Origin of the sequence: Rathayibacter sp. AY1A7 (genome assembly GCF_002930845.1) — a bacterium.
In the GTDB taxonomy this organism is placed as follows: Bacteria; Actinomycetota; Actinomycetes; order Actinomycetales; family Microbacteriaceae; genus Rathayibacter.
On the sequence record NZ_PSTL01000005.1, the window covers coordinates 110,215 to 165,068 of the forward strand.

Below are 54,854 nucleotides of genomic sequence, written 5' to 3' on the forward strand. Positions count from 1 at the left end.
GATCCTCGTGCGCTCCGCGACGCAGGTCGACGCGGAGGCGATCGCCGCGGCCCCCTCGCTCCAGGTGATCGCCCGCGCCGGTGTGGGTCTGGACAACGTCGACATCACCGCCGCGACCGCCGCGGGCGTCATGGTCGTGAACGCGCCGACCTCGAACATCATCTCGGCCGCCGAGCTCACCGTCGGCCACATCCTGAGCCTCGCCCGCCACATCCCCGCCGCGCACAGCGCGCTCGCGCAGGGCCTCTGGAAGCGCTCGAAGTACACGGGCGTCGAGCTCTACGAGAAGACCGTCGGCATCATCGGCCTCGGCCGCATCGGCGCGCTGATCACCGCGCGCCTGCAGGCCTTCGGTGTGAACGTCGTCGCCTACGACCCCTACGTGACCAGCGCCCGCGCGCAGCAGCTCGGCGTCACGCTCCTCTCCCTGGAGGAGCTGCTGGCCGAGAGCGACTTCATCACGATCCACATGCCGAGGACCCCCGAGACGACGGGCATGATCTCGGACGATCAGCTGGCGCTGATGAAGCCGTCGGCGTTCATCGTGAACGTGGCCCGCGGCGGCCTCATCGACGAGGACGCGCTGCACCGCGCGCTCGTCGCGAAGACCATCGCGGGCGCCGGACTCGACGTGTTCGTGAAGGAGCCGCCGACCGGATCGCCGCTGCTCGCCCTCGAGAACGTGGTCGTCACTCCGCACCTCGGGGCCTCGACCGACGAGGCGCAGGAGAAGGCCGGCGTCTCGGTCGCCCGCTCGGTGCGCCTCGCGCTCTCGGGCGAGCTCGTGCCGGACGCCGTGAACGTCGCCGGCGGCGTGATCGACGAGTACGTGCGCCCCGGCATCCCGCTGGTCGAGAAGCTCGGCCAGGTCTTCTCGGGCCTCGCGGACTCGCCGGTCACCTCCATCGACGTCGAGGTGCGCGGCGAGCTCGCCGGCTACGACGTGAAGGTCCTCAAGCTGGCGGCTCTCAAGGGCGTGTTCACCAACGTGGTCTCGGAGACGGTGTCCTACGTCAACGCGCCGGTGCTCGCGGAGCAGCGCGGCATCGAGGTGCGCCTGATCACGGAGCCGGTCTCGGACGAGTACCGCAACGTGATCACGCTGCGCGGCGCGCTCTCGGACGGCTCGCAGATCTCGGTCTCGGGCACGCTGACCGGCACCAAGCAGGTCGAGAAGATCGTGGCGATCAACGGCTACGACGTCGAGGTCCCCCTCGCGAAGCACCTCGTCGTCATGAGCTACGTCGACCGCCCCGGGATCGTCGCGGTCTACGGCCGTGAGTTCGGCGACGCCGCGGTCAACATCGCGGGCATGCAGATCGCGCGCACCGAGGCGGGCGGCAAGGCGCTCTCGGTGATCACCATCGACTCCCCCGCCCCCGACGGCCTGCTCGAGAAGGTCCGCGTCGCGATCGACGCCGACCTCATGCAGGAGATCGACATCACCGAGCAGTGAGCACGCGGCGGTTCGCTCAGGTCGACGTCTTCGGCGCCGCGCCGTTCCGGGGCAACCCGGTGGCGGTCGTCGTCGACGGCGACGGCGTGGGCGACGCCGCGATGGCGGAGTTCGCGCGCTGGACGAACCTCTCCGAGACGACCTTCCTCCTCCGCCCGAGCGACCCCGCGGCCGACTACCGGCTGCGGATCTTCACGCCGGGCGGGGAGCTGCCCTTCGCCGGGCACCCGACCCTCGGGAGCGCGCACGCCTGGCTCGCGGCCGGAGGGACGGCCCGCGCGGCGGGGGAGCTCGTGCAGGAGTGCGCCGCGGGTCTCGTCCGGCTGAGGGTGACGGAGGAGGGCATCGCCTTCGCCGCCCCGCCCCGCCGGCGGACCGGACCGGTCGACGAGGCGACGCTCGAGCGGGTGGCTGCGGCTCTGCGGATCCCGCGCGCGGAGATCCTCTACCACGAGTGGGTCGACAACGGTCCCGGCTGGCTGGCCGTGCGGCTCGCGTCGGCGGAGCAGGTCCTCGCGCTGCGGCCGGACCAGGCTCTCCTCGCCGGGCTCCCCGTCGGCGTCGTGGGCGAGCATCCGGCGGGAGGCGAGTGCGCGGTCGAGGTGCGGGCGTTCATCCCCGACGCCGGTGTGTCCGAGGACCCGGTGACGGGGAGCCTCAACGCGGGGATCGCCCAGTGGCTGATCGGCAGCGGCGTGCTGCCCGAGCGCTACACGGCCGCTCAGGGGGCGGCGTTGGGCCGAGCCGGGCGCGTGCGCGTCGAGAGCACGGACGGCGCGATCTGGATCGGCGGCGCGACGGTGACCCTGATCGACGGCGTCGTCGAGCTGTAGCGGGTCCGCCGGGGCGGCGCGGCTCAGCTCCCGAGGAGGCGCTGGACGACCGCGAGGACGTCCTCGGCCTCGCCGCGCGACGGCGAGCCCGTGGGGAGCAGGGCGGAGTTGTAGTAGAGCCCGTCGCTCATCAGGACGATCGCCCGGGCGACGAGCGGGTCGCCCACGGCGTCGGCGACCACCTCGTTCCAGCTGTCGTGGATCCGCGCGAGGCCCCCGCTGGCGCGCTCGTCGTGCCCTTGCGCGATGCGCGACACGGCGAGGATCGTGCGGTCGAAGGCCGAGTCGGCGGCGAAGGAGGTGCGCAGCAGGTAGGCGACCACGCCCTCGGGAGCAGCGAGGCTCTGCGCGGCGTCCGCCTCCCGCCGCGCGTCGAGGCGCTGCAGGAGCCCGTCGACGAGGGCGTCCTTCGAGGGGAAGTGGTAGAGCAGCCCGCCCTTGGAGACTCCGGCCTCGCGGGCGACGGCGTCGAGGGTCGCGGCGCGCTCGCCCTGCTCGATGAGGAGCTGCTCGAACGCGTCGAGGACGCGGTCGCGGGCGGGGGCAGGAGGCACGGCGACCATCCTACGGCGGATCAGTGGCGACTGTACCGGCTGGACGGTATACTCTCTCCGTTCTCCTCTGAAAGGTCGTCCCCGTGTCCGCGCGCACCGCTCCCGTCTCCACCCACGACACCGCCGGCGCCGCCGACCGGGTCGGGCGACGCGCCTGGGTGGCGCTCGCGGTGCTGATGCTCCCGGTGCTGCTGGTCTCGGTCGACAACACGGTGCTGAACTTCGCGCTCCCCTCGATCGCCGAGGATCTGGGGCCCTCCGGCACCGAGCTGCTGTGGATCGTCGACGCCTACCCGCTGGTGCTCGCGGGCCTGCTGGTGGCGATGGGCAGCCTCGGCGACAGGGTCGGGCGGCGGCGCCTCCTGCTGGTCGGCGCGGTCGGCTTCGCCGCCGTCTCGGTCGTGGCCGCGTTCGCTCCCACCGCCGCGGCGCTCATCGGCGCCCGCGCGGCACTGGGCTTCTTCGGCGCGATGCTGATGCCCTCGACGCTCTCGCTCCTGCGCAGCGTCTTCCCCGACCGCGACCAGCGCCGCCTCGCGATCGCGATCTGGGCGACCGGCTTCGCCGTGGGCTCGGGCATCGGCCCTCTCGTCGGCGGCGTGCTGCTCGAGCACTTCCCCTGGGGGTCGGTGTTCCTGCTCGCGGTGCCCGTGCTGCTCCCGCTGGTCGTCCTGGTGCCGATCCTGGTGCCGGAGTCGCGCGACCCGCAGCCCGGCCCGGTCGACGTGGTCAGCATCCTGCTGTCGCTGGCGACCATGGCGCCGGTCGTCTACGCGGTGAAGTCCTTCGCCGAGCACGGGATCGACGCGGTCGGCGTCGCGGCGCTCGTCGTGGGCGTCGTCTCGGGAGTTCTGTTCGTCCGCCGCCAGCAGCGCCGGGCCTCGCCGATGCTCGATCTCTCGCTCTTCCGCCGCGGCTCGTTCAGTGCGGCGATCGTGGTCAACCTCCTCAGCGTCACCGCGCTGGTCGGCGGGCTCTTCTTCCTCTCGCAGCACCTGCAGCTCGTGGTCGGGCTCTCGCCCCTGGAGGCGGGCCTCGTGCTCGTGCCGGGCCTCGCCGTGATGATCCTGGCCGGGCTCGGCGTGGTGCCGATCGCGCGCCGCGTCGCTCCGCGCCTCGTCGTCCCGGCCGGACTGCTGGTCTCGGCCGTCGGGTACATCCTGCTGGCCCTCGGCAGCGGGGCGCCCGGAGGAGCGTCCGCGCTCACCGTCGCCGTCGCCTTCGCGTTCCTCGGCCTGGGCATCGGTGCGGCCGAGACGGTGTCGAACGAGCTGATCCTGGCCAACGCGCCCGCCGACAAGGCCGGTGCGGCCTCCGCCGTCTCCGAGACCGCCTACGAGCTCGGCGCGGTCCTCGGCACCGCGACGCTCGGCACGGTCCTCACCGCCGTGTACCGCGGGGGAGTCGTGCTGCCCGAGGGCCTCGACGCCGCGCAGGCGCAGCGGGCCGGGGAGACCCTCGGCGGCGCCGTCTCGGTCGCCGGCGAGCTGCCCGCCGACTCCGCCGCGAGCCTCGTCGCGTCGGCGAGCGCGGCGTTCGACTCGGGCGTCGGCTGGTCGGCCTGGCTCGGTGTCGTCCTCGTGCTGGCCGCCGCCGCGGTCGGCGCCTGGCGCCTCCGCCGGAGCTGACGCTCCTCCTCTCCTCCCGAGGGAGGCCGCCCGGGACGCGCAGCGACTCCCGGGCGGCCCCTCGCCCGCCCGGCGGGGCGCGTGCCCCGGACCGCGGCGCGGGCGGGCCGCGAGTACGCTGGGGGGACTCCGACCCCGTACGCCTGAGGACCGCCATGCCCCGCACCGTGAAGCTCGCCGTCATCCCCGGAGACGGGATCGGGCCCGAGGTGACCGCCGAGGCCGTCAAGGTCCTCGGCGCCGTCACCGCCGACTCCGACCTGGTGCTCGAGACGACCACCTTCTCGCTCGGCGCCGCCCGCTACCTCGAGACCGGCGACGTCCTCACCGACGAGGACCTCGCGGCGATCGCGGGGCACGACGCGATCCTCCTGGGCGCCGTCGGCGGAGCACCGGGCGACCCGCGCCTCCGGGACGCGAACATCGAGCGCGGGCTGCTCCTGCGGCTGCGCTTCGAGCTCGACCACTACGTCAACCTGCGGCCCACCCGTCTCTACGCGGGCGTCCCCTCGCCGCTCGCGGCTCCCGGCGAGGTCGACTTCGTGGTCGTCCGCGAGGGCACGGAGGGCCCCTACGTCGGCACCGGCGGCTCGATCCGGCAGGGCACCCCGCACGAGGTCGCCAACGAGGTGTCGGTCAACACCGCCTACGGCGTCGAGCGCGTCGTCCGCCACGCGTTCAAGCTCGCCCGCATGCGCCGCTCCCGGCTGACGCTCGTCCACAAGACGAACGTCCTCGTCTTCTCCGGCTCGCTCTGGAAGCGGATCGTCGACGAGGTGGGGGCCGCCTTCGAGGACGTGGCCGTCGACTACCTCCACGTGGACGCCGCCACGATCTTCCTCGTGACCGACCCTGCTAGGTTCGACGTCATCGTCACCGACAACCTCTTCGGCGACATCCTGACCGATCTGGCCGGCGCGATCAGCGGCGGCATCGGACTCGCGGCCTCGGGCAACATCAACCCCGACGGCGCGTTCCCCAGCATGTTCGAGCCGGTCCACGGATCCGCGCCCGACATCGCCGGACGGCAGCTCGCCGACCCGACCGCCGCGATCCTCTCGGCGGCGATGCTGCTGGACCACCTCGGCCGGAGCGACGAGGCCGCCCGCGTCACCGCGGCCGTGACCGCCGACATCGAGTCGCGCGACGGCACCCCGCGCTCCACGGCCGCGATCGGCGACTCCGTCGTCGCCCGCCTCCGCTGATCCCCCGCAGAAGGACACCACCACGATGAGCACCGACTCCGCCCCCGCCGACCTCGCCTTCGAGGTGACCGCCGCCCCCGCGCCCCGCTCCGCCGAGGAGCGCGCCCGGATCCTCGCGAACCCCGGCTTCGGCATGCACTTCACCGACCACATGGTCGGCCTCCGCTGGACCCGCACGGACGGCTGGCACAGCGCCCGCGTCGAGCCCTACGGCCCGCTCGCGCTCGACCCCGCCGCCGCCGTCCTGCACTACGCGCAGGAGATCTTCGAGGGGATGAAGGCCTACCGCCACGAGGACGGCTCCGTCTGGACCTTCCGCCCCGAGGCGAACGCGCGCCGCCTGCAGCGCTCGGCCCGCCGCCTCGCGCTGCCGGAGCTCCCGACGGACCTCTTCGTCGAGTCGCTGCGGCAGCTGATCGCGGTCGACGGCGACTGGGTCCCCTCGGAGCCGGAGACCAGCCTCTACCTGCGCCCGTTCATGTTCGCGCAGGAGGCGTTCCTCGGCGTGCGCGCGGCCGAGGACGTCGGCTACTACGTGATCGCCAGCCCCGCCGGCGCCTACTTCTCGGGCGGGGTCGCACCTGTGTCGATCTGGCTCTCCACCTCCTACGCCCGGGCGGGCAAGGGCGGCACGGGAGCGGCGAAGACGGGCGGCAACTACGCCTCCTCCCTCCTTCCGCAGCAGGAGGCCTACAGCCACGGCTGCGCGCAGGTCCTCTTCCTCGACTCGCAGGAGTCGCAGTGGATCGAGGAGCTCGGCGGCATGAACGTGGTGCTGGTGAAGAAGGACGGCACGCTGGTCACCCCGGAATCGGACTCGATCCTCGAGGGCATCACGCGCGACAGCGTCCTGCAGCTCGCCGAGGACCGCGGCCACCGCGTCGAGCGGCGCCGCGTGAGCATCGACGAGTGGCGCGACGGAGTGGCCTCCGGCGACGTGGTCGAGGTGTTCGCCTGCGGGACCGCCGCCGTGATCACCCCGATCGCCGAGCTCAAGGGCGAGGGCTTCTCCGTCGGCCGCGAGGGCGCGCCCGCCGGGGAGCTCACGATGTCGCTCCGCGAGGAGCTGACCGGCATCCAGTACGGACGCCGCGAGGACACGCACGGATGGATGACGAGGCTGGACGCATGAAGATCGCACGATTCGCCACGCAGCGCGACGGGGACAACGGGGGAGCGATCCACTTCGGGATCGTGGACGAGGACGACCTGGTCGTGCTCGCCGGCGACCCGATGTTCGCCGGGTTCGACACCACGGGGGAGCGCATCCCGATCGCGGAGGCGAAGCTCCTCGCGCCGGTGATCCCGCGCTCCAAGATCGTCGGCATCGGGAAGAACTACGCCGACCACGCGGCCGAGATGGGCGGCGACGCCCCGGCGGAGCCGCTGGTGTTCCTCAAGCCGAACACGTCGGTCATCGGCCCGGACGAGGCGATCGTCCTCCCCGAGGACAGCCAGCAGGTGGAGTTCGAGGGCGAGCTGGCGATCGTGATCGGCGCCGTGGCCCGCAACGTCCGGGCGGAGGACTACGAGGACGTGGTCTTCGGGTACACGATCGCCAACGACGTCACCGCACGCGACCTCCAGCGCTCCGACGGCCAGTGGGCGCGGGCGAAGGGCTACGACACCTTCTGCCCGCTCGGACCGGTCATCGAGACCGAGTTCGTCTGGAACGAGAGCGCGATCGAGACGCGCGTCAACGGGCGCGTGCAGCAGTCGGGCAGCACCGGCGACATGATCCACGGGGTGCCCGAGCTCGTCGCCTACGTCTCGCGCATCTTCACGTTGCTCCCCGGGGACGTGATCCTCACCGGGACGCCCGCCGGCGTCGGGCCGATCGCGAACGGGGACACCGTCGCGGTGGACGTCGAGGGCATCGGCACGCTGTTCAACCCGGTGGTCGTCCGGCGCTGAGCCCGGGCCCTCCTCCGCGGAGGGACGAGCGCCTCCGGCCCGCAAGGATCCTCGGATCCGGCGGGCCGGACGCGTCCGAGCGGGACGTCAGTCGGCGCTCGCCGGGTCGCTGCCGACCGCGCCCTCGGTCTCGTCCGGCAGGTCGGCGTCGCCGGAGACGGTGTCCCCTCCGCTGTCGCCGTCGGTCACGGCGTCCGTGACACCGCGGTCGATCGCGGTGCCCCCGGGAGCGGCCCCCAGGGCGGAGGCGTCGGCCGCGTCCTCGCCGGGCAGCACCGTCTGCGCGCCGCCGGTGTTCGGGACGGCGTCGCCGCCGGATCCGGGAAGGTCCTCGTTCACGTTCTGGTCGGCCATGTCGGCTCCTCTCGTCGGGTCTCCAGCCCAGCACGCGACGGGCCCCTCCGCAGGACGTTGACAGCGCGGGGACGAGGCGGCAGAGGCGGGCCGCGAGGCCGGGCGACGCGCCTTCACCGTGCTCCCCGGCGCTGTCAAGCGGACTGCCTCCGGGGCCGTCTGGTCGTAGCGTCGAGCTATGAACTCCTCCCGCACCGACTCCGTCAGCCGCATCGCTCGGGAGGACTTCGGCTGGTCGTCGCTGCTCCCCGGTCAGCGCGAGGCGATCGAGTCGGCGGCCTCCGGGCGCGACACGCTGCTGGTGCTGGCGACGGGCGGCGGCAAGTCCGCGGTCTACCAGATCGCCGGAGCCGAGCGCGGCGGCGTCGTCCTGGTCGTCTCCCCGCTCGTCGCCCTGCAAGCCGACCAGCTCGCCGCGATCGAGGCGGCTCCGGCGGCCCCGCCCGCCGTCGCGATCAACTCCTCCCAGGGCGCCGCGGCCGTCGCCCGCGCCTGGGACCGGATCGACGAGGGCGGCCCGCTCTACGTGCTCCTGGCGCCCGAGCAGCTCGCCAAGCCCGAGAACGTGGCGCGTCTGGCGGCCGCGGGAGTGTCGCTCCTGGTCGTCGACGAGGCGCACTGCGTCTCCTCCTGGGGCCACGACTTCCGCCCCGACTACCTCCGCCTGGCCGATGTGCGCGGCGAGCTCGGAGACCCGCCGGTGCTCGCGATGACCGCCACCGCCTCCGGGCCGGTGCGCGACGAGATCATCGAGCGCCTCCGGATGACCGACCCCGAGATCCAGGTGCACGGCGTCGACCGTCCGGAGATCCGGCTGGTGGTGCACCGCCACGAGAGCGAGAACGAGAAGCGCGCCGCCGTGGTCGAGGAGGCCCGCAGCTGGACGGCTCCGGGCCTGGTCTACGTCGCCACCCGCAAGGAGACGGAGGCCTACGCTGCCGACATCGCGGCGGAGGGGCGCCGGGTCGCGGCGTACCACGCCGGACTCAAGGTGTCCGAGCGCAAGGTCGTGCACGAGCAGTGGCGCGCCGGCGAGCTCGATGTCGTCGTCGCGACCTCGGCCTTCGGGATGGGCATCGACCGGGCCGACGTACGCTTCGTGCTGCACGCGACGACCACCGAGTCACTCGACGCGTACTACCAGGAGATCGGCCGCGCGGGCCGCGACGGCGAGCCGGCGACGGGCGCGCTGCACTACCGCGCCGAGGATCTGGGTCTCCGCCGCTTCTTCGCCAAGCGCTCGGTCGACAAGGCCGCGCTGCGCGTGATCTGGGCGGCCGTCTCGGAGCAGCCGGGGCTCGACTCCGCGGCTCTCGCGAAGGAGCTGGGGAAGCCGGCCCGCACGATCGCCCGGATCGTCAACGATCTCGCGGACGCGGGGCTGGTGGAGACCGGGTCCGGTCTGCGCGCCACGCGCGAGGCCTCGGGCGACGAGGCCGTGCACGCGGTGAAGGAGGCTCTGGCCTCCCGCGAGCGGATCGAGGAGTCGCGCCTGTCGATGATGCGCGCCTACGCGGAGACCAGCCAGTGCCGCCGCCGAGTCCTGCTGGACTACTTCGGCGTGGAGTCGGCCGAGTGGTGCGGCAACTGCGACGGCTGCGAGCGGCACGAGGCGAGCGGCGAGACCGTCGAGGCGCCCGTGGACGCCCCTCTGAGCGTCGACGAGTCGGTGGAGCACCGCGAGTGGGGCGCCGGCACCGTGATGAGCGTGGAGGCCGACCGGGCGACGATCTTCTTCGAGTCCGAGGGCTACAAGGTGCTGTCGTTCCAGGCGCTCGAGTCCGGCGTCCTGCGCGAGCGCGAGCACGCCTCCGCCTGACCCCGGCTCTCCGCGCCGGCCGATCGCCGGTCGCGGGACGCCGCTCCGGTACGGCAGGCACGGCGTGCCGTGCACCGGAGCGGCGTCCCGCTGAGGGTGGTCAGACCTTCGAGACGGCCGAGCTCACGTCGGTGGGCTTCTCGTAGTCGCCGTCCGGGATCGCACGGAGGGCCTCGAGGACGTCGCCGTCCGCGCCCTCCTTCTCGGCGGTCTCGACGATCGTGTCCTTCGAGGCGGGGTAGTCGATGCCCGAGAGGTACTTCTGGATCTGGATCGGGTTGGGTGCGTCCATCGTGCTGTCCTTTCGTCGCCTTGCTGAGTGTTACGAGTGCTCTTCGGCGAAGAGCCGGTCGAAGGCGTCGACGCGCCGGTCGGTGACCGTCGTGGGCGTCTCGAGGTGCACGGCGCCGCTGGGCACGAGGCCCGCGCCGCCGAAGCGTTCCATGACGCGCCACTGCGCGGCGACGTCCTCACCGCTGTGCTCCGGGGGCAGCTGCTCCCAGAAGTCGAAGCCGCCGACGGCCAGGAGGGCGTCGCGGCGGTAGAGGACGCACGCGCCCAGCCAGGCGACCCGGTACGCGCGCCAGGCGCCCTCCGGGACGTCGAGGCGGGCGGCGACGTGCGTGAGATTCGCCGCGTTGTGCAGCGGCCAGCGCTCGAACTCCGGGGTTCCGCGCCGCACCCGCTCGGGCTCCACGCGCTCCTCCCAGGTCTCGAACGACTCGGTCTCGTGAGGGCGCACGTCCTCGAGGTAGGACAGGCCCTGCACCGCGGAGCCGACGAAGCCGCAGTCGAGGCGCTCGAGGGCCTCGTGCAGCCGCGAGAGCGTGCCCGGCTCGAGCCACACGTCGTCGTCGAGGAAGAGGACGGCCGGGGCAGTGGCGAGGGAGAGGAGGTAGTGCCTCTGCTCCGCGAGCCCGCGCCGGGGCAGGTGCCGGCGCACCACCGGAGCCCGGCCCTGCGCCTCCAGCACGCGCAGCATCGCGAGGATCGTCGGGTCGCTCTCGGCGACCGCGTCGTCGGACTGGTCGCTCACGATCACGCGGAAGGGCGGGTCGTCCTGGGCGGCGAGTCCGGCGAGCGTGGCGGCGAGCTCGGCACGGCGGCCGACCGTCGGCACCAGCACGTCGATCAGCGGCTGCCGGGGAGCCTCGGGGACCCCCCAGCGCCCGGACCACCGGCGGCTGGTCACGGCGCGGCCGATCGGATGCGCTGGACCATCTCGGTCGTGGAGTGCTCCGAGACGTAGCCGACCGTGGTGACGACGCCCCCGTAGGAGCGGACGACGGCCGCCTCCGCGAGCATGTCGGGGTTGTAGTCCCCGCCCTTCACGTAGACGTCGGGCTGCACGCGCTCGAGCAGCGGGATGGGGGTGTCTCCGCCGAAGAGCGTCACGTAGTCGACGCAGCCCAGCTCGGCGATCACGCCCGCGCGGTCGCCCTCCGGGTTGATCGGCCGTCCCTCGCCCTTCAGCCGCCGGACGGAGTCGTCGTCGTTCACCGCGACCACGAGCACGTCGCCGAGCTCGCGGGCCTGGCGGAGATACGCCGTGTGGCCGCGGTGCAGGACGTCGAAGCAGCCGTTGGTGAAGACCACGCGGCGACCGCGGCGCGCCTGCTCCGCGAGGACCTCGACGAGGGCGTCCTCGCCGAGCACGACGGCGCCGGGAGCGGCGAGGGAGGCGAGCAGGTCGACGCCCGAGCAGACGGAGGTGCCGGGGCGCTGCACGACCACGTCGGCGGCGGCCTGCGCCAGATCGACGGCGGTGGCCAGGGAGCGGCCGGCGGCGAGGGCGAGGGTGGCGGTCGCGGCGAAGGTGTCGCCGGCGCCGGACGCCTGCTTCTCCTCCGCGGGCTGAGCGAAGGTGCGGCTGACCGTGCCGTCGGCGTCGAGGGCGGTGGAGCCGTCCCGGTCGAGGGTGACCACGACGTGCCGGGCGCCCGAGCGCGTGCGCAGCTCCTCGGCGGCGTCGCGCACGGCGGCGGCCCGCTCCGTCCCGCGGCCGAGGGAGCCGCCGAGCAGCCGCTCCGCCTCCTTGGCGTTCGGGGTGACGAGGTCCGGCCGGGCGAAGGCCCAGTCGGCGAGCTCGTGCGCGTCGATCACGAGGAGGCCGGGGCGCCCGACGGCGAGCAGGCGCTCGACGGCCTCGCGGAGGATCCCCGAGCCGTAGTCGCAGACCAGGACAGCGTCGGCGCCCGCGGCGGCCTCGGCGGCGGCACCGGCGAGCAGGGCCAGCTCGTCGTCGGCCGGGCGGTGCGGGCCGGAGTCGACGCGCAGCATCACGCTGTCGCCGCCGACCACGCGGGTCTTGATCGTCGTCGCGGCGCCGGTGCGGACGACCCGGGAGGTGTCCAGGCCGGCCCGCTCGAGCGCGCGCACGAGCCGGTCGCCCTCGGAGTCGCGTCCGGCCACGCCGACCGGGCGGACGACGGCGCCCAGCGCGCGCAGGTTGGCGGCGGTGTTGGCGGCCCCGCCCGCGACGTCGACGACGTCCTCGAGCCGCAGGACCGGCGCGGGCGCCTCCCGCGTGACGCGCTCCGCCTCGCCGAGCCACCAGGAGTCGAGGATGAGGTCCCCGATCACGGCGACGACCGGTGGGCGCTCGTGGACGTGCGCCAGGAGGGCGCTCGCCCGCTGGAGCGCCGAGCCCTCGAGGCTCATCGCGCGCCTCCCGGCAGAACGGGCAGGCCGAAGTGCACGACCGTGGTCGTGGTCATCTCGTCGAGCAGCTCCGGGCCGTAGCCGAAGCCGGAGCCGGACGCTCCGCGGGGCTGGGCGCTGCCGCCCGGCGCTCCTCCGAAGACGCCGTTGACCTTGACGGTGCCCACCGGCAGCGTCGCCGCGGCCCGATGGGCGTGCTCCATGTCGGCGGTGAGGATCGAGGCGGCCAGGCCGTAGGGGTTCGCGGCGGCCAGGTCCAGGCCCTCGTCGAAGGAGTCGACGACGCGGATCGGCGCGACGGGCCCGAAGGTCTCCTCCGTCATCACCAGCATCGACTCGGTGCAGTCCGCCAGGACAGTCGCGGGGTAGAAGGTGCCGTCCCCGGGGGTGCCGCCGGTGAGGGCGCGCGCGCCGCTGCCGAGCGCCTCCGTGACGTGCTCGTGGACGGCGTCGCGCATGCGGGCGTCGACGAGGCGGGGGAGCGGGCCCGCGCTCCAGCGATCGGCCTCGGCGACCAGCGCCGCCGTGAACGCCTCGGCGATGTCGCGGTGCACGTAGATCCGCTCGACGGAGGTGCAGATCTGGCCGGCGTTGGCGAAGGCGCCCAGCGCGGCCTGCTCGGCGGCCCAGACCGGGTCGACGTCGCGGTCGACGACGAGCGCGTCGTTGCCGCCGTTCTCGAGGATCACGTGCGCGCCGGTGACGGCGGCGACCCGGGCGAGCGCGCGGCCGGTGGCGGTCGAGCCGACGTGGGCGAGGACGTCGACGCCCTCGGCGCGCGCCAGCTCGTCGCCGACCGCCCCGTCGCCCTCGACCAGGGTCAGCACGCCCTCGGGCAGCGCCTCGGCGAGGATGCTCGTGAAGAGGGCGCCCGTCCCCGGGCTGCGCTCGCTCGGCTTGTGCACGACGACGTCCCCGGAGACGATCGCGGCGCCCAGGAGGCCCGCAGCGACGGCGACCGGGTCGTTCCACGGAGTGAGGGCGAGCACGACACCGCGCGGGTGCGGCAGGGCGAGATCGACGTTGAGGGCACCTCCGCGCAGGCTCCTCCCTCGGTGCAGCGGGCCGAGCTCGGCGTACTGGAGCAGCGTGTCGACACCGGCGCGGACGCCGCCCAGGGCGTCGCCGGCGGGCTTGCCCGTCTCCTGCGTGTTGAGGTCGGCGAGCTCCTGCTCGCGCTCGGCCACGCGGTGGGCGGCGGCACGGAGCAGGGCGCCGCGCTCGGCGGGCGCGGTGGCGGCCCACGCGGGGAACGCGGTCCGCGCGCGGCGGACGGCGTCGGCGGCGGTCGTGGCGGGGGTCGTGATGTCGATGGTCACGGTCACCTCTCGGTCGGGGGCGCCCGCGGAGTGGCGGACGCATCCGTCCGGTACCCGGGTGGTGCGCGCCTAGACACGCCGCCTCGGGAATCCGCCCCCGGATCGGCGACGAGGGCTCGCCGCCGATCCGGTTTCGGATCGGTCCCGGCGGGGAAGTGGAGGAGTGCACCGTCCCCGGAGCGGCGCCCGCGCGCCCTCCGCACCTGAGAGGAACCCGTCGTGGTCGCCATCGCCCCCCTCCGAGAGCCCTTCGCCGGAGTCGAGAGGATCGCCGTCCTGCGCGGCGGCGGACTCGGCGACCTGCTGTTCGCGCTGCCCGCCGTCGACGCCCTCGCGGCCGCCTACCCGGGAGCCGAGATCACCCTGCTCGGGACGCCCGCGCACCGGGTCCTGCTGACGGGCGTCGAGTCGCCGATCGCCGACGTCGAGATCCTGCCGGTGGCGCAGGGCGTCCGCGACGGAGAGGGGGAGGACCCCCGGGTCGTCGAGGACTTCACCGAGCGGATGCGCGCGCGCCGCTTCGACCTGGCCGTGCAGCTGCACGGCGGCGGGCGCTACTCCAACCCGTTCCTCCAGCGCCTCGGCGCGCGCCACACGATCGGGTCGCGCACCGACGACGCCGCGGAGCTCGAGCGCACGATCCCCTACGTCTACTACCAGCACGAGATGCTGCGGGCGCTCGAGATCGTCGGGCTGGCCGGAGCGCCCGCGACCCGCCTCGAGCCGGCGCTCGCCGTGGATCCGGAGCGGCGGGACCGCCTCGCCGCCGCGCTGCCCGCGGGCGGCCCGCTGGTGCTGATCCACCCCGGCGCGACCGATCCCCGCCGCCGCTGGCCCGCCGCCTCCTTCGCCGCCGTGGCGACGGAGCTGCTGGCCGACGGCGCGCGCGTGCTGGTGGTGGGCGACGCCTCGGACGTGCCCGCCGCCGACGAGATCGTCGCCGGGGCGCCGGGAGCGGTCTCCTGGGCGGGCGTCGTGGACCTCCCGGACCTCGCTCCGCTGCTCTCGCTCGCCGACCTCGTGCTCGGCAACGACTCCGGACCCCGCCATCTCGCCGCCGCGGTCGGCGCTCCGACGGTCGGGGTCTTCTGGGTGGGCAACGCGATCAACGCCGCGGCCCTCGGGCGGCAGCGCCACCGGGTGCAGCTGAGCTGGACCACGCACTGCCCGGTCTGCGGGCGTGACGCCACGCAGGTCGGCTGGACCGCTCCGCGCTGCGAGCACGACGTCACGTTCGTCGGCGACGTGCGCGTCGAGGCGGTGCTCGAGGACGTCCGCGGGGTGCTCGCCTCCACCCGCTGAACCGCGAGACGCCGCCTCGGTACGCGACGCGCCGGGGCGTGTGGACCGAGGTGGCGTCTCGCGGCGGGGGATCCGGGGCGCGCCCGGATCAGCGGATCACGGCCAGGACGGCTCCTCCTCGTGCGTGATGACGAGCTCGCGGACCTCGCAGCCGCGCGGCTGGCCGAGGACGAACATGACGGCGTTCGCCACGTTCTCCGGGTCGTTCAGCAGCGCGTCCGGACCCGGCTTGTACTGCTCGTCGCGGTCGTCGAAGAAGCGCGTCTTCATGCCCGACGGGATCAGCGTGGTCACGCCGATCTCGCCCTTGGTCTCGGCCGCGAGCGCGCGGGTGAAGCCGAGCACGCCGAACTTCGAGGCGCAGTACGCGGTCGCGTCCGAGACGGCCTTGATCGCGAGCGAGGAGGCGACGGTGACGACGCGGCCGTGCGTCTCGGTGAGGAAGGGCAGGGCCGCCCGGACGACGGCCGCGGTGCCGAGGAGGTTGACGGAGATGACGCGCTCCCACTCCTCCGGCTCCACGTCGACGAGGCGGCCGCAGCGGTCGATGCCGGCCGCGGTCACGACGGCGTCGAGCCCGCCGTGCTCGCGGGCGATCTCGACGACCGCCTTCTCGGCCTCGCGGGTCTTCGCGACGTCGACCTGGTAGGCGGCGACGCCCTCCTTCACCGACGAGACGTCGCGGTCGAGCACGATCGGCGTGCCGCCGGCGGCGGTGACCGCGGCGGCGACGGCCGCACCGAGCCCGGAGGCTCCTCCGGTGATCAGGACGCGGCCGATGGGGGTGGGAGTGGTGCTCATGGTTTCCTTCCGGGGGTGGTCTGCGGGCCTCGTGGGCCGCGGGTCAGCCGACACGCGCGAGCGCGGCGGCGAGATGGGTGGTCGAGCGGCCCGGGTGGTACGGCACGGTCAGGACCCGGCCGCCCCACTCCGCCACCGTCGCCGTCTCGGGGAGGGACTCGGCGGAGTAGTCGCCGCCCTTCACCCAGACGTCGGGGCGGATGCGGCGCAGCGCCTCGTCCGGCGTGTCCTCGCCGAAGACCAGCACGGCGTCGACGCACTCGAGCGCGAGCAGCAGGTCGACGCGGTCGTCCTCGGGGATGATCGGCCGCGCCGCGCCCTTGAGGCGCCGGACGGAGTCGTCCGAGTTGAGGCAGACGATCAGGCAGTCGCCGAGAGCGCGTGCGGCGGAGAGGGTGCGGGCGTGGCCGGCGTGGAGCAGGTCGAAGCAGCCGCCCGTCGCGACCACCGTTCCTCCTGCCGCGCGGACGGACTCGGCGACGCGCAGGGCGTCCACCCCGCCGCCGTGGAGGGGTGCGGCGTCGGCGGGAGCGGACAGTGAGGCGACCCCTCCCGCGAGGAGGTAGGCGCCGGCCGCGGCGACCGCCGCCTGCACCGCCTCCGACGTGCTCGCACCCTCGGCGAGGGCGACGGCGGCGGAGGCGGCGAACCGGTCGCCCGCGCCGCACGGGTCGGTGGGCGGCACGGCGACGGCCGGTGCGACGACCGGGACGCCGGCGCCGCGGGAGCGCAGCAGGGCGCCGGAGGATCCCATCGTCACGGTGACCGCACCGCAGCCCCAGCGCTCGAGGAGGGTGGTCGCGGCGGACTCGGCGCGCGTCACTCCGCGGCCGACGGCTCCCGAGAAGGCCGTGGCCTCGGCCAGGTTCGGAGTGGCGAGGGAGGTGGCGGCGACCGGCTGCGAGCCGCGCGGGTGCGGATCCCACACCAGCGGCACGGTGAGCGCGTCGAGCGCCGTGCGGAGCGACGGCTCCTCGGTCAGGCGGCGGCCGTAGTCGGCGACGATCACGGCGTCGGCGTCGGCGAGCGCGGCGAGCATGGCGTCGGTGACGCCGGGGACGGGCGGCGTCTCGCAGCCGCGGTCGATCCGCACGACGGCCTGGCCGGAGGCGGCGACGCGGGTCTTCACCGGCGTCGGCGCTCCCGAGGGCCCGGCGACCAGGCGGACGCCGGACAGCTCGGCGCGCAGCTCCGCCACGTCCGGATCCGAGTCCTCGGCGAGCGCGGTCACCAGCGTCACCTCGTGCCCGTCGCGGGCGAGCATCCGGGCGACGAGCCCGGCACCGCCGGCGCGGGCACTGCGGGCCGACACGTCGACCACGGGGACGGGGGCGTCCGGGCTCAGCCGCTCGGCGGGTCCGGAGAGGTCGACGTCGAGCATCACGTCGCCGACGACGACGAGGCGCAGGCGGCTCACGAGGCGGCCGCCGTCCGCGCGCGGATCCGGTGCTCGAAGGCCCGGCAGAGCGCGTGCACGAGCACCAGCTGCGCCTCCTGCACGTTGGAGCCGTGGCCCTCGAGAGCGATCGCCTCGTCGCAGAGCTCGGTGAGCGGGTTCGGCCCCTCGCCGGTCAGCGCCCACGACCGGGCGCCCGCCGCACGGGCGGCCTCCGCGGCGTGGAGGAGGTTCGCGCTGCGTCCGCTGGTGGAGAGCAGGACCACGACGTCGCCCGCCCGGGCGTGCGCGGTGACCTGGCGCGAGAACACGTGGTCGAAGCCGTAGTCGTTGCCGATCGCGGTCAGGCTCGACGTCTCGGCGTGCAGCGAGATGGCGGAGAAGGGGACGCGGTCGCCGTCGAAGCGGCCGACGAGCTCGGCGGTGAGGTGCTGCGCCTCCGCCGCGGAGCCGCCGTTGCCCGCGGCGAGCAGGCGCGCGCCGGAGTGCAGGCGGTCGGCGAGCTCGACGCCCCAGGCGGCGATCCTGTCGGAGTGGCGCTCCAGCTGCGCGACCGCGTCGAGCGCGCGCGCCACGTGGTCGCCGACGAGGCGCCGGGCGGCGCCGGCCGGGGTGTCCAGAACGGTGTCGATGGTCGCGGTGTCGATGGTCATCGTCGCGGAGCCGCCTTCCGGGTGGTGGGGGATGAGGGTGCGCTCGTGGCGCCGGTGAGGAGCGACTCGTCGCCGAGGCCGGCGAGGGTCGTGACGTAGGCGCGCTCGGTGTCGGCGGCGACGCGGTCCCAGGAGTAGCGGGACTCGACGCGCTCGCGTCCGGCGGCCCCGTAGGCGCGGGCGCGGTCGGGGTCCTCCAGCAGCGAGCCGAGGGCGGCGGCCAGGGCGACCGGATCGCGCGGAGGCACGTGGACCCCGGTGACGTCCTCGACCACGGTGTCGATCAGGCCGCCCACGGAGGAGGCGACGACCGGCACGCCGCAGGCCATCGCCTCGAGCGGAGTGATGCCGAACGGCTCGTACCAGGGCGCGCAGACCACGACGTCGGCCGAGCGGAGCATCGCGGGCATCTCGGTCTGCGAGAGCTGGCCGACGAAGTCGACGCGGTCCGCGACGCCGAGGCTCTCGGCCACGCCGTGCAGCCGCTGGTACTCGGGGTCCGCGGTCAGCGCGTCGCCGGAGCCGGAGCCCCCGACGACGACGAGCTCGGCGTCGTGGCCGGCCGCGACCAGGTGCGCGAGCGCCTCGATCGCGATGCCCATGCCCTTGCGCGGCACCAGGCGTCCGATGGTCATCAGCCGCGAGCGCTCGCCGCGGGGCGCGACCGGGCCCTCGACCGAGAACCGGTCGATGTCGACTCCGCAGGGCACCACCGAGATGCGCGAGGTCGGCACGCCGAGCCCCTTGAGCTCGAAGGCCTCGTCCGAGCAGGTGGCGACGACGCCGTCGGCCTTCTGGCCCACTCCGGGCTCGAGCCAGGCGCGCTCCTCGGGGCTGGTGTCGAGCGCGCCCTGCTGGCGGCGCTTGACCACGCCCAGCGCGTGGAAGGTGTGGAGGACGGGCACGCGCCGCCCGGTGGCGCGCTCCACCCGCTCGGAGGCGTCGAGCGCGGCGACCCCGGACATCCAGAAGTGGCTGTGCACGAGGTCCGGCCGCTCCTGCAGCCACTCCTCGGCGAGGTCGACGGCGAAGTCGCCCATGAAGGGCAGCAGCTCGTCCTTGGACACCCGGCGCGGCGGCCCGGCGTCGATGTGCACGACCTCGACTCCCGAGGTGAAGGGCACGCGCCGGGGCAGGGAGGGGTCGTCGCGGCGGGTGTAGACGACGACGCGGTGGCCGCGGCGGGCGAGCGCGTCGGCGAGCGCCGCCACGTGGACGTTCTGGCCGCCGGCGTCGACGCCGCCGAGGGTCGCCAGCGGGCTCGCGTGCTCCGAGACCATGGCGATCGTCAGCGCGGGCGCGGCGGAGAGGTGCTGCTTCATCGGGTGCTCCCTTCCAGAGCGGGCTCCGGCGACCGGCGTCCCGGGAGGTCGGCGAGGACCTCGTCCCAGTCGCGGTGGAACCGGGCGAGGCCGTAGCGCGCGAGCGCGGCCTCGCGGGCGACGGCGCCGGCGCGGGCGGCGCGCTCCGGGTCCTCGACGAGTGCCCGGGCCGAGGCGACGAGGGCGTCGAGGTCGTTCGAGACCGCTCCGGCCTCGGGCGGGACGGCGCGCCCCGCCTCCGTCACGTCGAGCGCGACGACGGGCATACCGAGGTGCATCGCCTCCAGCAGCGCGAGGCCGAGGGAGGTCCAGCGGAACGGGTGCAGGTAGACCCGGCGGCGGGCCAGGGCCGCGTGCATCGCCTGGGTGCGGACGTCGCCGAGGACCGTCACGTCCTCCAGGCCCGGCAGCTCGGCGAGCCGGTCGGTCTTCATCCCGAAGACGTCCAGCGGAGCGACCGCGCCGAAGCGGGGGAGCAGGTCGGTCCCGGCGACCCGGCCCCGGCGGACGGGCTCGTTGACGACCACGCCGAAGTGCGGCAGCTCGCCGGTGTAGAGGGGACCCGGGTCGTGGATCCCGTGCTCGATCACCGTCGTCCGCGTCGATCCGGTGTCCCACATCAGGGCGTTGAAGTGGGTGACGTGGACGATCAGCAGGTCGTCGCGGTCGGCGAGCGGGTGGCGGTTGTCCGGCACGTCCCCGCGGGGGGTGTTGTGCTCCACGTAGACGGCGGGCACGTCGCGGCCGAGGCGTCGCCCGAGCAGGCGCTCGGCCTCGGCGAGCTCCTCGGGCCTCTGGAGGAGGACCGCGTCGACGTCGGCGTCGTGCAGCTCCTCGGGGGCGATCTCGACGGCGCTCGGCCAGTCGCGGCCGCCGGTGCCCAGGCCCCAGCCGTCGCGGGCCGGAGTCGTGGGGAGCAGGTAGGTGTGGGCGCCGCGGACGAAGGCGTCCGCCCAGCCGCCGTGCACGTGCCAGAGCAGGATCCTCATGCGATGGCCTCTCTCGGGGAAGTCGTGGGTCGGAGTCGGAGGGCGGCGGCGACCGCCTCCTCGGCGCTCACCCCCGCGAGGCACGGATGGCCGGGGACGGGGCACACGCGGGCGCGCGAGCCGGCGCAGGGCGCCTGCTGGTCGCCGAGCAGCGCGACCGGGACGCCGTAGGGCGCCCAGCGCACGGCCGGGACGACCGGCGCGAAGAGGCTCACCACGGGGGTGCCGACCGCGGCGGCGAGGTGCGCGGGGCCGGTGTTGCCGCAGATCACGACGTCGGCGCCGGCCAGCACCTCGGCGGCGCCGGCGAAGTCCGTCGCCCCGCCGAGGTCGATGCCGCGGGAGCCCGCGACCTCGGCCGTGAGGGAGCGCTCGCCCGGGCCGCCGGTGACGACGACGGCGAGGCCCGCGTCCGCCAGCAGCTCGACGGCGCGGGCCGCGTTCGCCGCCGGCCAGGCGCGGGCGGGGACGGCTGCCCCGGGGTGCACGACCGCGTAGGGGCCGATCCCCTCGAGAGCGGCGGGCAGCACGCCCTCGCGGCGCACGCGGAGCCGTCCGTCGTCGCCGGCGGGCAGCGCGAAGCCGGCCGCCGCCGCGATCGCGAGCGCGCGCTCCGGCTCCGGCTGGTCCTCCTCGAGGGTCTCGCCCGGCACGAGGCGCACATCGAGCAGGGCGCCCGCGAAGTCGACCGAGGCGCCCGTGATGCGGGCGACACCGGCGAGGCGGAGCAGCAGGGCCAGCGGAAGCGGCGACTGGTGGAAGGAGGTGAGGATCACGGCCTCGTCCGGCGCGAACTCCTCGACGATCGCGCGCAGCTCGTCGACGAGCTCGGAGTCGACGGGGCGGGAGGCGTCGCCGATCCACGGGCACCACCAGGTGCGGACGGAGGAGGGACCCGGCAGCAGCGCGGCCGCGGGCGCTCCCTGCGGACCGCTCAGCAGCAGCACCTCGGCGTCGGCCGCGATCGCGCGGACGGCGGGTCCGCACAGCAGGACGTCTCCCGCGCTGTCCAGGCGGGCGACGAGCACGCGGCGGCTCACTCGACGTCCTCGTCGGGCTGCATCGCGAGCAGCAGCTCGACCGCCTCGAGGAGCGTCGCCGCCTGCAGCGGGGCGGCGTCCACCTCCTCGGCGCGGGTGATCGGAGTCGGAACCAGCACTCCACGGGCGCCGGCCGCGGCGGCGGCGCCGACGTCGGCCCCGATGTCGCCGATCACGGCGAGCGAGCTGGCCGGCAGTCCCAGCTGCTCGGCGGCGCCGAGCACCATGCCGGGCCGGGGCTTCCGGCAGGAGCAGCCGTCCTCCGGGCCGTGCGGGCAGAGCATCCACACGTCGAAGCCGCCGAAGAGCTCGTCCACGCGCCGGTTCACCGCGTCGGCCTGGCCGCGGTCGATGATCCCGCGGGCGATCCCGGACTGGTTGGTGACCACGCCCATGGCCAGCCCCGCCTCGCGCGCCCGCTCGACCGCCGCGAGGGCGGTGGGCATCGGGGAGACCTGCGCCGGGTCGCCGTTGTAGGGCACGTCGACCACGAGCGTCGCATCGCGGTCGAAGAGGATCCCCCGCAGGCGCGGGGCCCTCGCGCGCTCGTCGGCGCTCCGGGAGGAGGAGTCGTTCACCTTCTCCTCGTACCCCTCGACCGGGGATGTAAACCCCCTTCCGGGGAAGTCGGTCCCTCCGGGCGCGTCGCTCGCATCTGCGGGCGGCGCGTCTGAGGTGCGCGCAGCGGGGTACGGGGACTCCGACAGGAAGGAGGCGCCGTGCGCGCTCTCACCGCCCCGGACGGGACTCCGGAGATCCTCGCGCTGCGCGCCCTCAAGCTCGGCGACCTGCTCGTCGCCGTCCCGGCGCTCAAGGCTCTGCGCCGCGGCTTCCCGGACCACCGGCTGATCATGGCGACCACGCCCTGGCTCGAGCCGATCGTCGACCTGGTCGAGGGCGTGGACGCGCTCGTGCCCACCCTCCGCGGACTCGACGACCCGCTGCCGATGGCCGCCGGCCGGGTCGAGCTCGGCGTGAACCTCCACGGCAACGGCCCCGAGTCGCGGCTGCGGCTGCGCGAGATCGCGCCCGAGCGCACGCTCGAGTTCCGCGTCCCGGCGCTGGACCCGGGCGCGGGCCCGGAGGACCCGCGGCCGCTCTGGATCGACGGCGAGCTCGAGCGCGCCCGCTGGGCCCGCCTGGTGAACTCGATCGGTCTCGACGCCGACCCCGAGGACGTCGCGATCGCCGTCCCCGAGGAGCCCGCCTCGGCCCCCGGAGCCGCCGTCGTGCACATCGGGGCCTTCTACGGCTCTCGCGAGTGGCCGGAGGAGCGCTTCGCCGCGGTGGCGCGCGCCCTCACCGCCGAGGGGCACCGCGTCGTCTACACCGGAGGCGCGAACGAGGCCGACCGCGCCCGCCGCGTCGCCGAGCTCGCCGGCACGGGCGAGGTGCTGGCGGGGGAGCTCGCGCTCAGCGGGTTCGCCGCGGTCGTCGCGGCCGCCGAGGTCGTGGTGACCGTCGACACCGGGGCCGCGCACCTCGCCTCCGCGTACGGCGTCCCCTCGGTCGTGATCTTCGGTCCGGCACCTCCCGAGGCCTGGGGTCCTCCGGCCTCGGGTCCGCACGTCGTGCTGACCGACGCCTCCCTCCGCCGCGGCGACGTGTTCTCCGCCGAGCCGGACCCGGCGCTGCTCGCGGTCCAGGTCGACGACGTCCTCGCCGCCCTCTCGTCGCTCCCGTCGCGTGCCGAGGCCCACCTCAGGCGGACTTCAGCCGCGTCGCCGGTCGGACCGGAGTGACCGTGGCCACGCGGGCCCGGGGAGCGCGCGGCTGATGGCTGCGCGAGGGGGCGCCGAGCCGGTCGGCGAGCTGCGCGAGGATCCGCCGCTGCAGGCGCGAGACCTGCATCTGCGTCGTTCCCAGCGCGTCGGCGATCTGCTGCTGGGTCCGCTCCTCGACGAAGCGCATGCGCAGGAGCTCGCGCTGGCCCTCCTCGAGCCCGGCGAGGGCCTCGGCGAGCCCGTGCCGCCGGTCGATCTCGAGCAGCCGCTCGTCCTCGCCGCCGAGGGTGTCGCCCAGGCCGACGCCGCCCTCGCCCACGGTCTCGTCGAGGGAGAGCGGATGCCCCGCGAGGCGCGCGTCGGCCACCTCCGTCGCGTCCACTCCGAGGCGGCGGGCGATCTCCTGGTCGGTGGGGTGACGGCCGAGCTCCTGCGCGAGCTCGTCGGCGACGACGGCGGAGCGGCGGTGCAGCTCCTGCACGCCGCGCGGCGGCCGGATCATCCAGCCGAGGTCGCGGAGGTGGCGCTTGAGCTCGCCGGTGATCGTGGGGACGGCGAACGCGGCGAAGCTGTCGCCGCGCTCGGGAGTGAAGCGGCGGGCGGCCTTCACGAGGCCCACGTAGGCGACCTGGCGCAGATCCGCCCAGTCGCCTCCGCTCCGGGAGACCCGGCGGGCCATGGCCTCGGCCAGGCCCAGGTGGTCGAGCACGATGCGCTCGCGGATGCGCGCGCCCTCGGCGGCCTCCGCGCTCACCGCGGCCTGGAAGAGCGAGAGCGTGCGGGCGTCCTTCTCCTCCCGCGCCGCCTCGGTGAGGACGCTCGGACGGTCGGTGCGGGGGTCGAGATCGATCGTGCTCATCAGTGCTCCTTCCGGGCACGCTCGCGCGGAGGCCCGGCGCGGCCTGCGGTGCGGCGCTCGGGCCCTCTCGACGAGAGGCCCGAGGTCAGCGCACCACTGCTCCTGCTCGCTCGGGGAGTCCGTTGACTCGGAGCAGTGCTGTCCGGTAGAAGCAGTCGCCGCGAGGCGCGCACCGTGCCCGGGGCGGAGGCGCCACGGCCCCCGCGATCCCGGGCGCCGCACCGGCTCCCGCCGGTAGGATCGGCCTCGTATGTCTGAGCTCACCCCGCCCCTGGAAAGCGCGCCGGACGCGCACCCGTTCACGACCGCGACCGGGAGCGACGTCCGCGTCCGCTTCTGCCCCTCGCCGACCGGGACCCCGCACGTCGGCCTCATCCGCACCGCCCTGTTCAACTGGGCGTACGCGCGCCACACCGGCGGCACGTTCGTCTTCCGCATCGAGGACACGGACGCCGCCCGCGACAGCGAGGAGAGCGTGGAGCAGATCCTCGACGCGCTGCGCTGGCTGAGGCTCGACTGGGACGAGGGCGTCGGAGTCGGCGGCCCGCACGGCCCGTACCGGCAGTCCGAGCGCACCGATGTCTACCTCGACGTGATCGCGCGCCTGACGGACTCGGGGCACCTCTACGAGAGCTACTCCACGGCCGAGGAGATCGACGCGCGCAACGAGGCGGCCGGCCGCGCGAAGCAGCACGGGTACGACAACCACGACCGCGATCTCACCGAGGAGGAGCGCGCCGCCTTCCGCGCAGAGGGCCGCGCCCCGGCGCTGCGCCTGCGCGTGCCGGACGCCGACCTGTCCTTCGACGACCTGGTCCGCGGCCCGATCACGTTCCCCGCGGGCTCCTTCAGCGACTTCGTCGTGGTGCGCCCCAACGGCCAGCCGCTCTACACGCTGGTGAACCCGGTCGACGACGCGATCATGCAGATCACCCACGTGCTGCGCGGCGAGGACATCCTCCCCTCGACCGCCCGGCAGATCGCGCTGTACCACGCGCTGATCGACATCGGAGTGACGACCTTCGTCCCGCGCTTCGGGCACCTCCCCTACGTGATGGGCGACGGCAGCAAGAAGCTCTCCAAGCGCGACCCGTCCTCGAACCTCTTCCACCACCGCGACCGCGGCTTCATCCCGGAGGGCCTGGTCAACTACCTCGCCCTGCTCGGCTGGTCGCTCACGCACGACCGCGACGTCTTCTCGATCGACGAGATGGTCGCCGCCTTCGACGTCGCCGACGTGAACCCCAATCCGGCCCGCTTCGACCTCAAGAAGGCCGAGTCGATCAACGGCGACCACATCCGCCTCCTGGCCGTCGACGACTTCACCGAGCGGACGATCCCGTACCTCGTGGCGGCCGGAGTCCTCGCGGGCGAGCCGACCGCCGAGCAGCGCGCGGTGCTCGACGCCGCCGCGCCCCTCGTGCAGGAGCGGATCGGCCTGCTCGGGGAGGCCCCCGGCATGCTCGGGTTCCTCTTCACCGCCTCCGAGGCGCTCGAGTACGACGAGGACGCGCTGAAGGGCCTGCCCGCGAACGCCGGCGAGGTGCTCGCCGCCTCGATCGGCGCCCTCGAGCTCGTCCCCGCGTCCGAGTGGCTGACGGCCTCGATCCAGGAGGCGCTCGCCTCCGCGCTGATCGAGGGCCTCGGCCTCAAGCCCCGCATCGCCTACGGGCCGCTGCGCACCGCGGTCTCCGGACGCCGCGTCTCGCCGCCGCTGTTCGAGTCGATGGAGATCCTCGGCAAGCAGGAGTCGATCGCCCGCCTCGACCGCCTGGGCGCTCACCTCGGCACCTCCCGGCAGGCCTGACCGTGGCGGAGACGGTCGGCGGACGCTACGACGTCGTCGTGATCGGCGGGGGCCCCGCCGGGCTCTCGACCGCGCTCAACCTCGTCCGGGCGCGCCGCAGCGTGCTGCTGCTCGACAGCAACCGCCCGCGGAACGCTGCGACCCTGCACTCGCACGGGTTCCTCACCCGCGACGGCATCTCGCCGCTCGAGCTGCGCCGCCTCGGCCGCGAGGAGTTCGAGCGCTACGAGGCCGCCGAGGTGCACAACGCCCTCGTCACGTCGGTCGAGCGCTCCGGCGGCGAATTCGTGGTCGGCGCGCGCGGCGTGCGCGGCAGCGCGGACCGCTCGGTCGTCGCCACCGCCGTCGTGGTCGCCGCGGGGCTCCTCGAGACGCCGCCCGCGCTCCCGAGCCTGCGCGCCTACTACGGCACCGCCGTGCACAGCTGCATGGAGTGCGACGGCTACGAGAAGGCGGGGGAGGCGCTCGCCCTGATCGGCGAGACCGACGACCTCGCGGAGCGGGCCATGCTCCTCTCGCAGTGGTCGACCGACCTGATCGTCTTCACCAACGGCGTCGGGACGGTGAGCGACGCCGACGAGTCGCTGCTCGCCTCCATCGGCATCCGGGTCGACCGGCGCCCGGTCGCCGACCTCGCCGGGGAGCGCGCCGAGATGACCGGCGTCCGCCTCGTCGACGGCGACGTCGTGCCGCGCACCGGCGCGTTCGTCCGCCCCGTCTGGACGCCCGCGCTGGACTACCTGGACGCGGCCGGCCCCGACCGCGACGCCGACGGCTTCCTCCGCGTCGACGCCGGTGGCCGCACGTCCGTCCCCGGCCTCTACGCCGCCGGCGAGGTCACCCCTCCCGGCCCGCAGCAGCTGATCGTCGCCGCCGGATCGGGCGCCCAGGTCGCCTCCGCGATCAACCGCGACCTCGTCCGCGCCCGCCTCGGCGAGGCCGCCCCGGAGTCCGAGGGCAGCGTCGTCCGCGGCTCGATTTGAGCGGGATGCCCGCGTAGGGTACTGTCGTCTCTCGGCGCTCGGGTCTCGATCCGGTCGCCGCCTGGTCCCCGGATCACCTCCGGATGACCATTGGGGTATGGTGTAATTGGCAACACGGCTGATTCTGGTTCAGTTGTTCTTGGTTCGAGTCCAGGTACCCCAGCACTGATCTCCTCCGCGGCACTCCGCGCGAAGCCCTCGTTCGTGGCGTCCTCCTCCGGGCCCGCCCCCTCGCGAACCGCTCTCGGCGGCGTCCGCAGTATCCCCCCTCCGGCCGACGCGGCCGTCCGAGGCGCTGTGACACGATGGAACCTGTACGTCTCTCAGGTACCCGCGTCGCGCGGGTCGGACGAAAGGTCGCCCGCCCATGGAACCGGATCTCCTCTGGATCGTCCTCGCCGGAGTCGCCGTCGGCGCACTCCTGCTGATCGCCCTCATCGGCTTCTTCCTCTTCCGCGCCTGGTACCAGGTGCCGCAGGCCGACGAGGCGATCGTGATCGTCGGGAAGAAGCAGAAGGGCGAGGACGGCCTCACCTCGAACATGACCGTCATCACCGGCGGCGGCGCGTTCGTGAACAAGCTGACCCAGCGGTCCGACCGCATCTCGCTGCGCTCCCGCCAGATCAAGATGGAGCCGGTCGCGCAGACCAAGAACGGCGTGACCATCCACCTCGCGGGCGTCGCCCTGGTCAAGATCGGCTCCACGGCCGATCAGGTCCGCGCCGCTGCCGAGCGCTTCGCCTCGCAGGACCAGTCGATCGACGTCTTCACGACCGAGCAGCTCGAGGGCGCCCTCCGCGGCGTCGTCGCGAAGCTCAGCGTCGAGGAGGTCATGCAGGACCGCCAGAAGCTCGGCGACGAGATCGCCGAGGGCATCAAGGGCGACCTGCTCGCCCAGGGCCTCGTCCTCGACTCCTTCGCCATCCAGGGCGTCACCGACCGCAACGGCTACATCGAGGCGCTCGGAGCGCAGGAGATCGAGCGCGTCCGCCGCGAGGCCGACGTCGCGCGGATCAACGCGGCCCGCGAGGTCAAGGCTCGCCAGCTGGCCACGGACGAGGCGAACCTGATCGAGCAGACCGCCTACGACAAGAACACCGCCGCCGCGAAGTCCGAGGTCGGCCGCGCCAACGCCGAGGCCGAGCAGGCCGAGAACCTGGCCCGCGCCGAGCGCGAGCAGGCCGTCCTCGTGCAGCGCGCCGAGAACCGGCAGGCCGAGCTCGACGCCGACGTCAAGCGCGTCGCGGACGCCGAGAAGTACCGCCGTCAGACCGAGGCCGACGCCGACGCCTACGGACGCGAGAAGAAGGCCGAGACGGACCGCCAGGTCGCGCAGCAGGTCTCGGACGCCGAGGCGTACGCCGTCCAGCGCCAGGCGGAGGCGCGCCAGGCGTCCGCCGCCGCCGAGGCCGCCGCCGTGAGCGCCCGCGCCGAGGCCGAGGCCCACGCACTGCGGGCCAAGGCGGGCGCCGAGGCCGAGGCGCTGCGCGCGAACGCGACCGCCGAGGCGGAGGCCATCCGCGCGAAGGGCGAGGCGAGCGCGGCGGCCATCGCGGCCGAGGCGGAGGCGCTCCGCGAGAACCAGGAGGCGATCCTGGGTCGCGAGCTCATCGGGCAGCTGCCCTCGCTCATGGCCGAGTTCGCGAAGGGCTACCAGAACGTCGGCTCGGTGACGCTGATCGGCGGCGACACGGCCGGCACCCACATCGCGCGCGAGCAGGCGGCGGGTCTCGCCGCGACGTTCGACAGCGTCAGGTCGGCGACCGGCGTCGACCTCGGCGCGATCCTCCAGGGCCAGGCCTTCGGCCGGGGGATGGCGACCGGCGGCACCGTCGTTCCGACCGGCGCGTCGGTGGCGACGGGATCGGGTGACGCCCCGCGTCCGTCCGGCACCGGCGACCCGACCGCCGTCGCCTCCACGAGCTGACCGCAGGGCTGATCAAGGTCCTACGATGCTCACTTGATTGCGGATCCGGTACTCGCTCATCCTCCTGCTCCCCGACCTGGCCGGAGAGCACGTCAGCGATTCTCGTCAGACGTGCAGGACGTTTGTTCGCTCTCCCAAAAATTGTCACCTCGCATTGACCTCAAGCTGCTGCCCGCGGTATTGCGGCGCGTAGCGGTGTAGGGAGAACGGCTTGATGGAGGTAGCATTGCGAATCGACGCCGCGCCGAGAGCTTCAGATCGCATTTGAGGGGTAAGCGAGTGATGTTTTAGAGCCCTTCTCACTTCAAGGCTCAGACAGGACGCTCGTCTATTCGGTAGAGGTAGATAATCCGAAAATCAGAGAAGATGCAACAGGAGATACGCATGCATGTCATTGACGCTTTGACCTCCAAACTGAAGAGGTGACAAGATGACTGATGCGCGCGGCGCGCGATCTGTGAAAAGTCTGACCTTTATGAATAACAAAGGCGGAGTGGGGAAAACGACACTAGCCTGTAATATGGCGCACTTCCTAAGCAGTCAAAGTGGGCTGCGGGTATTGCTTATCGATTTAGACCCTCAATGCAATGCGACGCAGCTACTCCTGCCAGAAGATATTTGGGGAGATGTGCTCAGCAACAACTCCGCACATGCCGAGCGCCGTTCCATTCTCTATGCGCTTGGGGAAATTCGAAAGGGCGAGAGTACTGTGAGGACAGACTTCTCGCCCGTCAGGGCGGAGCGTTTTGAGATTGACGTACTTCTTGGACATCCTTCGTTAGCGCTGTTTGAGGATGCATTGAGCGGCTCCTGGGAGGCCGCACTGCGCGGCGACCTCGGTGGAGCGCGGAGAACGCATTGGGTTCAAGAGGTTGTCAAGGCGTCCGCCGAATCCTACGACATTGTGCTGATGGACGTTGGACCAAGCCTTGGAGCCTTGAACCGAACAGTCGCTATCGGCTCGGATTATCTGCTGACTCCGACCGCTGCAGACCTATTCAGCGTGAACGCTTTGGGAAATATCGCTGACTGGATTAAGCACTGGGGGCGTCGATATAAAGCGGCGATGGAGAGTGGTAGAAGACTTCGAAGATGATGCCCGCGAGTTCGGCCTAGACGATAAAAATTCTTTGCGGCCGGGATATCTGGGCTATACAATTCAGCAGTACGTATCCAAGAGCGTGCGAGACGGTTCTCGTAGGGGTGTCCGGAGTTACGATTACTATCGTAAGCAAATTCCTGCTCGAGCGCGCAAGCTAGCGGAAACCTTGAGGCCTCTTTCGCTGGGAGAAAGTCGTGATCTCGGTACTGTCCCGCATATGTTTTCGATGGTTCCGCTCGCGCAGAGCCGACACGCTCCGATCTCCTCTTTGACATCTGCCGATGGCTTACGGGGATCGCAGATTAGTCAACAAGCAAAATACCGCGAACAACTCGACGATATAGGTGCCAAGTTGGCCGAAGATTTGCAGACCGCCAACGCGACGGCAATGCAATGACCCATAACATCTGGCCATCAACCTTGGTGGAGAGTCTGTCGCGAGGTGACTGTGTCCTAGTGGTTGGGGCCGGCTTTACTCGCCAATCTGAGCAACCGGTATCAGGGTCGCCGCTCCCGATGAGTTGGACGGAGCTACTCACTTTTTTGCTAGATGATGTTCTTCCCGCAAGAGTGGGTTCGAGGCCGAGGGCGAGAAGTCGAATTGCGAGCCGCATAACAGCGGGCGATCTTCTTAGTGCAGCACAGGCAATTGAAGCTCTCTACGAGGAACGCGGTCACGCGGCAGGATTTCGTTCGAAGATCGTCGCTGCGACTGACGGACCTGTTGATGCGCCATTTCAACCTGGTCGTGCACACTTATTACTTGGAGAACTTAATCCTAGAACTTTGATCACGACAAATTACGATCGAGTACTGGAACGTCATTTTGGAACTGGGTATTCCTCTTACACTTTCAATTCGACGGCCATCGCTCCGGCGGTCCGTCGCGGTGAATTCACTCTAATTAAACTACACGGAACTTTTGAGCAGCCACAAGACTTGATTCTCACCCGGCTTGACTTCACCCGCCTTCGTCGGGAGGGGCAACAGGCGCTGGAGGTCCTTGCGGCGCTTGTGCTTACTAGGACCGTCCTTTTTGTAGGTTACAGCCTTGCGGACCCAGATCTGCAGTTAGTGCTCGAAGATCAGTTCGGCCGCAGGGGCGCAAATGCGGGTCATTACATGCTGTCACATTCGGCAAGTCATGATGCGGTAGACCGAAGAATAGTAAAAGAAGCATTTGGCGTCGAGATGCTGACTTACTCGGGCGATGTTTCGACAGGTTTCATTGAGGCGCTTGAAGCCCTCGTAGATGAAGTGCGCGCCCTTCGAGTGACTATCCCGAGTATTCCTTAAATCACGCTCGCGCTCGAGGTCAACGGGGCAAGCGACGTCCCTCAGGTGAGAAGATCGCTCAAGCCAGCGGCTTGCGCATCTGCAGGGACGTCGTCTCGTAGCCGAGCGACTCGTACAGCGCCCGCGCGGCGGTGTTGAAGCCGAACACGTTCAGCGCGAGGGCGGAGCCGCCGCGGGAGCGGACGTGCGACTCCGCGAGCAGCATCGCCGCCCGGCCGAGGCCGCGGCCGCGCTCGGCGGCGTCGATCTGCACGTCCCAGACGTACCCGACGCCCTCGAGTCCGCTCGGGTGCGGGCCGAGCCAGAGCGACCCGACCGCGCGGCCGTCCTCGGAGACGAGGAGCACGTCGTGCCCGGCGGCGGGGGAGCCGCCCGGGAAGTACTTCTCGTACGAGGCGTCGGCGTTGCGGGTCGCGGCCGCCTCGTCGTCGCCCGCCCGCATCCGGTCCTCGATGTACGCCGAGCGCTGGACCCGCATCCAGGCGGCGAGAGCGGCGGCGGGCATCGGCTGGAGCGTGACGGTCATAGCCTCACGATCCCACTCCTCACCGCCCCCGCGATCGATCCGCCGCGGACGGCCCGCAGGGGATCCGCGGACGGGCCGCTCGCGACGGATCGCCGCCGGCCCGGATCAGTCCGGGGTCCGCTCCGCGTGCTTCCGCTTCCCCAGGCGGGTGGCGAGGAACAGCAGCGTCCCCACGACCACGTAGCCCGCTGTCGCCAGCCAGACCACGCCCGTCTGCTGCGTCAGCAGCACCACGCTCGCGATGGTCGCGAGCACCGGCACCACCCGCGGCACGGAGTAGTGGGCGTGGTCGACGCGGTCCTTCTTCAGCACCAGCACCGACACGTTCGCCGCGATGAACACCAGCAGGAGCAGCAGCACCGTCGTCTCGGCGAGGGTGCCGACGTCGCCGATCAGGCTGAGCAGCATCGTCACTCCGCCGACGACCACGATCGACACCCACGGCGTGCGGCGGCCCGGCAGCACCTTCCCGAAAGCGCTCGGCAGCAGCCCGGAGGTGGCGAGCCCGAAGCCGACCCGCGACGCCATCACCATGAACAGCAGAGCGCCGTTCGCGATGGCGACCAGCGCGATCAGGCCGAACAGCCACGGCGGCACCGCCACTCCGCTCGCCGCGACCACGTCCAGCAGGGGGCCGCTGGAGGCCGCGAGCTCGTCGTTCGGCAGCACGATCACGGCGCCGAGCGCGATCAGGAGGTAGACCACGGCGGCGGTGATCAGCGCACCGAAGAGGGCCCGCGGGTAGACCTTCGAAGGGTTCCGCACCTCCTCGGCCATGTTCGCCGCGGCCTCGAAGCCGAGGAACGAGAAGAAGGCGACGATCGAGGCGGCGAACGCCCCCTGCAGCGGAGCGACGTCGGGGTTAAACTCGAGCACGCGGGAGGCGTCGCCGTCGCCGGAGCCGAAGAAGACCGCGGCGCAGACGATGACGATGACCAGTCCGCTCACCTCGATCACCGAGGCGACCAGGTTCGCGGTCAGCGACTCCTTCACACCGCGCAGGTTCACCAGGGTGAGGATCGCGATGAAGACGATCGCGGTCGGGATCGGCGGCACGTCCAGCAGAGCCCCGAGGTAGTCGCCCGCGAACGCGTTCGCCAGAGAGGCCGCCGTCGTGATGCCGGACGCCATCATCAGGAAGCCGATCAGGAACGAGAGGTACGGCTTCCCGAACGCGCGGTCCACGTAGCGCGCCGCCCCTCCGGCGTGCGGGTACTTGGTGATCAGCTCGGCGTACGTGCCCGCGGTGAGCAGGGCGACGACCAGCGCGATCAGCAGCGGCAGCCAGATCACGCCGCCCACGTCCTCCGCCATCGTGCCGACCAGGGTGTAGATGCCGGCTCCGAGCGTGTCGCCCACGATGAAGGCGAACAGCAGCGGTCCGGTGATCACCCGCTTGAGCGACGCCTTCCCGGGAGCGGTCTCGGCGGTGTCCGTCGTGTCGGTCATCCGGACACTCCACCGAAGCGGAGGGTCCGAGCGCAAGCCTCGCCGCCCGATCGCTGCGAGATTTCTCATCATTGCGACCCGTGTGGCAGGGGCCCGGGCGGCGAGGACTCCTACAGCGCGCTGATCCCAGGACTCGGGCGATCGGCCGCATCAGAGGGAGCGGACCCGGTGCGCACAGGGTGAACAGGGGGCGACCGCGCGTGCCGCCGCGCGCCCGCACTGGGTAGGCTGGAGCGCTTCGTCGTGAGTGGAGCGGTCGCGGAGGAATCATGGGCAAGAAGCGCAACCAGGGACGATCCGGAGGCGGTCAGGGCGGGTCCGGCGGTCAGGGCGGCGGCCGCACGGCCGAGACCGCGCTGATGGTGCGGTTCCGCAGCTGGTACCGCTCGCACCTCGCCGAGGTGGGCATGCAGCACGAGCACCTCGAGGCCGACGAGGCCGTCGAGGTGCTGACCGACCTCTTCGCGATGACCCGCGACCTGCGCCCGCGCGGCTCCTTCGCCCAGCCCGACGCCGAGCTGCTCGAGGCCGTCTTCGACCAGATCGAGGCCGACCTGTCGGGGGAGGAGAGCGAGGCCGACCTCGACGACACCCTCTTCACCGTCGCCGAGGTCGTCGAGCACTTCCTCGACTTCCTCACCGACGAGGACCTCTGGACCGGCACCGACGAGGAGCTGGACGAGTGCCAGGCCGTCCTCGACGAGGTCCTCGACCTCGCCGGCTCCTTCGTGGAGGCCGTGCTCGACGACCTCGCCGAGCTCGACGAGGTCCCGGCCGAGGAGCAGCTCTCCGCCGTGCGCGCCACGGCTCTCGTGCACGCCGCCGACGTCGTGGTCGAGCACCTCGCCGCCGACGACGGCGCGACCCTCACCGAGCGCGCCGCCCGCGAGATCGCGGTCGAGGCGGGCATCTCCTCCGCGGGATCCACCCCGAGCGACGACTCCGTCCGCATCCCGGTCTCGGCCTGGTGGGACGCGCTGGTCGGCTCGGCCGTGCTCGAGCAGGAGGGATCCGCCGCAGGTCTCGGCGAGGCCGCCGTGCTCTGGCGCAGCTCCGACGCGCACGAGGCCGCCGCCGAGCGCATCGCCTACGTCGCCCGCTTCCTCGAGCAGTGGATCCTCAGCGCCCAGACCGCGCTGGCGGCCGCCGACACCGAGGACGGCGCCTTCTCCCCGGAGGAGCGCGCGGTCACCACCACCGACGCCGTGCTGGTCCGCATCGCGGTCGCCTGCCAGGCCGAGATCCACCCGGGCCTGGTCGTCGGCGAGCTGGTCGACGAGCTGGCAGCCGACTCCGGAGTCTCGCTCGACGAGGCCCTCGACGAGCGCGAGCGCATGGTCGGCACGGCCGAGCGGATGCTCGACGACACCGCCGAGCTCGGGCTGCTGCTGCACTCGCCCGAGTTCGGCTACGCGGTGCCGGAGGGCCTGGCGCCCGTACTCGCCTCCGTCGTCCGCGCGACGGTCGTCCTCCTCGGCGAGCGCGCGGCCACCCGCCTCGAGATCCTCGACGAGGCGACCCAGGACACGGCGACGGCCTACGCGCTCCACGTCGCCCTGCTCGGGACCAAGCCCGTCGTCTGGCGGCGCCTCGAGCTCTCCTCCGAGTCGTCGCTGCGCGATCTGCACCTCGCGCTCCAGCTCTCGCTGGGCTGGACCGACGCGCAGCCGCACTACTTCAGCGTCGGCGTGCCCGACGAGGAGCAGGCTCCGATCGGCTCGCCGTCCGACGCGGAGGAGTTCGGCGCCGACCTCGTGGACGAGGCGGGCGTCGCGCTCGCCGAGGTGCTCGAGCAGGAGCAGGACGAGCTCTTCTACGTCTACGACCTCGAGGACGAGTGGCGCCACGTCATCCGTCTGGAGTCGATCGCGCCGCTGTCGTCGGCTCTGCCGCGCTGCACGGGCGCGCGCGGCGCGGCTCCGCTCGACGTGCCGGGAGGCCCCGCGGCCTGGGCCGACACGGTGCGGGCGGCGACCGACCCGTCCTCGGCCGACCACGCGGAGGCGCTCGAGGCTCTCGGCCTCGCCGCCGGAGCCTCGTTCGATCCGGCCGCGGTCGACGTCGACGGCATCAACCGCTCGCTCGGACTCCTGCGCTCCGCGGTCTGACGCCCCGCCGGAGGGCATCACCGGAGGAGGCCCCGCTCCCGCTCACCGCGGGCGGCGGGGGCCTCCTCCGGTGCGGGGCGTCACGGGGTGAGCAGCAGCTTGCCGATGTGGCCGGAGGAGCGCATCACGTCGTGCGCCCGCTCGGCCTCGGCGAGCGGGACCACCTCGTCCACCACCGGTCGCACCGTCCCGGCGGCGACCAGCGGCCAGACCTCTGCGCGCACCCGCGCGACGATCGCGCGCCGCTCCTCCAGGGGCCGGGCGCGGAGGGTCGTGGCGTGCACCGCCCCGCGCTTGCGCATCAGCACCCCGAGGTCGAGCGAGCCCAGCGCACCGGACTGGTTGCCGATGAACACCACGCGCCCGCCCACGGCCAGCGCCTCCAGGTCGCGGGCCAGGTAGTCGCCGCCGACGGGGTCGAGGATCACGTCGACGCCGCGCCCGCCGGTCGCCTCGCGGATCCGCTCGACGAAGTCCTCCTCGCGGTAGTCGATCAGGACGTCGGCCCCGAGCGCGCGGCACGCCTCGAGCTTGCGGGGGCTGCCGGCCGTGACGGCGACGCGGGCGCCGAGGGCGGCGGCGACCTGGATGCCCGTGGTCCCGATCCCGCTCCCGCCTCCGTGGAGGAGGACGGTGTCGCCGGATCCGAGCCGGGCCACCATCACGAGGTTCGACCAGACGGTGGACGTCGTCTCCGGGAGGGCGGCGGCCGAGACGAGGCCGACGCCGTCCGGCACCGGCAGCACCAGGCCCGCGTCGACCGCGACGTACTCCGCGTAGCCGCCGCCGGAGAGCAGCGCGCAGACCTCGTCGCCCTCCGAGAACCCGGTCGCGTCCTCGCCGAGCGCGACGACCGTGCCGGACACCTCCATCCCGAGGATCTCGGAGGCGCCGGGCGGCGGCGGGTAGACCCCTGCGCGCTGGCCGAGGTCGGCGCGGTTGACGCCGGCGGCCGCCACGCGGACGAGGACCTCGCCGGGTCCGGGGGAGGGCGTCGGCACCTCCTCCAGCACGAGTCGGGAGTCGGGGCCGGGGTTCTCGATGCGGATCGCCTGCATGAGGGGGATGCTACGCCGCGGGCCTCGGCGCTCGCGGTGCTCCCGTCCGGCGCGGGGCCGGCTCATCGCTGCTCCGCCAGGAACGCCAGCACCGCGTCCTTGAAGCCCCGCGCGGGCACGGTGCTGGTGTGGTCGCGGCCGGGGACGCTCACGAACCGCGCCCCCGTCTCCGCCGCCAGCAGCTCTCCGCCGGGAGCGATCGGATCCGCGCCGCCGGTCACGAGCAGCGTCGGCAGGTGGGGATGCCGCCCGTGCTCCGGGTGCGCCCCGCCGCGGACGCCGTCGGCCACCGCCACCAGTGCCGCGAGGTCGTTGCCCTGCACGCCCTCCGCCATGCCGATGAAGGCGCGGGTGAAGCCGTCGTCGATCTCGCCGCCGGAGGCGACGCGGGCCCGGGCCGCCTCCGCGTCGAAGGAGCGGAGGGGCTCGCCCACCGTCAGCCCGCCGAGGCTCAGCGATGCGAGCCGCTCCGGGTGCTCGAGCCCCAGCACCCAGCTCATCCGGGCGCCGAGGGAGTAGCCGAGGACGTGGGGCGCGTCGAGGTCGTAGGAGTCGAGCACCCGCACCAGGTCGGCCACCATGGCGTCCACGCCGTAGGAGTCGGAGTGGTGCGGCTTCTCGCTCGCGCCGTGCCCGCGCTGGTCGAGCGCCACGACGCGGTACCCGGCCCGGTGCAGCGTCCGCAGCCAGCCCGACGTCTCCCAGTTGAGCACGGCGTGGGAGGCGAAGCCGTGCACGGCGAGGACGGTCGGGGCGCTCTCCTCGCCGACGGAGTAGGTGGCCAGCCGCACTCCGTCGTCGGCCACGACGTACACGGGCGGAGGGAAGGCGATCACTCCACCACCCTGCCCGCCGCCGCGGGGTCGAGGGGGCACCGCGCCGCGGACACGCCGGGCGGAGTCCCAGGAGCGGAGAGCCGCCGTGCCCGGTGTCCCCGAACGGTCAGCGCGGCGGACGGGTGGAGCGGGCGAAGGGCACAGCGATCCAGAGGCGCACGGTGCGTCCCCGGCCGGACCGGATCCCGAGGACGACGCACAGCACGAGGTTGAGCACGGCCAGCGCGAGGATCGCCGAGATCGTCGCGAGCGGCCAGTCGGCGCCGAGCGAGTCGCGCACCGACACCAGCGCGAGGTGCAGCGGGACCAGCATCAGCTGGAGTGCGAGGTAGGTGAGCTGCCAGTTGACGGCGACCAGCCCGTTCCGGTCGCTGAGGGTGCCGATCCGCCGCCGCGACCCCCACACCATCACGGTCGCCGTGAGGGAGATCACAGGGGAGATCACCACGAAGCCGGCGAGCGCCGAGAGCCCGGCGAACCAGACGGCACGGGCGCCCTTGCGGTCCCGGGTGCGGTGCCGCAGCTCGTCGTCGTCCATCGTCGCCGCCTCCTCGCGCCGGGACCAGTCTCGCACCCGCCCCCGCGTCGAGGCGGGGGATCGCCCCCGAGTTCCGGGGGTTCCCCGGATGGGGCGGGTCCGGGCGCGTCCGTAGCGTGGAGGCATCGCCGGAGCACACCGGCAGCACCGCCGGCCCGCCCGGCGGCACCGCATCCCGCCGGGCGACCGGCACCCGAGAAGGAGCACATCGTGACCACCGACGACCGCACCGCCCGCCTCTCCACCCCCGCCGACGAGCAGCCGACCGTGGACCTGGGCGCGACCGCCGTCCTCACCGAGGAGCGGCCGTCCGCCGGGGAGCGCCCCGCCGCCGAGGAGCCCGCCTCCTCGCAGCAAGCCCGCGCCTCCTACGGCACCCCCGCCGTCCCGCCCGCGGCGCTCGCCCCGGCGCCCTCGACCCCGTTCTCGCTCACGAGCCTGATCCTCGGCGTCACCTCCGTCTTCTTCGGACTGACCGTGATCGCTCCGGCCGCGGGCCTCGTCTTCGGCATCCTGGGGCTGCGGAGGGAGCCGACCGGCCGCACGCTCTCGATCTGGGGCATCGTGCTCAACTCCGTCATGCTCGGCCTCGTCCTGCTGTTCGCGATCGCCGTGCTCGTCGTGGTCGTGCTCGTTCCGCTCGCGGCCCTCGCGTCGGGCAGCGACTACCGCTGATCCGCCGCTTCACGCGTCCCGCGCCTCCTGTCCGCTCCGGCGGCGGGAGGCGCGGTCGTTCCGCGCCCGCCGAGCGGACGCTCCGCGCCCGCGTCCGCCGCCGCCCCGCGCCCCGGCGATAGGCTGGCCACGCAGTTCGCGAGCCCCCTGCACCCTCCGGGGCCGCACGACGACAGCAACGGAGCTGGACGTGACCCTCGCACCGAGCACCCTCCCCGACCGCGACCCGGAAGGCAGAGCCCTGGACGACACCGAGACCCCCGAAACGCGCACCGAGAGCGACTCCCTCGGCTCGATGGAGATCCCCGCCGAGGCCTACTGGGGCATCCACACGGCGCGGGCCCTCGACAACTTCCCGATCTCGAAGCGCCCCATCTCGATCTACCCCGATCTCGTCCGGTCCCTCGCCACGGTCAAGCTGGCGGCCGCCCGGGCCAACACCGAGCTCGGCAGTCTCGCCCCCGCCAAGGCCGAGCTGATCGAGGCCGCGTGCCGCCGCATCATCGACGGCGAGTTCCACGACCAGTTCGTGGTCGGGGTGATCCAGGGCGGCGCCGGCACCTCGACGAACATGAACGCGAACGAGGTCGTCGCCAACGTCGCACTCGAGATCGGCGGCTTCGAGCGGGGCGACTACGCGCACCTGCACCCCCTCGACGACGTCAACCGCAGCCAGTCCACCAACGACGTCTACCCGACCGCGATCAAGATCGCGATGACCTGGTCGCTGCGCCGCCTGCTCGACGAGCTGGCGCTGCTGCGCGAGTCGTTCTCCCGCAAGGCGGTCGAGTTCGGCAGCGTCTTGAAGGTCGGCCGTACGCAGCTGCAGGACGCGGTGCCGATGACGCTCGGCCAGGAGTTCCACGGCTTCGCGACGACCCTCGGCGAGGACCACGCCCGTCTCTCCGAGACCATCTGGCTGCTCGCCGAGGTCAACATCGGAGCCACCGCGATCGGCACCGGCATCACCGCCGATCCGCGCTACGGCGCGGCCGCTGTCCGCCACCTCAACGAGATCACCGACCTCGACCTCGAGATGGCGCAGGACCTCGTCGAGGCGACGAGCGACACCGGCGTCTTCATGTCGTTCTCGAGCGCGCTCAAGCGCTCCGCGATCAAGCTGTCCAAGATCTGCAACGACCTGAGGCTCCTCTCCTCGGGCCCTCAGGCCGGCTTCGGCGAGATCAACCTGCCTCCGCGCCAGGCGGGATCCAGCATCATGCCCGGCAAGGTGAACCCGGTCATCCCCGAGGTGGTCAACCAGGTCGCCTACTCGGTGGCCGGGGCCGACGTCACGGTCACGATGGCGGCCGAGGCGGGTCAGCTCCAGCTCAACGCCTTCGAGCCGGTGATCGCGCACTCGCTGCTGCAGAGCATCACCTGGATGACGCAGGCCTGCAGGACGCTCCGCGAGAACTGCATCGACGGCATCACCGCGAACGTCGACCGGCTCGAGGCCATGGTCGCCTCCTCGGTCGGCGTCGTGACGGCGCTCACCCCGAGCATCGGCTACACCGCGTCCGCCGCCCTCGCGAAGGCCGCCCTCGCGACCGGCCGCAACATCGCCGACCTGGTGGTCGAGGCGGGGCTGATGTCCCGCGAGGAGGTCATGAGGCTCATCTCGCCGGCCCGACTCTCGGGCATCGAGGCGATGACCGCGGCGCTCCCGATCATCGACCCCGCGCCGGAGGCGTGACCGCGGCCGCGAGGCGCGCCCCGGCGTAGCTGCGCCAGGGCGCCCAGCGGCGCCCGGCCTCGGCCAGCCCGCGTTCGCCGGCGGGCAGGCCGAGCGCCGCCGCGCCCCGCCGGAGCACGGGATCCCCTGTGAGCAGGACGTCGGGATCTCCGGTCGCCCGCTGCGCCACCTCGGCCGCCGTGGCCGCGTCGATCCCGGGGACCGCCAGCAGCTGCTCGGCGAGCTCCTCCCGGTCGGCGTCGAGCCGCAGGGCTCCCTCGGCGAGCAGCGTGCAGGTCCGCACCAGCACGTCGGCGGATCCGCGGAGCACGTCGGCGGCGTGCTCGGCGATCACCGCGGGGGAGGGGAAGGCGCGTGCGATCGATCCGCTCGCCACGGACTCCGGGAGCGTCGCGCCGAGCGCCGCGACCAGCCGTGCGGCCTCCCTCCGGCCGAGCAGCGCGCGCACCAGCGTCTCGGCCGGGTCGACGGAGCCGGGCACGCGGACACCGGGGTGGGCGGCGACGCTCGGAGCGAGTGCGGGATCGGCCGCGAGGGCCTCGTCCACGGCGCGGGCGTCCGCGTCCAGGTCGAGCAGCCGCCTCACCCGGGCGACCAGCGGCCCGACGTCGGCGACGGAGACGAGCGTCGCGCTGCAGCGGACGCTCTCCCCGTCCGCCGCCAGCCGGATCAGTGCCGCGCCCCCGGGCAGGACGAGCGAGCGCGCGTAGCCGCCGGGGGACGCCTCCTCGATGCCCGGGAGCGCGGCGCCGCCGAGCACGTCGAGCACCCCGGGATCGAACGGAGCCCGCACTGCCAGCCGGAGCTCCAGCGTGGTCGCGCCGTCATGGACGCTCGCCTCGGAGCGCGTGCCGCGGGCCGAGGCGCGCAGGGCCGTCGGGGTCCGCTCGTACACCTCCGCCAGGGTCGCGTTGAACTGCCGGATGCTCGTGAAGCCGGCGGCGAAGGCGACGTCGGACACGGGCAGGTCGGTGCTCGTGAGCAGGAGCCGGGCGGTCTGGGCGCGCTGGGCGCGAGCGAGGGCCAGCGGAGGCGCGCCCAGCTCCTCGCGCAGGATGCGGCCGAGGTGGCGCGCGCCGTAGCCGAGCCGGGCGGCCAGCCCCTCGACCCCCTCGCGGTCGACCACTCCGTCGGCGATCAAACGCATGGCGCGCGCCGCCGTGTCGTCGCGCAGGTTCCACTCGGGGGAGCCGGGGACGGCGTCCGGCAGGCAGCGCTTGCAGGCGCGGAGCCCCGCCTCGTGCGCGGCGGCGGCCGTCGGGTAGAAGCGCACGTTCGCGCGCCGCGGCGTGATGGCGGGGCAGCTCGGACGGCAGTAGATGCCGGTGGAGTGCACGCCGGTCAGGAACCGCCCGTCGAACCGGGAGTCGCGGGAGGCGACGGCGCGGTAGCGCTCCTCGAAGAGCGGATCGGAGTCGGGCACGCCTCGAGCCTCGCACGCGGCGACGTCGAGCAGGAGCGGGAATCGGACACGGGCGTCCGTACCCCGGCCCTCCTCCACGCGCCCGGCGCGTGTCAACCGCCGACAGCGCACCCCGCCCGTGCCCTACTGTCGGCCCCATGAGCGCCTATCCGCCGCCCGCACCGCCCGCCACCGCCCGCCCCTCCGTCGTGCCGACCGTGCTCGGCTCGATCGGCGTGGCGCTCCTCGGGATCCTGCTGCTGCTCGTGCTCGCCTACGTGGTTCTCGGACTCGGCGTCAGCGCCGCGGGGATCTGCGCGGTCATCGCCCTCGTCCCGCTGACCGTGGTTCTGCTGGGCGTCCGCTGGGTCGACCGGTGGGAGCCGGAGCCCGCGCTGGGCCTGTGGTTCGCGTTCCTCTGGGGCGCGGCCGGGTCCGTCGCGATCGCGCTCCTGGTCGACCTCGGCGTGCAGATCGCGGTCTACGCGTCCGGGCAGCAGCCGAGCGGATCCGACTTCGTCGGCGCCGTGATCCAGGCGCCGCTGGTCGAGGAGACGGCCAAGGGGATCGGCGTCCTCCTCGTCCTGCTGATCTGGCGCCGGACCTTCGACGGACCCGTCGACGGCATCGTCTACGCGGCCGTCGTCGCCTCCGGGTTCGCCTTCGTCGAGAACATCCTCTACTTCGGCAGCGCGCTGGTGGAGGGCGGTCTCGGCTCGCTCGCCGTGACCTTCTTCCTCCGCGGGGTGCTCTCGCCCTTCGCGCACGTGCTCTTCACCGCCTGCACGGGCGCGGCCCTCGGCTTCGCCTCGAACCGGCCCGCCGTCGCGCGGCTGCCCATCGCCCTGCTCGGGCTGGCGCTCGCCGCGTTCCTGCACGCGCTCTGGAACGGCTCGTCGTTCCTGGTGTCCGACTGGTTCGGCTTCTACGGCGTGGTCCAGGTGCCGCTGTTCGCGGTCGCCGTGGTCGTGGTGGTGCTGCTGCGCCGGCAGGAGCGGCGCGTGACGCTCCAGCGGCTCGACGACTACGCCGTCGCCGGCTGGCTCTCGCCGGCCGAGGTGCGGATGATCGGCACCGCGGAGGGGCGCCGCACCGCCGCCCGCTGGGCCCGGAGCGCGGGAGGGGACCGGCCGCGGGCGATGCGGGACTTCCTCCGCTCGGCGACGCGGCTCGCGCACCACCGGCAGCACCTCCTGCTCGGCCGCGGCGGACGCACCGGAGCGGTCGACGAGCAGGTCCTGCTCGACGAGCTCGTCGCCCGCCGGGCGGTGCTCACCCGCTGAGCCGGGGCCGCCCCCGCTCAGCCCCGGCGCGCTAGGCGGAGGCGCTGCGCACGCGGCGCTCGCCGGCCGTCACGGGCACGCCGAGCCGGTTCTGCGCGGGCGGCAGCGGGCAGTTGTAGTGGGGCGAGAAGCCGCACGGCGGGATGTAGGCCCGGTTGAAGTCCAGGAGCACCGGACCGGGGGTGCCCGCGTCGGCCGCGCCGCCGATCCGCTGCACGACGAGGAAGCGGCCGACGGGGTAGCTCGCGAGCTCCGGGTCGTCGCTGCGGTTGGTCGGATCGCCGAACGGGACGAGGAGCGTGCCGCCGTCGTCGAACGCCGCGACCGTGTACTCGCGGGCGCGCCCGTCGTTTACGAGCGAGAAGGTGATGTCGCCGGGCACGACGAGCTCGCGGGTAGCGCCGTTGTCGCGCAGGTGCTCGAACGGGACGGTGCGGTCCTCGGCGACCGGCTCGAACCACGCCTCGAGCACCCAGGCGGCGTCGAACGGGAAGGTCTCGATGGCGTCGAAGGAGCGGATGCCGTCGGAGGCCGCGTCCCAGACGCGGTAGCCGTACTCCGGCTCGCCGGTGTCGAGGTTCTCGCGGCGCATCCGCGTCAGGGTCGCCGAGGGGCCGTAGCCGGCCAGCGCCTGCTCGTCGTCGACGCTCTCGCCGGGCTCGAGCCAGCGCGTCTCGACGAGGGCGAGATCGCCCCGGGGTCCGGTGACGCGCTCGACGCGTCGGGCGAGCCACGACTCCCAGCCGGCGCGCGCCGACTCCGTGAGGTCGATCGAGGCGCGGGAGGGGGCGGTGACGCTGCTGCTCGGAGTGGCCATGGGGCGTGCAACGCGGGGCCGTCCGGTTCTCTTCCCGGTCGATGACCGGACGGCGGACGGGCTCCCGCGAGAAAGAGCTCGACGCCCTGCGGCAGCGGCAGGGCCGGCTGCTCGGACGGGGCGTCGAGCTCTTCGTGAGAGAGAGGATGCTCCTCCGCGGCGCCGAGCGCAAGAGGCATCCGGATCCCGCTGTCGGGACGGGCCGCTTCGGATCGCTCGGTAGACTGGACCGCCTGTTTTCCCGCGGCCCCCGGAGCGCATCCCGCGCCTCCCGGCCCGCGGCGGCGGACCCTCGGAAGGCGGACGATGACGGACGGCAGCACTGTGCAGGCCACCGAGCTCTCTCGGGAGCGCGACTACGTGGCGGCGCTCTACGCCCGCCTCGACGAGCTGATCGCCCAGGCCCGCGAGGCTCTGGACACCGTCCGCATCGAGAGCGTCGGCGGCAACCACCAGAGCCGCTCCGAGCGCGACGCGTACGCGCGGCTCTACGAGGACCGCATCCGCTCGCTCACCGGCGCCGACGACCGGCTCGCCTTCGGCCGGCTGACGCTCGCGGACGCCGACGCCGAGCACCGCTACATCGGCCGGATCGGCCTGCGCGACGAGGAGCAGGACACGCTGCTGCTCGACTGGCGCGCCCCGCAGTCGGCCGCGTTCTACCAGGCCACCGCTGCCCGGCCGATGGGGACGCGCGCCCGGCGCCACCTCACCACTCGGGGCCGCGAGGTCCTCCGCTTCGAGGACGAGGTCTTCGACGAGGAGCTGCTGCGCGAGGGCACAGTGCTGCAGGGCGAGGGCGCGCTCATGGCGGCCCTCGGCGCGCAGCGCACCGGCCGGATGCACGACATCGTCGCGACCATCCAGAGCGAGCAGGACCGCATCATCCGGTCCGAGCTGCGCGGCGTGCTCGTCGTGCAGGGCGGGCCGGGCACCGGCAAGACCGCGGTCGCCCTGCACCGGGCCGCCTACCTCCTCTACTCCTACCGCGACCGCATCGCCTCCTCCGGCGTGCTCGTGGTCGGCCCCTCGCGGTCCTTCCTCCGCTACATCGAGGCGGTGCTGCCCTCGCTCGGCGAGACGGGTGTCGTCCTCTCGACGCTCGGCCAGGTCTACCCGGGCCTCGACCTCGTCGAGGAGGACGTGCCCGCGGTCGCCCGCGTGAAGGGCTCGGCGCGGATGGCGGAGCTGCTCAAGCGCGCGGTCCGCTCCCGCCAGACCGTCCCGGCCGAGACCCAGGTGCTCGACGTCAACGGCGAGAAGCTCCGTCTGGAGCCGCAGGACGTGGAGCGCGCGATCACCCGGGCGCGCGACACCCGCAAGCCGCACAACGAGGCGCGCGTCTCCTTCGTCAAGACGCTGCTCTCGCAGCTCACCCGCCAGCTCGCCGATCAGCTGCGGAGCCACGGCAGCACGGTCGACGAGGCCGACGAGGCGGTGCTGCGCGAGGACGTGCGGACCGCCCACGACGTCCGCGTCGCTCTCAACACCGCGTGGATCCCGCTGACCCCCGAGAAGCTGCTGCAGGACCTCTACGCCCGTCCGAACTGGTTCGCGACCCTCACGCCGCGCTGGACCGCCGCGCAGCGCTCCCTCCTCCGCCGAGACCGCGACGCTCCGTTCACGGTCTCCGACGTACCGCTGCTCGACGAGGCCGCGGAGCTGCTCGGCGCCTACGACGACCTCGCCGACGCCTCGAAGAAGGCCGAGAAGGAGCAGCGCAAGCGCGACGTCGAGAACGCGGAGGCCGCCATCCGCAACATGGGCGTCGACGGCCTCGTCAACGCCAAGGACCTCGCGGCCGGCTTCGCCGAGCGCTCTGTGCTCGGCACCACCGCCGAGCGGGCCGCGGCCGACCGCACCTGGACCTACGGGCACGTCGTGGTCGACGAGGCGCAGGAGCTCTCGCCGATGCAGTGGCGGGTGCTGCTGCGCCGCTGCCCGATGCGCTCGTTCACGATCGTGGGCGACGTCGCGCAGGCGTCCGGCGCCTCCGCCGCCTCGAGCTGGGACGCCGCGCTCCGCGACACCTTCGGCCGCCAGGGCCGGGGAGTGGAGGCGGCGCCGTGGCGCCTGGAGGAGCTGACGGTCAACTACCGCACGCCCGCGCAGATCGTCGCCTTCGCCGAGCGGACGGCGCGCGAGGACGGGCTGGAGATCACGCCGGGGGAGGCCGTGCGCTCCACCGAGTGGCCGGTGCGGACGATCCGCGACCGCGGCGACGCGAGCCTCGCCGAGCGCGTGCTGGCGGCCGTCGTCGAGGACCGGGCGATCGAGGCGGAGGGGACGCTCGCGGTCATCGCGCCCGACGACGACCTCGCCGCGATCGCCGAGCGCCTCGAGGAGCGGTTCGGCCGGGAGGTGGGCCGCGGAGCGACCGGGCTCGACCGTGCGATCGCCGTGCTGTCGACGAACGACGCCAAGGGGCTCGAGTTCGACTCCGTGATCATCGCCCGCCCTCGCCTCATCGCGCAGACCGGCGAGCGCGGCGCCGCATCGCTCTACGTCGCGATGACCCGGCCGACGCAGCGCCTCACGCTCGTGGAGTGAGTGCTCGCAGCCCGCTCCCAGACTCCGCTCCCGAGCGCCGTAGGATCGAGGCATGAGCAGCGAGAACCTGACCAAGCCCGAGGTCGACGCCCCTGAGGGCCCGGCCCCCGACACCCTCGTCGTCGAGGACATCGTCGTCGGCGACGGCGCCGAGGCGCAGCCCGGCTCGACCGTCGAGGTCCACTACCTCGGCGTCGAGTACGACACCGGCGAGGAGTTCGACTCCTCCTGGAGCCGCGACCAGTCGATCAACTTCCCCCTCAACAACCTCATCCGCGCCTGGCAGCAGGGCATCCCGGGGATGAAGGTCGGCGGCCGCCGCAAGCTGATCTGCCCGCCCGCGCTGGCGTACGGCCCGGCCGGCGGAGGGCACCCGCTCTCCGGCAAGACCCTGATCTTCGTGATCGACCTGCTCGGCACCAAGTAGCTCCGAGCACACGACGAAGGCGCAGCTCCTAACGGGGCTGCGCCTTCTTCACGCGGTCGACCAGCTCGCGCCAGGCTCCGTCGAGCTCGGTCTCGCCGAGGCGGACGAGGTGCGTCTGCACGCGGATCTCGTAGACGAAGCGGTCGGCCCGGCCGGGGGACTCGCCGTCGGCGGCGTCCCAGGGGAGCGAGCCGAGCAGGTCGCGCCAGGCGCGCTCGTCGGGCTGCTGCTCGACGTCGACCCGCCACACCCGGCGGAGGCCGGCGACTCCGCCGCTGCGCGACACGATGACGTCCATGCGCGCGATGCTACCCGCCTCCGCCCTCGAGCGGACCGGCTCAGGCGGACAGCGTCACGCCGACCGTCGTCCAGCCGGTGCGCACGGCGGCTTCGACCTCGGAGCCGGATCCGTAGCGCTCGGCGGCGGCCTGCACGGTGAGCGCCGCGAACGCCTCGAAGTCGGCCGTCGCGGTGAGGACGCCCCCGGTCAGCACGTCGTACCAGACCTGCCCAGCGCGCTCCCATGCCTTCCCGCCGAGGGTCGTCGCCGCCACGGCGAACGCGCGGTTGGGGATCCCCGAGTTGATGTGCACTCCGCCGTTGTCGTCGTCGGTCTCGACGTAGTCGGCCATCGAGCCCGGCTGCGGGTCGGAGCCGAGGACGTCGTCGTCGTAGGCGGTGCCGGGGGCGATCATCGACCGCAGGGCCGTGCCCTGCACCTCGTCGGTGAAGAGCCCCTCGCCGATCAGCCAGCTCGCCTCGTCGGCGCTCTGGCCCGCGCCGTACTGCTCCAGCAGGGCTCCGAACACGTCCGAGACCGACTCGTTGAGCGCTCCGGACTGGCCGCGGTAGACGAGGTTCGCCGTGTACTCGGTGATGCCGTGGGCGAGCTCGTGGCCGATCACGCTCTGCGAGACGGTGAAGCGGCGGAACACCTGGCCGTCCCCGTCGCCGAAGACCATCCGCGAGCCGTCCCAGAAGGCGTTGTCGTAGTCGTCGCCGAAGTGCACGGTCGCGTCGAGCGGCAGCCAGGCGTCGTCGATCGAGTCGCGGCCGTACGCACCCTGCAGGAAGGCCGACATCGCGCCGAGGCCGTCGTACGCCTCGTCGACGGCCGCGTCCCCCGTGGCCGCCTCGCCCTCGCGGCGGACGACCGTGCCGGGCAGGGTCTCCTCGGTCCGCGCGTCCGCGATGGTGCGCTGGAGCGACTGCACGCGGGTGCGCGGCGAGGACGTCGCGGTGGCGGTCGGCGCCCCGCGGTCGGGCGCGGGCTCTCCGGGCCGGACGCGCCGGAACGGCACGTCCTGCTCGAGCGAGCGGCTCGCGGCCCGCGCGGCCCGGGCGAAGGCCGGATCGTCGAGGCGGGCGATGCGGACGAGGAGGTACGGCGGCACGACGGTTCGTCTCATGCCCCGATCCTCGCACCGACGTCCGACACGGTCCCGGGCTCGCCCGGCGGGCCCGCATGCGGTAGCACCGAGCGGTAGCGTGAGCGCGACGAGCGGTTTCCAGCGATCCGGGGCCAGGCCCCGAGGACGACGAGGGCGGACATGGGCATCATCACGCGGGGCTTCTTCGGCAAGAGGGAGGCGGACCCGGACCTCCCGCCGGGCCAGCACCTCGAGAACGGCTTCCCCGTCCTCTCGATCGGGCCCACCCCGAACATCCACGAGTGGGCCTTCTCGATCGACGGCGGCCCCGCGGGCGTGCGCCGCTGGAACCGGGAGGAGTTCGACGCGCTCCCGCACGAGGACGTGCACACCGACATCCACTGCGTGACCCGGTGGTCGAAGCTCGGCACCAGCTGGCGCGGCGTCTCGGTCGACACGCTGCTGGAGGGCCTGGAGACGGACGCCGGCTTCGTCATGGCGCAGAGCTTCGGCGGCTACACGACGAACCTCCCGCTCGCCGAGATCCGAGGCGGGAGGGCCTGGGTCGTCACCGAGTTCGAGGGGAAGCCCCTCGCGGCCGAGCACGGCGGCCCCGCCCGGCTCCTGGTGCCGCACCTCTACTTCTGGAAGAGCGCGAAGTGGGTCCGGACGCTCCGCCTGATGCCCGGCGACGAGCCCGGCTTCTGGGAGCAGAACGGCTACCACATGCACGGGGACCCCTGGAAAGAGGAGCGCTACTGGTGATGTGGACGGAGGCGGTGGCCGAGTCGGTCGCGCCGCTCACGCCCACGTCGCGCCTCCTGGTGCTCCGCGTGCCCGGGTGGCCGGGCCACCTGGCGGGGCAGCACCTCGACGTGCGCCTCACCGCGCCCGACGGCTACCAGGCGAGCCGCTCCTACTCGATCGGCGCCCCGGCCGACGGGGAGCGGGTCGAGCTCGCGGTCGAGCGGCTGGACGACGGGGAGGTCTCCCCGTACCTGGTCGACGGCCTCGAAGCGGGCGACCGGCTCGAGATCCGCGGTCCGATCGGCGGCTGGTTCGTCTGGCGCCCCGAGCAGGCGGAGCCGGTGCAGCTGATCGCGGGCGGGAGCGGCGTGGTGCCGCTGATGGCGATGGCGCGCGAGCACGCCCGGTCCGGGAGCGCGGCGCGGATGCAGCTGCTCTACTCGGTCCGCTCGGCCGTCTTCGCCTACTACCGCGAGGAGCTGGCGGCGCTCGCCGAGCGGCCGGCCGCGACGGGCGGAGTCGCGGTGGACCACGTCTTCACCCGGGTGGCGCCGGCGGGAGCGGCACGTCCGGCCGGCCGCGTCACTCCGGAGCTGCTCGCCGAGGCGGCTCTGCCGGCCTCGCTCGAGCCGACCGTCTACGTGTGCGGCCCGACCTCGTTCGTCGAGGCCGTCGCCACCGCCCTGGTCGAGCGGGGCCACGCGCCCGAGCGCGTCCGCACCGAGCGCTTCGGCGGCGCCTGACGCCTGTCCCCGCGAGGCGCCGCGCCCCGGCGGCGCCCCGGGGGGAGGGATCACTCGAAGGAGACGGTGCGGTTCTCGCCGATGTCGGGCTGTCCGCCGGTGACGGCGGCCTTGAGGACCTTGAACAGCACCACCGGACGCGGCTCGTCGGTCGCCCACAGCTCGACGGTCTCGGCCTCGACGCGGATCAGCGCGACGGTCGGGTCGTCCTTGCCGTCGGGGAACCAGCCGGCGACGGCCGGGGACCACAGCTCGTCCACCTTCGCCGGGTCGTGCACGACGGTCGCCGAGCCGGCCACCGACAGGTAGCCCTTCTTCGACTCGAACGCGACGTTGACGCTCGGGTTCGCGCGGATGTCGTCGACCTTGGGCGACGGGTCCTGCGTGAAGAACCACAGCTCGCCGTCGAAGTCGATGTCCTGGGCCTTGAGCGGACGGCTGACGAGCTGCCCGGTGGCGTTGACGGTGGTGAGGAGCCCGATCCCGGCGCTCTTCACCATCTCGGTGATCTGCTCGCGGTCGTCGGAGTCGGCGGGAGTGATGTCGGTGTCGGTCATGGTGCCGACGCTACGCGGACCGTGCGCCGCCGCAAGGGGTGGCGACGCCTCCCCGCGCGTGTCTAGCGTCGAGGCATGGACACCGAATCGACGTACACCGCCATCCTCGACAGCGGAGCGGAGCAGGAGAGCATCCGCCTCGAGATGATCGACGGCTCCCCGCAGCGCTCCTTCACCCGCCTGGCCGACATCGACGGCGAGGAGGTCGAGGTGGTCTGGGAGCTGGAGCCCGACGACGACGGCTTCCACGTCTACCGCCCGGTGCGGGTCGAGGGCCGCGACGACGACAGCGGACTGGTCTCGGACGACCGGCTGACCGACGGCGGCGGCGCCGACGCGGCCTCCGGCGACTGATCCCCGGCGCGCCCGTCCGCCGGCCTGAGCCGAGCGGGCGGGCGCGCTGTCCCATCCGGCTCGAGGGAGACGCCCCTCCGCTCAGGCCGTCGGGTGCAGGGCGTCGTACCCACGGAACCCCGGTCGGAGTCGCAGCACCGCGGCGAGGATCGCGATGATCGCGAGCCCGCCCGCGAGCGGCGGCAGCCAGAGCAGCGCGAGCGAGGCGAGCAGTCCCGTGTAGAGGTCGCCGACCCGCGGGCCGCCCGTCACCACGACGATGAACACGCCCTGGAGCCGACCCCGCATGTTGTCGGGGACCGCGGTCTGCAGCATCGTCTGCCGGAAGATCGAGCTGACGTTGTCGGAGGCGCCCGCGCCGGCCAGGGCGACCGCCGCCAGCGCGATGAGCCCCGCGTTCGGCGCCGACGCGTCGTGCTGCACGAGTGCGGCACCGAGCAGGACCGCGCCGAACGCGACCACGAACGCTCCGTACACCTGGATCGAGCGGCCGATCGCGAGGCCCTGCCGGCGGACCCCGGTGAGCCGGCCGGAGAAGACGCCGCTGATCAGCGCCCCGATCGCGAACGCGGCCGTGAGGGCGCCCACCGTCACCGCGCCTCCGCCGAGCAGCACGGCGGCGGCCGCCGGGAAGACCACGCGCGGCTGTCCGAAGGTCATGGCCACGATGTCGACCAGGAAGGACATCCGGATGTTCGGGGCGCCCTTCAGGAAGCCCAGGCCGTAGCGGAGGGACTCCAGCCCCGGCCGCTGCCGCTCGCCCTCGGGCACGAGCGCCGGCAGCCCCGCGATGCCGAGGAACGCGGCGAGGAACAGCACGAGGTCGATCGTGTACGTGATCGCGAAACCGGAGGAGGCGACCAGCACGCCGGCGAGGGCGGGCCCCACGGTCACCTCGACTCCGCTCGCGATGCCGCCCAGCGCGGCGGCGGCGGGGACCAGCTCGGTGCGGAGCAGCCGCGGAGCCAGCGTCATCCGGGTGGTCACGATCACCGTCGTCGCCACCGCGTTCACGGCGGTGAGCGCGTAGAGGGAGAGCGGGGTCTCGGCGCCGAGCCAGGCGAGGGCCGCGATCCCCGCGGTCGAGCCCCAGGCCACGACCGCGGCGAGCAGGAGCACCAGGCGGCGGTCGAACGCGTCGGCGAGCATCCCGCCGTAGAGGCCGGCGATCACGGTCGGGACCAGCGCCACCACGCCGACCAGCGCGACCGCGAGGGTCGATCCGGTGAGCTCGTAGATGTGCAGGCCGACCGCGACGATCGTCATCTGGCCGCCGATGCCCGAGATCACGTTGCCGGCCCAGAGCCGGGCGAAGGCCGGGGACTCGCGGAGGGGGGAGACGTCGAGGACGTGGCTGCGCCGGGGGGCGCGGGGGGTCTGGCTCACTCGCTCCATTCTGCTGACTCCGCCGCCCCGGCGGGCCGCGTCGCGCCGATCCGGGGGCTCAGGGGTCATCCCCTAGGGTGAGAGGCATGAGCACGTCATCCGACGGCGCGCCCGGGCGTCAGGGTCCTCCTGCCCCGCGAGCAGCCGGAGCCGCCCCCTCGCGACGCTCGATCCGCACCGCCGCCGAGGCGGGCGCGCGTCGTGCGGCGGCCGCCACGGGCGGTCGGCGCAGCTCCACGGGCGGCGTCCGCGCCGGAGCCGCTCGGACCGGTGCCACGGCCTCGGGAGCTCGCGGTTTCCTCCGCCGCTACGGAGCCGGGATCGTCTCGGTCCTCCTGGCCGTCCTCGCCGTCCCGCTGTCGTTCTTCGTCTGGTACGCACTGATCTCGCTCGGCGCCTACCCGGGCGACCAGGCCGTCAGCGACCTGCTGGTCGGCGTGCTCTACACCGCGCTCGTGCACGCGGTCCTGCTCGCCGGGATCCTGCTCGCCGTCTCCACCCTTCGCGCCCGGCGTCGCGAGAAGCGCCCGCCCATCGCCGGCTGGATCGGCGTGGTCCTCAACGTCCTCGTGCTCGTCTACTGGCAGCTGCTGGTCTCGCCGTGGCTCGTCGTGCTCTGGAACCGGGCCACCGGCTCCTGATACCGCCCTCCCTCTGGTAGAGTCGTCCGGTTGCCGTTCGACGGCCGCGGATCAAGAGAGCCCACGCATCAGGCGCCGGGCACCGCGCAACGAGAGAGAGGGGATCCCATATATGGCACTCGAAGCAGATGTCAAGAAGGCGATCATCGAAGAGTACGCGACCCACCCCGGTGACACCGGATCCCCCGAGGTGCAGGTGGCCGTCCTGACCAAGCGGATCAAGGACCTCACCGAGCACCTCAAGGAGCACAAGCACGACCACCACTCGCGTCGTGGTCTGCTGCTGCTCGTGGGTCAGCGTCGTCGACTCCTCGGCTACCTGTCGGATGTGGACATCAACCGCTACCGCTCGCTGATCGAGCGTCTCGGTCTGCGCCGCTAGCTCCTCCTGGAGCAGGGCGCGGTCTCGATGACACCGCGAACTTCTTGCCGAACGGGCCGTCCTCCTCGCTGAGGGCGGCCCGTTCCGCGTTCCCGGGCGGACGAGGCGCGCGGCGCCGGTCAGGGCAGGGGAGCGGGGCGGTCGACTCCGCCCCACGAGTAGCCGCGCGAGGCCGAGAACCAGTCGGCCGCGGCCCGCTGGAGCGCCGTGTCCTCCTCGGGGCGGCCGGGAGCCTCCACGGCGTCGACGAGCCCGGGCAGGGCGATCCGCCAGGCCGCCGCGCTGCGCTGGGCGCGGGCCCAGTCGCGCGCGCACACCGGGTCCTCGGCCGCCGCGGCGAGAGCCCGCGGCGAGGTCACCCGCCAGCCGGTGTCCGACTCCGCGACCACGACCGCGCAGGTGAGCGCGGCGCCGCGGATGATGCTGTCGGGACCGGCGGAGGGGCCGATCGCCTGATCCTGAGCCGCGACCACCGCGGTGAGCGCGAGCTGCAGCCGGGTCGAGGGCTCGTCGGGCCGCGGTCGGATCCTCCCGTCGCCGGCCGAGACCGAGGCCGCGGATCCGGGTGCGAGGAGCAGCCCGGAGGAGGACTGCGACGCGTGCAGGCTCAGCAGACCCGTCACTCCGTCCGTCCCGCTCGTCACGCCCCGCACCGAGGAGTCGCCGAGACTCCAGACGACGGGGGTGCGGTTGTGGATCGTGAGGCGCCGGTGGTCCTCGTCGAGGCAGGCCACGAGGTGGCCGGCCGGCACGCCCGCTCCGCCCTCGAAGGCGGACGAGGCGGCCAGCAGCTCCCGGGCGTCGTCGCACTGGGCGGGGGCGTCGGAGGCGGCGGCGGCCTGGTCGGCGACCGGCGCCCGGGGGGCGAGGGAGCCCTGCGCGCCCGCGACCGCCGCCGTGGTGAGCGCTGCGGCGGCGAGGAGGAGGACCACGCCGCGCCTGCCCATCCTCCGCACCTCCTGGTCGGAGGCTAGCCCGGCGCGGGCGCTCGGGCCAGCGCTGCGAGGGGCTCGCGAAGTGTCCGGCAGAAATTCTTTCGAGGAATCTCAGACCGGGTGCATCCGAGGAGGCGCCTCGGCCGGAAGTAGTGGTGAAGGCCCTTCTCGACCACCCCCCGACCCCACGCGGGTCCCATCGTGAAAGAGGAACACCGTGACCACCTCCCGCTTCTCCCGCAGCCTGCTCGCCGGTGCCTGCATCGGAACCCTGGCCGTCGTCGGCATCGCCGCCACGCCCGCCGCCGCCGCCGACGCCGACTCGGCCGACCTCTCGGTCCTGCACGCCGTCCCCGACACCCCGGTCGACGTCTACGTCGACGGCAAGCTGACGCTCGACGACTTCACCCCCGGCTCGCTCGCCGGCCCGCTCGACCTCCCCACCGGCACCTACAAGGTCGCCATCACGGCCTCCACCGCCGCGGACGCCAGCGCCCCCGTGATCGGCCCGATCGACATCAGCCTCGAGGCGGGGAAGAGCTACACCGTCGCGGCGCACCTCAAGCCGGACAACACCCCCACCGCGACCCTCTTCACCAATGACATCTCGAAGACCGCCGCGGGCGAGGGCCGGCTCACGGTCCGCCACATCGCCGCCGCTCCGGCCGTGGACATCCTCGCCGGAGGGTCGCCCGTCCTGACGAACGTGACGAACCCGAACGAGGGCGTGCTGAACCTCGCCCCGGCCACGATCTCGACCGTGGTCGCCGCGACCGGGACCACCGCGCCGGTCATCGGCCCGGCCGACGTGCAGGTCCAGGAGGGCGTGAACACGATCGTCTACGCCTGGGGCAGCCTGGAGAAGGGCAACCTCGCTCTCGCGACGCAGACCATCGACGGACTGCACTCCTCGCCGTCGGGCGTCCCCGCCGGTGAGGCCGGCCTCGCCGCGGACAACCGCCCCGACGCCGCCGCGGGCTGGTGGGGCGGAGCACTGCTCGCCGCCCTCGCCGCCGCCGGCGCCGTGCTGATCGGCCGCCGCACCGCCGCCTCGCGTCGCTGACCCGAGGAACCGACCGCCGGGTCGGCCGTGCTGGAGCGCGGCCGTCCCGGCACCCCCGACCACGACCCAGGAGGACGCCATGAGCCGGAGCCCCTTCCCTCTGCGCGTCCTCGCCGTGGTCGGGCTGATCGTGGCCGGTGCCGGTCTCGCCGGATGCGCGGCGCAGGAGTCCCGGGTGGAGCCCGCTCCAGCCGCCGTCTCCTCGGCGCCCCAGCAGCCGGTGCCGGCCACGGTCCCCTCCTCGCCCGCGGCGGCCCCGCCGGGAGCGGTGCCGTCCGTCCCGGTGGCGGACGCCCGGCTCGGCGCGATCCCCGCCCCCACCGCGCTCGCTCCCGAGCGGCTCGTCGTCGACGGGCTCCCCGTCGAC

At 73.4% G+C, this 54,854-nt stretch carries 54 protein-coding genes and 1 tRNA gene (2 of these 55 only partly in view); 29 read left to right on the top strand and 26 right to left on the bottom strand.

Annotated elements, in window-relative coordinates; all coding sequences use genetic code 11:
• Positions 1-1,456 carry the 3' portion of a phosphoglycerate dehydrogenase gene (gene serA / locus C5B95_RS06500; RefSeq protein WP_104223535.1) on the top strand. Its footprint begins 137 nt before the window's first position, so 1,456 of the gene's 1,593 nt are visible here — the last part of the coding sequence; its start codon lies beyond the left edge, outside the window; it ends in the stop codon at positions 1,454-1,456.
• Complete coding sequence (locus C5B95_RS06505) at positions 1,453-2,289, top strand: PhzF family phenazine biosynthesis protein (protein ID WP_104348746.1); 837 nt, start codon at positions 1,453-1,455, stop codon at positions 2,287-2,289. The genes serA and C5B95_RS06505 overlap by 4 nt, the downstream gene beginning before the upstream one ends.
• A 23-nt stretch (positions 2,290-2,312) precedes the next feature.
• Here C5B95_RS06505 and C5B95_RS06510 read toward each other — a convergent pair whose 3' ends face one another.
• Positions 2,313-2,852 carry a TetR/AcrR family transcriptional regulator gene (locus C5B95_RS06510; RefSeq protein WP_219812272.1) on the bottom strand — a complete coding sequence of 180 codons (540 nt, stop codon included), beginning with the start codon at positions 2,850-2,852 and terminating at the stop codon, positions 2,313-2,315.
• Positions 2,853-2,926: 74 nt separating this feature from the next.
• Between C5B95_RS06510 and C5B95_RS06515 the strand changes: the two genes are divergently transcribed.
• The 4 genes from C5B95_RS06515 to C5B95_RS06530 all read left to right on the top strand — a co-directional run bounded on the left by C5B95_RS06515 (position 2,927) and on the right by C5B95_RS06530 (position 7,590).
• Entirely contained in the window at positions 2,927-4,471 is a 1,545-nt protein-coding gene (locus tag C5B95_RS06515; protein WP_258059394.1) for an MFS transporter, read from the top strand.
• 155 nt (positions 4,472-4,626) lie between these two features.
• A complete protein-coding gene (locus tag C5B95_RS06520; protein ID WP_104348747.1) occupies positions 4,627-5,676 on the top strand; it encodes a 3-isopropylmalate dehydrogenase in 1,050 nt (349 codons plus the stop codon).
• A gap of 25 nt (positions 5,677-5,701) precedes the next feature.
• Positions 5,702-6,808, top strand: a complete 1,107-nt coding sequence (locus tag C5B95_RS06525) for a branched-chain amino acid aminotransferase (protein WP_104226252.1) — start codon at positions 5,702-5,704, stop codon at positions 6,806-6,808.
• Entirely contained in the window at positions 6,805-7,590 is a 786-nt protein-coding gene (locus tag C5B95_RS06530; protein WP_104247446.1) for a fumarylacetoacetate hydrolase family protein, read from the top strand. The genes C5B95_RS06525 and C5B95_RS06530 overlap by 4 nt, the downstream gene beginning before the upstream one ends.
• Before the next feature lie 87 nt (positions 7,591-7,677).
• Here C5B95_RS06530 and C5B95_RS06535 read toward each other — a convergent pair whose 3' ends face one another.
• Entirely contained in the window at positions 7,678-7,944 is a 267-nt protein-coding gene (locus C5B95_RS06535; RefSeq protein WP_104348748.1) for a hypothetical protein, read from the bottom strand.
• Between the two features lie 178 nt (positions 7,945-8,122).
• Between C5B95_RS06535 and C5B95_RS06540 the strand changes: the two genes are divergently transcribed.
• Entirely contained in the window at positions 8,123-9,763 is a 1,641-nt protein-coding gene (locus C5B95_RS06540) for a RecQ family ATP-dependent DNA helicase (RefSeq protein WP_104348749.1), read from the top strand.
• Between the two features lie 100 nt (positions 9,764-9,863).
• Here the strand turns inward: C5B95_RS06540 and C5B95_RS06545 are convergent, their stop codons facing one another.
• The 4 genes from C5B95_RS06545 to C5B95_RS06560 are packed head-to-tail and all read right to left on the bottom strand — an operon-like array spanning position 9,864 to position 13,743.
• Positions 9,864-10,055, bottom strand: coding sequence for a DUF2795 domain-containing protein (locus C5B95_RS06545; protein ID WP_104223528.1), 192 nt, complete (start codon positions 10,053-10,055; stop codon positions 9,864-9,866).
• 30 nt (positions 10,056-10,085) lie between these two features.
• Positions 10,086-10,955, bottom strand: a complete 870-nt coding sequence (locus C5B95_RS06550; RefSeq protein ID WP_219812158.1) for a glycosyltransferase family A protein — start codon at positions 10,953-10,955, stop codon at positions 10,086-10,088.
• The gene (gene rfaE2, locus C5B95_RS06555) at positions 10,952-12,424 is read right to left on the bottom strand and encodes a D-glycero-beta-D-manno-heptose 1-phosphate adenylyltransferase (protein WP_104226256.1); all 1,473 of its coding nucleotides are present in this window, start codon (positions 12,422-12,424) and stop codon (positions 10,952-10,954) included. The genes C5B95_RS06550 and rfaE2 overlap by 4 nt, the downstream gene beginning before the upstream one ends.
• Entirely contained in the window at positions 12,421-13,743 is a 1,323-nt protein-coding gene (locus C5B95_RS06560) for an aldehyde dehydrogenase (protein ID WP_258059845.1), read from the bottom strand. Before C5B95_RS06560 ends, rfaE2 begins: the two co-directional genes overlap by 4 nt.
• A 219-nt stretch (positions 13,744-13,962) precedes the next feature.
• Between C5B95_RS06560 and C5B95_RS06565 the strand changes: the two genes are divergently transcribed.
• Positions 13,963-15,045, top strand: coding sequence for a glycosyltransferase family 9 protein (locus C5B95_RS06565; protein WP_104233228.1), 1,083 nt, complete (start codon positions 13,963-13,965; stop codon positions 15,043-15,045).
• Between the two features lie 96 nt (positions 15,046-15,141).
• Here the strand turns inward: C5B95_RS06565 and C5B95_RS06570 are convergent, their stop codons facing one another.
• The 7 genes from C5B95_RS06570 to C5B95_RS17410 are packed head-to-tail and all read right to left on the bottom strand — an operon-like array spanning position 15,142 to position 21,824.
• Positions 15,142-15,846: an SDR family oxidoreductase gene (locus tag C5B95_RS06570; RefSeq protein ID WP_104250150.1), complete on the bottom strand. Its 705-nt coding sequence runs from the start codon at positions 15,844-15,846 to the stop codon at positions 15,142-15,144.
• 43 nt (positions 15,847-15,889) lie between these two features.
• Positions 15,890-17,254: a PfkB family carbohydrate kinase gene (locus C5B95_RS06575; protein ID WP_104250204.1), complete on the bottom strand. Its 1,365-nt coding sequence runs from the start codon at positions 17,252-17,254 to the stop codon at positions 15,890-15,892.
• Between the two features lie 5 nt (positions 17,255-17,259).
• Positions 17,260-17,895: an SIS domain-containing protein gene (locus C5B95_RS06580; protein ID WP_104348751.1), complete on the bottom strand. Its 636-nt coding sequence runs from the start codon at positions 17,893-17,895 to the stop codon at positions 17,260-17,262.
• The gene (locus C5B95_RS06585) at positions 17,892-19,187 is read right to left on the bottom strand and encodes a glycosyltransferase (RefSeq protein WP_104239115.1); all 1,296 of its coding nucleotides are present in this window, start codon (positions 19,185-19,187) and stop codon (positions 17,892-17,894) included. The genes C5B95_RS06580 and C5B95_RS06585 overlap by 4 nt, the downstream gene beginning before the upstream one ends.
• Positions 19,188-19,213: 26 nt before the next feature.
• Entirely contained in the window at positions 19,214-20,206 is a 993-nt protein-coding gene (locus tag C5B95_RS06590; protein ID WP_104337396.1) for a glycosyltransferase, read from the bottom strand.
• Entirely contained in the window at positions 20,203-21,246 is a 1,044-nt protein-coding gene (locus tag C5B95_RS06595; RefSeq protein ID WP_219813827.1) for a glycosyltransferase family 9 protein, read from the bottom strand. The genes C5B95_RS06590 and C5B95_RS06595 overlap by 4 nt, the downstream gene beginning before the upstream one ends.
• Positions 21,243-21,824: an HAD-IIIA family hydrolase gene (locus C5B95_RS17410; protein ID WP_181068011.1), complete on the bottom strand. Its 582-nt coding sequence runs from the start codon at positions 21,822-21,824 to the stop codon at positions 21,243-21,245. The genes C5B95_RS06595 and C5B95_RS17410 overlap by 4 nt, the downstream gene beginning before the upstream one ends.
• 141 nt (positions 21,825-21,965) lie before the next feature.
• On the opposite strand from C5B95_RS17410, the gene C5B95_RS06600 reads away from it, so the two are divergent.
• Positions 21,966-22,988 carry a glycosyltransferase family 9 protein gene (locus tag C5B95_RS06600; RefSeq protein WP_104348752.1) on the top strand — a complete coding sequence of 341 codons (1,023 nt, stop codon included), beginning with the start codon at positions 21,966-21,968 and terminating at the stop codon, positions 22,986-22,988.
• Here C5B95_RS06600 and C5B95_RS06605 read toward each other — a convergent pair.
• Positions 22,948-23,829, bottom strand: a complete 882-nt coding sequence (locus C5B95_RS06605) for a sigma-70 family RNA polymerase sigma factor (protein ID WP_104348753.1) — start codon at positions 23,827-23,829, stop codon at positions 22,948-22,950. The two genes, C5B95_RS06600 and C5B95_RS06605, sit on opposite strands and share 41 nt — an antisense overlap.
• Before the next feature lie 250 nt (positions 23,830-24,079).
• Between C5B95_RS06605 and gltX the strand changes: the two genes are divergently transcribed.
• The 7 genes from gltX (at position 24,080) to C5B95_RS06635 (ending at position 30,944) form a co-directional block, all read left to right on the top strand.
• Positions 24,080-25,636, top strand: coding sequence for a glutamate--tRNA ligase (gene gltX / locus C5B95_RS06610; RefSeq protein WP_104348754.1), 1,557 nt, complete (start codon positions 24,080-24,082; stop codon positions 25,634-25,636).
• Between the two features lie 2 nt (positions 25,637-25,638).
• Complete coding sequence (locus tag C5B95_RS06615; RefSeq protein ID WP_104276156.1) at positions 25,639-26,619, top strand: NAD(P)/FAD-dependent oxidoreductase; 981 nt, start codon at positions 25,639-25,641, stop codon at positions 26,617-26,619.
• Between the two features lie 91 nt (positions 26,620-26,710).
• Positions 26,711-26,782 (top strand) — tRNA-Gln (locus C5B95_RS06620).
• Between the two features lie 204 nt (positions 26,783-26,986).
• Complete coding sequence (locus C5B95_RS06625) at positions 26,987-28,546, top strand: SPFH domain-containing protein (protein WP_104226268.1); 1,560 nt, start codon at positions 26,987-26,989, stop codon at positions 28,544-28,546.
• Between the two features lie 430 nt (positions 28,547-28,976).
• Positions 28,977-29,642: a ParA family protein gene (locus tag C5B95_RS06630; protein WP_104348755.1), complete on the top strand. Its 666-nt coding sequence runs from the start codon at positions 28,977-28,979 to the stop codon at positions 29,640-29,642.
• Positions 29,620-30,045 carry a hypothetical protein gene (locus C5B95_RS17065; protein ID WP_146076499.1) on the top strand — a complete coding sequence of 142 codons (426 nt, stop codon included), beginning with the start codon at positions 29,620-29,622 and terminating at the stop codon, positions 30,043-30,045. The genes C5B95_RS06630 and C5B95_RS17065 overlap by 23 nt, the downstream gene beginning before the upstream one ends.
• A 119-nt stretch (positions 30,046-30,164) precedes the next feature.
• On the top strand, positions 30,165-30,944 hold the full coding sequence (locus C5B95_RS06635) for an SIR2 family protein (RefSeq protein WP_181068012.1): 780 nt from the start codon (positions 30,165-30,167) through the stop codon (positions 30,942-30,944).
• Positions 30,945-31,002: 58 nt separating this feature from the next.
• On the opposite strand, the gene C5B95_RS06640 is transcribed toward C5B95_RS06635, so the two are convergent.
• The gene (locus C5B95_RS06640; protein ID WP_104348757.1) at positions 31,003-31,470 is read right to left on the bottom strand and encodes an N-acetyltransferase; all 468 of its coding nucleotides are present in this window, start codon (positions 31,468-31,470) and stop codon (positions 31,003-31,005) included.
• A gap of 105 nt (positions 31,471-31,575) precedes the next feature.
• Positions 31,576-32,919, bottom strand: a complete 1,344-nt coding sequence (locus C5B95_RS06645) for an APC family permease (RefSeq protein ID WP_104226270.1) — start codon at positions 32,917-32,919, stop codon at positions 31,576-31,578.
• Positions 32,920-33,188: 269 nt separating this feature from the next.
• Here C5B95_RS06645 and C5B95_RS06650 point away from each other — a divergent pair, with 269 nt between their 5' ends.
• Positions 33,189-35,027 carry a plasmid pRiA4b ORF-3 family protein gene (locus C5B95_RS06650; RefSeq protein ID WP_104348758.1) on the top strand — a complete coding sequence of 613 codons (1,839 nt, stop codon included), beginning with the start codon at positions 33,189-33,191 and terminating at the stop codon, positions 35,025-35,027.
• 80 nt (positions 35,028-35,107) lie between these two features.
• On the opposite strand, the gene C5B95_RS06655 is transcribed toward C5B95_RS06650, so the two are convergent.
• The 3 genes from C5B95_RS06655 to C5B95_RS06665 form a co-directional block, all read right to left on the bottom strand.
• Positions 35,108-36,085, bottom strand: coding sequence for an NAD(P)H-quinone oxidoreductase (locus C5B95_RS06655; RefSeq protein ID WP_104348759.1), 978 nt, complete (start codon positions 36,083-36,085; stop codon positions 35,108-35,110).
• Between the two features lie 62 nt (positions 36,086-36,147).
• Complete coding sequence (locus C5B95_RS06660; protein WP_181068013.1) at positions 36,148-36,921, bottom strand: alpha/beta fold hydrolase; 774 nt, start codon at positions 36,919-36,921, stop codon at positions 36,148-36,150.
• A 106-nt stretch (positions 36,922-37,027) separates the two neighbouring features.
• The gene (locus tag C5B95_RS06665; RefSeq protein WP_181068014.1) at positions 37,028-37,495 is read right to left on the bottom strand and encodes a DUF4870 domain-containing protein; all 468 of its coding nucleotides are present in this window, start codon (positions 37,493-37,495) and stop codon (positions 37,028-37,030) included.
• A 174-nt stretch (positions 37,496-37,669) separates the two neighbouring features.
• Between C5B95_RS06665 and C5B95_RS06670 the strand changes: the two genes are divergently transcribed.
• Positions 37,670-38,134 carry a DUF4190 domain-containing protein gene (locus C5B95_RS06670; protein WP_104233242.1) on the top strand — a complete coding sequence of 155 codons (465 nt, stop codon included), beginning with the start codon at positions 37,670-37,672 and terminating at the stop codon, positions 38,132-38,134.
• Between the two features lie 241 nt (positions 38,135-38,375).
• Positions 38,376-39,830 carry an aspartate ammonia-lyase gene (locus tag C5B95_RS06675; protein ID WP_258059853.1) on the top strand — a complete coding sequence of 485 codons (1,455 nt, stop codon included), beginning with the start codon at positions 38,376-38,378 and terminating at the stop codon, positions 39,828-39,830.
• Here the strand turns inward: C5B95_RS06675 and C5B95_RS06680 are convergent.
• Positions 39,805-41,253: a DNA-3-methyladenine glycosylase 2 family protein gene (locus tag C5B95_RS06680; RefSeq protein ID WP_181068015.1), complete on the bottom strand. Its 1,449-nt coding sequence runs from the start codon at positions 41,251-41,253 to the stop codon at positions 39,805-39,807. The two genes, C5B95_RS06675 and C5B95_RS06680, sit on opposite strands and share 26 nt — an antisense overlap.
• A gap of 137 nt (positions 41,254-41,390) precedes the next feature.
• Here C5B95_RS06680 and C5B95_RS06685 point away from each other — a divergent pair, with 137 nt between their 5' ends.
• Positions 41,391-42,515, top strand: a complete 1,125-nt coding sequence (locus C5B95_RS06685; protein ID WP_104233243.1) for a PrsW family intramembrane metalloprotease — start codon at positions 41,391-41,393, stop codon at positions 42,513-42,515.
• Positions 42,516-42,546: 31 nt separating this feature from the next.
• Here C5B95_RS06685 and C5B95_RS06690 read toward each other — a convergent pair whose 3' ends face one another.
• Entirely contained in the window at positions 42,547-43,332 is a 786-nt protein-coding gene (locus C5B95_RS06690; protein ID WP_104348763.1) for a DUF1684 domain-containing protein, read from the bottom strand.
• A gap of 306 nt (positions 43,333-43,638) precedes the next feature.
• Here C5B95_RS06690 and C5B95_RS06695 point away from each other — a divergent pair, with 306 nt between their 5' ends.
• Both C5B95_RS06695 and C5B95_RS06700 read left to right on the top strand, forming a co-directional pair.
• The gene (locus C5B95_RS06695; protein WP_104348764.1) at positions 43,639-45,882 is read left to right on the top strand and encodes a UvrD-helicase domain-containing protein; all 2,244 of its coding nucleotides are present in this window, start codon (positions 43,639-43,641) and stop codon (positions 45,880-45,882) included.
• Positions 45,883-45,934: 52 nt separating this feature from the next.
• The gene (locus C5B95_RS06700; RefSeq protein ID WP_104226280.1) at positions 45,935-46,309 is read left to right on the top strand and encodes an FKBP-type peptidyl-prolyl cis-trans isomerase; all 375 of its coding nucleotides are present in this window, start codon (positions 45,935-45,937) and stop codon (positions 46,307-46,309) included.
• 28 nt (positions 46,310-46,337) lie between these two features.
• On the opposite strand, the gene C5B95_RS06705 is transcribed toward C5B95_RS06700, so the two are convergent.
• Together C5B95_RS06705 and C5B95_RS06710 are read right to left on the bottom strand one after the other, a co-directional pair.
• On the bottom strand, positions 46,338-46,607 hold the full coding sequence (locus tag C5B95_RS06705; RefSeq protein WP_104224822.1) for a protealysin inhibitor emfourin: 270 nt from the start codon (positions 46,605-46,607) through the stop codon (positions 46,338-46,340).
• A gap of 40 nt (positions 46,608-46,647) precedes the next feature.
• A complete protein-coding gene (locus C5B95_RS06710; protein WP_104224821.1) occupies positions 46,648-47,718 on the bottom strand; it encodes a M4 family metallopeptidase in 1,071 nt (356 codons plus the stop codon).
• A 141-nt stretch (positions 47,719-47,859) separates the two neighbouring features.
• Between C5B95_RS06710 and C5B95_RS06715 the strand changes: the two genes are divergently transcribed.
• Both C5B95_RS06715 and C5B95_RS06720 read left to right on the top strand, forming a co-directional pair.
• Complete coding sequence (locus tag C5B95_RS06715) at positions 47,860-48,444, top strand: molybdopterin-dependent oxidoreductase (protein WP_104224820.1); 585 nt, start codon at positions 47,860-47,862, stop codon at positions 48,442-48,444.
• Entirely contained in the window at positions 48,444-49,169 is a 726-nt protein-coding gene (locus C5B95_RS06720) for a ferredoxin reductase (RefSeq protein ID WP_104348765.1), read from the top strand. The genes C5B95_RS06715 and C5B95_RS06720 overlap by 1 nt, the downstream gene beginning before the upstream one ends.
• Positions 49,170-49,219: 50 nt before the next feature.
• Here the strand turns inward: C5B95_RS06720 and C5B95_RS06725 are convergent, their stop codons facing one another.
• A complete protein-coding gene (locus tag C5B95_RS06725; protein WP_104224818.1) occupies positions 49,220-49,726 on the bottom strand; it encodes a pyridoxamine 5'-phosphate oxidase family protein in 507 nt (168 codons plus the stop codon).
• Between the two features lie 75 nt (positions 49,727-49,801).
• Here C5B95_RS06725 and C5B95_RS06730 point away from each other — a divergent pair, with 75 nt between their 5' ends.
• A complete protein-coding gene (locus tag C5B95_RS06730) occupies positions 49,802-50,080 on the top strand; it encodes a hypothetical protein (protein WP_104224817.1) in 279 nt (92 codons plus the stop codon).
• A gap of 81 nt (positions 50,081-50,161) precedes the next feature.
• Here the strand turns inward: C5B95_RS06730 and C5B95_RS06735 are convergent, their stop codons facing one another.
• A complete protein-coding gene (locus C5B95_RS06735; RefSeq protein ID WP_258059846.1) occupies positions 50,162-51,466 on the bottom strand; it encodes an MFS transporter in 1,305 nt (434 codons plus the stop codon).
• 86 nt (positions 51,467-51,552) lie between these two features.
• Between C5B95_RS06735 and C5B95_RS06740 the strand changes: the two genes are divergently transcribed.
• Both C5B95_RS06740 and rpsO read left to right on the top strand, forming a co-directional pair.
• On the top strand, positions 51,553-52,107 hold the full coding sequence (locus C5B95_RS06740) for a hypothetical protein (protein ID WP_104224815.1): 555 nt from the start codon (positions 51,553-51,555) through the stop codon (positions 52,105-52,107).
• A gap of 112 nt (positions 52,108-52,219) precedes the next feature.
• Positions 52,220-52,489, top strand: coding sequence for a 30S ribosomal protein S15 (gene rpsO, locus C5B95_RS06745; RefSeq protein WP_068252328.1), 270 nt, complete (start codon positions 52,220-52,222; stop codon positions 52,487-52,489).
• Between the two features lie 119 nt (positions 52,490-52,608).
• Here rpsO and C5B95_RS06750 read toward each other — a convergent pair whose 3' ends face one another.
• A complete protein-coding gene (locus C5B95_RS06750; RefSeq protein ID WP_104348767.1) occupies positions 52,609-53,436 on the bottom strand; it encodes a hypothetical protein in 828 nt (275 codons plus the stop codon).
• A 205-nt stretch (positions 53,437-53,641) separates the two neighbouring features.
• Between C5B95_RS06750 and C5B95_RS06755 the strand changes: the two genes are divergently transcribed.
• The gene (locus tag C5B95_RS06755) at positions 53,642-54,487 is read left to right on the top strand and encodes a DUF4397 domain-containing protein (protein WP_104224813.1); all 846 of its coding nucleotides are present in this window, start codon (positions 53,642-53,644) and stop codon (positions 54,485-54,487) included.
• Between the two features lie 79 nt (positions 54,488-54,566).
• A protein-coding gene (locus C5B95_RS06760; RefSeq protein ID WP_104348768.1) for a class F sortase crosses the window boundary here: on the top strand, positions 54,567-54,854 show its 5' end (the start). 405 nt of this gene lie beyond the right edge of the window; only the first 288 of its 693 coding nucleotides appear in the window; the start codon lies at positions 54,567-54,569; the stop codon falls past the right edge of the window.

Excerpts from the sequence above, each read along its gene's own strand:
- C5B95_RS06540 (WP_104348749.1), top strand. The coding sequence starts at position 8,123 with ATGAACTCCTCCCGCACCGACTCCGTCAGCCGCATCGCTCGGGAGGAC.
- C5B95_RS06570 (WP_104250150.1), bottom strand. The coding sequence starts at position 15,846 with ATGAGCACCACTCCCACCCCCATCGGCCGCGTCCTGATCACCGGAGGA.
- C5B95_RS06750 (WP_104348767.1), bottom strand. The coding sequence starts at position 53,436 with ATGGGCAGGCGCGGCGTGGTCCTCCTCCTCGCCGCCGCAGCGCTCACC.
- C5B95_RS06655 (WP_104348759.1), bottom strand. The coding sequence starts at position 36,085 with ATGCAGGCGATCCGCATCGAGAACCCCGGCCCCGACTCCCGACTCGTG.
- C5B95_RS06705 (WP_104224822.1), bottom strand. The coding sequence starts at position 46,607 with ATGGACGTCATCGTGTCGCGCAGCGGCGGAGTCGCCGGCCTCCGCCGG.
- rfaE2 (WP_104226256.1), bottom strand. The coding sequence starts at position 12,424 with ATGAGCCTCGAGGGCTCGGCGCTCCAGCGGGCGAGCGCCCTCCTGGCG.
- C5B95_RS06685 (WP_104233243.1), top strand. The coding sequence starts at position 41,391 with ATGAGCGCCTATCCGCCGCCCGCACCGCCCGCCACCGCCCGCCCCTCC.
- rpsO (WP_068252328.1), top strand. The coding sequence starts at position 52,220 with ATGGCACTCGAAGCAGATGTCAAGAAGGCGATCATCGAAGAGTACGCG.
- C5B95_RS06695 (WP_104348764.1), top strand. The coding sequence starts at position 43,639 with ATGACGGACGGCAGCACTGTGCAGGCCACCGAGCTCTCTCGGGAGCGC.
- C5B95_RS06535 (WP_104348748.1), bottom strand. The coding sequence starts at position 7,944 with ATGGCCGACCAGAACGTGAACGAGGACCTTCCCGGATCCGGCGGCGAC.
- C5B95_RS06720 (WP_104348765.1), top strand. The coding sequence starts at position 48,444 with ATGTGGACGGAGGCGGTGGCCGAGTCGGTCGCGCCGCTCACGCCCACG.
- C5B95_RS06650 (WP_104348758.1), top strand. The coding sequence starts at position 33,189 with ATGGGCAAGAAGCGCAACCAGGGACGATCCGGAGGCGGTCAGGGCGGG.
- C5B95_RS06525 (WP_104226252.1), top strand. The coding sequence starts at position 5,702 with ATGAGCACCGACTCCGCCCCCGCCGACCTCGCCTTCGAGGTGACCGCC.
- C5B95_RS06545 (WP_104223528.1), bottom strand. The coding sequence starts at position 10,055 with ATGGACGCACCCAACCCGATCCAGATCCAGAAGTACCTCTCGGGCATC.
- C5B95_RS06640 (WP_104348757.1), bottom strand. The coding sequence starts at position 31,470 with ATGACCGTCACGCTCCAGCCGATGCCCGCCGCCGCTCTCGCCGCCTGG.
- C5B95_RS06510 (WP_219812272.1), bottom strand. The coding sequence starts at position 2,852 with ATGGTCGCCGTGCCTCCTGCCCCCGCCCGCGACCGCGTCCTCGACGCG.
- C5B95_RS06730 (WP_104224817.1), top strand. The coding sequence starts at position 49,802 with ATGGACACCGAATCGACGTACACCGCCATCCTCGACAGCGGAGCGGAG.
- C5B95_RS06630 (WP_104348755.1), top strand. The coding sequence starts at position 28,977 with ATGACTGATGCGCGCGGCGCGCGATCTGTGAAAAGTCTGACCTTTATG.
- C5B95_RS06645 (WP_104226270.1), bottom strand. The coding sequence starts at position 32,919 with ATGACCGACACGACGGACACCGCCGAGACCGCTCCCGGGAAGGCGTCG.
- C5B95_RS06725 (WP_104224818.1), bottom strand. The coding sequence starts at position 49,726 with ATGACCGACACCGACATCACTCCCGCCGACTCCGACGACCGCGAGCAG.
- C5B95_RS06520 (WP_104348747.1), top strand. The coding sequence starts at position 4,627 with ATGCCCCGCACCGTGAAGCTCGCCGTCATCCCCGGAGACGGGATCGGG.
- C5B95_RS06580 (WP_104348751.1), bottom strand. The coding sequence starts at position 17,895 with ATGACCATCGACACCGCGACCATCGACACCGTTCTGGACACCCCGGCC.
- C5B95_RS06635 (WP_181068012.1), top strand. The coding sequence starts at position 30,165 with ATGAGTTGGACGGAGCTACTCACTTTTTTGCTAGATGATGTTCTTCCC.
- C5B95_RS06715 (WP_104224820.1), top strand. The coding sequence starts at position 47,860 with ATGGGCATCATCACGCGGGGCTTCTTCGGCAAGAGGGAGGCGGACCCG.
- C5B95_RS06710 (WP_104224821.1), bottom strand. The coding sequence starts at position 47,718 with ATGAGACGAACCGTCGTGCCGCCGTACCTCCTCGTCCGCATCGCCCGC.
- C5B95_RS06590 (WP_104337396.1), bottom strand. The coding sequence starts at position 20,206 with ATGAGGATCCTGCTCTGGCACGTGCACGGCGGCTGGGCGGACGCCTTC.
- gltX (WP_104348754.1), top strand. The coding sequence starts at position 24,080 with ATGTCTGAGCTCACCCCGCCCCTGGAAAGCGCGCCGGACGCGCACCCG.
- C5B95_RS06700 (WP_104226280.1), top strand. The coding sequence starts at position 45,935 with ATGAGCAGCGAGAACCTGACCAAGCCCGAGGTCGACGCCCCTGAGGGC.
- C5B95_RS06605 (WP_104348753.1), bottom strand. The coding sequence starts at position 23,829 with ATGAGCACGATCGATCTCGACCCCCGCACCGACCGTCCGAGCGTCCTC.
- C5B95_RS06690 (WP_104348763.1), bottom strand. The coding sequence starts at position 43,332 with ATGGCCACTCCGAGCAGCAGCGTCACCGCCCCCTCCCGCGCCTCGATC.
- C5B95_RS06530 (WP_104247446.1), top strand. The coding sequence starts at position 6,805 with ATGAAGATCGCACGATTCGCCACGCAGCGCGACGGGGACAACGGGGGA.
- C5B95_RS06740 (WP_104224815.1), top strand. The coding sequence starts at position 51,553 with ATGAGCACGTCATCCGACGGCGCGCCCGGGCGTCAGGGTCCTCCTGCC.
- C5B95_RS06625 (WP_104226268.1), top strand. The coding sequence starts at position 26,987 with ATGGAACCGGATCTCCTCTGGATCGTCCTCGCCGGAGTCGCCGTCGGC.